Raw genomic sequence first — 57,163 nt, 5'->3', positions numbered from 1 at the left:
TGCCGTGCGATGTGGTGGTGACGGATGATGTTGCCGGCGGACTCAAAAATATCGATTGCCTGATTGATTTCACCCGTCCGCAAGGCACGCTGGTTCATCTCGAGCTATGCCGCCAGGCCGGGGTCGCCATGGTGATCGGCACGACCGGTTTCGAAGCCGATGGCAAAGCCGTCATCGCAGCCGCCGCCAAGGATATTCCGGTGGTCTTTGCGCCCAATATGGCGGTTGGCGTCAATCTCGTTTTCAAGCTGCTCGATACAGCGGCGCGCATCCTCAATCAGGGTTACGACATCGAAGTGGTCGAGGCACACCATCGTCTGAAAGTCGATGCGCCTTCCGGGACGGCGCTGCGCATGGGTGAGGTGGTTGCCAGTGCGCTAGGTCGCGATCTTGAAACGTGTGCGGTCTATGGCCGCGAAGGTGTTACCGGCGAGCGCGACCCGTCAACCATCGGCTTTGCCACGGTGCGTGGTGGCGACATCGTCGGTGATCACACGGTCATGTTCTGCGGACTTGGCGAGCGCGTTGAAGTGACGCACAAGGCCAGTAGCCGCATGCCCTACGCTCTCGGCAGTCTGCGTGCGGCGCGTTTCCTGGCGGGCCGCAAGAGCGGACTTTTCGACATGCAGGATGTTCTCGGACTGCGTTAGCACCAGATTATGAAATCCCGCCTGCTGGATCGGCAACTTCAGGAAATCTTCGGTGGCGAAGGCGAGCCGCAATTCCGGGCGTTGATCGAGCAGGCCAGGGCTGCCCGGCAGGATGTGCTGGCCGATGGCATGGAAAGGCTGATCGGGATTGTCGATTCGTCTTATCGCGCCTACGCGGCGATGAATCTTGGCGCCTGGCATACCAAATTGTCGGGCGATGCACTGGCTGACTGGAATCTCCGTGCCGGCACCGTCGAAGCTGGGCGCCAGTGGAAGCAGATGCTGGGCTACGACGACGCCGAGATTGATAACTCGCTGACCCAGTGGGAGCGCATGCTTCATCCGGAAGATCTGCGCCTCCTGCAGGCGGAGATCGAGGCCCATGTCCAGGGCCAGTCGCCGCATTTTCAGGCCGAGTGTCGTTTTAAGGCGCGCGATGGTCAATGGCGCTGGTTTTTGTTGCGCGGTGCGGTAGCGGCGCGTGAGGCTGACGGTAAACCGGTGCGCATGCTGGTTTTGCAGCGCGATATCAGTGAAGTGAAGAATGCGGAAGCCGCGCTGATTTCGGCCAAGGAAGCGGCTGAGGCAGCGAACAAGGCGCGCGGGGCGTTTCTGGCCAACATGAGCCATGAAATCAGGACGCCGATGAACGGCATTATCGGCATGACTGATCTGGCGCTGGATACCGAACTGGATGCCGAGCAGCGTCACTACCTGAAGACCGTCAAGTCGTCGGCAGAAGCATTGCTGACCATCGTCAATGACATTCTCGATTTTTCGAAAATCGAAGCTGGCAAGGTCGAATTTGAGGCGCTGGCTTTTTCGATTCAGGACACCGTTCTTGAAGCGGTTCGAGTGCTTGCGGTCAGTGCCCACAAGAAAGGCCTGGAACTGGTGGCTGATGTTCGGCCCGAGGTGCCGCTGCGAATCGTCGGCGACCCGACGCGGTTGCGCCAGGTGATCATCAATCTGATCGGCAATGCGATCAAATTTACTGAGCATGGCGAAGTGGTTCTTGACGTGGCGGTCGATCAGGAGACCGATCAGTCCGTTTTTCTGAGGTTTTCCATCCGCGATACCGGTATCGGTGTGCCTGCCGACAAGCAACGGGCTATTTTCGAGGCTTTTTCCCAGGCCGACGTAACGACGACCCGCCGCTTTGGTGGTACAGGGCTGGGGTTGGCCATCTGCGCCCGACTGGTGCAGCTGATGGATGGCAAGATCACGCTCGAGAGTACCCCCGGCGTTGGGTCCGTGTTCTCGTTTACGGGTCGCTTTGGCGTCGAGGCGTCGGCCATCACGCAGACACAGGCGTTTTTCGCCGGCTCTCAATATGGTGGGCGGCGCGCTCTGGTCATTGATGACAACGAAAAGGCCGGGCGTTACATGGTCGAGTTGCTGGAGCGGCTCGGTATCCAGTCTTCGTTTTCAGTCGATGGGGCCTCGGCTGTAGCGGCCATCGAGCGCAGTCGTGCGGTCGATTTCCCCTACGACTATGTCTTTGCTGATGCCGGCATGGCTGCACCGGCCGGGTTTGCCCTGGCTGAAGCCTGGCAGAAATCGGGGCGGGTCGAAAAACTTCTGATCATGCTGACCACGGAAAATCAGCGCCACGATCTGACCCGCCTCAGGGAGATTGGTGTTTCCGCCCATTTGGTCAAGCCGGTCGGTGGCGCAGATCTGGTCGATGCGCTGGGCTTGGCTGAAGGTCCGGACAACAGCTTGCAGGAAAACTTCGTTCTCGCCGACATAGATCTGGACAATGCTCCCCAAGGTACTGATACACCGCTCAATATCCTTCTGGTCGAAGACAATCCGGTCAATCAGGAATTGGCAAAACGCCTGCTTGAGCGCCAGTCGCATCGGGTGACCTTGGCCAACAATGGGGTCGAGGCGGTTGATCTGTTTGACACTGATCATTATGACGTTATCCTGATGGACATGCAGATGCCGGTGATGGGCGGGGTCGAGGCGGCCGAGGCGATTCGGTCCAGGGAGATGCGCCGGAGCTGGGTGCTTTCCCATGAGGTCAAACCTGTCTATATCATCGCCATGACCGCTAATGTCATGGCCAGCGATCACGATCGCTGCATGGAGGCGGGCATGAACGATTACGTCGCCAAGCCCTTGCGGCCGGCAGAGTTGTTTGCTGCCCTCGGGCGCAGTCGAGGCTGCGTCGATATTGATCAGCCGACATTGTTGGCTGCTGCGCCACCCTCGGGAACAAAGCGGATCGATCTGGCGGCGGCACAGCGCGACATTGGTGACCCCGAACTATTCGCCACGATGGCAGGGATGTTTCTGTCGGAGTGGGATACCCATCTCGGGCGCATCAAGAGTGCGCTCGATAGTGTGGATGGGCAAGCTTTGCGCATGCATGCCCATACCGTGAAGAGTCTTCTGGCCATGTTTCATGCCGAAACGGCCCGACGTCTGGCGATGGAAATCGAGCAGGCCGCGTTCGCTCCCGATAGCGTTGACTGGCCCGCCTGTCAGCGTCTCCACGCCGATCTTGCTGATGAAATGGCGCAGGTAAAGCCGGTTTTGCAGCAGTACGTCGAGACTCGCGTAATCCCTTGAATTTGCCTGAAAAGCCACTTTTCGGCTAAAATAGGAAGGTTAAAAAGCACGAGCGGGGAGGCGCAAGCCTTCCCGCTCGGCACATGAATAATTAGAAATTCAAGGAGAGCCGGTCGTGTCGTTGCTGCCCTCATTCATACCCGCCATTCTCGCCCTCGCCGACGGAACGGTTTTCAAGGGCCAATCCATCGGCGCAGACGGTGTCACCAGTGGCGAGGTGGTGTTCAACACCGCCATGTCGGGCTATCAGGAAATCCTCACCGATCCCTCCTATTGCCGCCAGATTGTCACCCTGACCTATCCGCATATCGGCAACACCGGTTGCAATGCGGAGGATTTTGAATCCAACGCCAATTACGCCGCCGGTCTGGTCATTCGTGACTTGCCGCTGGTCGCCTCGAACTGGCGGAGCCAGGACGACCTGTCGTCCTACCTCAAAAAGCACGGTATCGTTGCCATTGCCGGCATCGATACGCGCAAGCTGACGCGCATCCTGCGTGAGAAGGGTGCCCAGGCCGGTTGCATCCTGGCCGGCGATGTCGATGAGTCGAAGGCGCTGGCCATGGCCCGTGCTTTCCCCGGTCTCAACGGCATGGATCTGGCCAAGGTCGTTTCGGCCAAGGAAAGCTATGCCTGGACGGAAGGTGAATGGACGCTGACCGGCTATCAGCCGGGCCCGGCACCGCGCTTCCATGTCGTCGCCTACGATTTTGGCGTCAAGAAGAACATTCTGCGCATGCTCGCCCAGCGCGGCGTCAAGCTGACGGTGGTGCCGGCCCAGACGCCGGCGGCTGATGTGCTGGCCCTCAAGCCGGACGGCGTTTTCCTGTCGAACGGCCCGGGCGACCCTGAGCCGTGCGATTACGCCATTGCCGCGATCCGTGAATTCCTCGATCGGGGTATTCCGACGTTCGGCATCTGCCTCGGCCATCAGTTGCTGGCCCTGGCGTCAGGCGCCAAGACCCTGAAGATGAAGTTCGGTCACCATGGTGCCAACCATCCGGTCAAGGACATGGACACCGGCCAGGTGCTGATCACCAGCCAGAACCACGGTTTCGCTGTCGATGCCGATTCCCTGCCGGCCAACCTGCGCGCCACCCATGTGTCGCTGTTCGACGGTTCCCTTCAAGGCATTGCCCGCACCGACGTGCCGGCGTTCTCCTTCCAGGGTCACCCCGAAGCCAGCCCCGGTCCGCATGACGTGGCCTACCTGTTTGACCGCTTCCTGGATGCCATGACGCGTGGCGTTGCCGCGTTGCAGCCGGCGAAATAAGGCGAGAGTAAAGAAATGCCGAAACGTACAGACATAAAAAGTGTTTTGATTATTGGCGCCGGCCCGATCATCATCGGTCAGGCCTGCGAATTCGACTACTCCGGCGCGCAAGCCTGCAAGGCCCTGCGCGAAGAGGGTTACAAGGTCATCCTGGTTAACTCCAACCCGGCGACCATCATGACCGACCCGGAAATGGCCGACGTTACCTACATCGAGCCGATCACCTGGCAGGTTGTCGCCAAGATCATCGAAAAGGAACGCCCGGACGCGCTGCTGCCGACCATGGGCGGTCAGACGGCGCTCAACTGCGCCCTCGACCTCGACCGTGAAGGCGTCCTCGCCAAGTTCAATGTCGAGCTGATTGGCGCCTCGAAGGAAGCCATCGACAAGGCCGAGGATCGGCAGAAGTTCAAGGACGCGATGACCAAGATTGGTCTCGGTTCTGCCAAGTCGGCTACGGCCCACAGCATGGAAGAGGCCTACCAGGTGCAGGCCGTGATCGGCTTCCCGACCATCATCCGGCCGTCCTTCACGCTGGGTGGCACGGGCGGCGGCATCGCCTACAACATGGAAGAGTTCGAGACCATCTGCAAGCGCGGTCTCGAAGCCTCGCCGACCAACGAGTTGCTGATTGAAGAGTCGCTGCTCGGCTGGAAGGAATACGAGATGGAAGTGGTTCGCGACAAGGCGGACAACTGCATCATCATCTGTTCGATCGAAAACCTCGATCCGATGGGCGTCCATACCGGCGACTCGATCACCGTCGCCCCGGCCCAGACCCTGACCGACAAGGAATACCAGATCCTGCGTAACGCCTCGATCGCCGTGCTGCGGGAAATCGGCGTCGATACCGGCGGTTCGAACGTACAGTTCTCGATCAACCCGAAGGACGGTCGAATGATCGTCATCGAGATGAATCCGCGCGTCTCGCGTTCGTCGGCCCTGGCCTCCAAGGCGACCGGCTTCCCGATTGCCAAGATCGCCGCCAAGCTGTCGGTCGGTTATACCCTCGACGAACTGTCGAACGACATTACCGGCGGCAAGACCCCGGCCTCTTTCGAGCCGTCCATCGACTACGTCGTCACCAAGGTGCCGCGTTTCGCCTTCGAGAAATTCCCGCAGGCTGACAACACCCTGACCACCCAGATGAAGTCGGTCGGTGAAGTCATGGCTATCGGCCGCACCTTCCAGGAATCCCTGCAGAAAGCACTGCGTGGTCTGGAAGTCGGCGTCGATGGCTTCAATCTGAAGACGGTCGACCCGGCCACTATCGACGAACAGCTGGCGCGCCCGACCCCGGATCGCCTGTGGTACGTCGCCGATGCCTTCGGGATCGGCATGTCGGTCGAGCGTGTTTTTGAGCTGACCAAGATTGATCCGTGGTTCCTCGTCCAGATCAAGGAAATCGTCGATCTCGAACTGGCCGTCGAAAAGCGCGAATTTGCCTCGATCACCGCCGAAGAGCTGCGCTACCTCAAGCGCAAGGGCTTTGCCGATCGTCGTCTGGCCTACCTGTTGAAAACCACCGAAACCGAATTCCGCAACCGTCGCCATGCTCTGGGCGTCCGCCCGGTGTACAAGCGTGTCGATACCTGCGCTGCCGAATTCTCGACCGATACCGCCTACATGTACTCGACCTACGAGGACGAGTGCGAAGCGAATCCGACCGACAAGAAGAAGATCATGGTCCTCGGCGGCGGTCCCAACCGCATCGGCCAGGGCATCGAGTTCGACTACTGCTGCGTGCATGCCGCCATGGCCATGCGCGAAGACGGCTACGAGACCATCATGGTCAATTGCAATCCGGAAACCGTGTCTACCGACTACGATACCTCGGATCGCCTGTATTTCGAGCCGCTGACGCTGGAAGACGTGCTCGAAATCGTCGCTATCGAAAAGCCGGTCGGCGTCATCGTCCAGTACGGCGGGCAGACCCCGCTCAAGTTGGCCTTGGCCCTCGAAGCCAACGGCGTGCCCATTATCGGTACCAGCCCGGAATCGATCGACGTCGCTGAAGACCGCGAGCGCTTCCAGAAGCTGCTGCACGAACTCGGTCTCAAGCAGCCGCCGAATCGTACGGCGCGTACCGAAGAAGATGCCCTGCGTCTGGCCCAGGAAATCGGTTATCCGCTGGTTGTCCGCCCGTCTTACGTGCTGGGTGGCCGGGCCATGGAAATCGTCCATGAGCAGAAGGATCTCGAGCGTTACATGCGTGAGGCCGTCAAGGTCTCGCATGATTCGCCGGTGCTCCTCGACCGCTTCCTGAACGATGCCGTCGAATGCGACGTCGATGCCTTGTCCGATGGCGATGAAGTCATCATCGGTGGCGTCATGGAACACATTGAACAGGCTGGCGTTCACTCCGGTGACTCGGCCTGCTCACTGCCGCCCTATTCACTGGGTCAGGCCGTTCAGGACGAACTGCGCCGGCAGACCAAGCTGATGGCCAAGGCGCTCAATGTCTGTGGTCTGATGAACGTGCAGTTCGCCATCAAGGACAACGACGTCTACGTCCTTGAAGTCAATCCGCGCGCCTCGCGTACCGTGCCCTACGTCTCCAAGGCAACCGGCCTGCAACTGGCCAAGATCGCGGCGCGCTGCATGGCCGGGCGGAGCCTCAAGGACCAGGGCATCACCAAGGAAGTCATTCCGCCGTATTTCTCGGTCAAGGAAGCGGTCTTCCCCTTCGTCAAGTTCCCTGGCGTCGATACCATTCTCGGCCCGGAAATGAAGTCGACTGGCGAAGTCATGGGCGTTGGTGTGACTTTTGCCGAAGCTTTCGTCAAGTCGCAACTGGCCGCCAGCGTCAAGTTGCCGACGAGCGGCAAGGTCTTCATGTCGGTCAAGGACAGTGACAAGGCCAAGGCCATCGAAATTGCCCGTCACTTGCTTGAGGCCGGTTTCCAGCTTGTAGCAACGCGCGGAACAGCACACGCCATTGAAGCAGCTGGCCTCCCGGTGCAGATGGTCAACAAGTTCACTGAAGGTCGTCCGCACATTGTCGACATGATCAAGAACAATGAGATTTCCTTGATCATCAACACTGTCGAGGAAAAGCGCCAGGCGGTTAATGATTCGAGAAACATCCGTACCTCAGGCCTGCAGGCCCGGGTCACGATGTACACCACGATCTGGGGAGCGGAGGCCGCCGCCGAGGGTATCCGTACCCTGGGTGAACTGGTTGTCTATCCTATCCAGGCCTTGCATACACAACTACACTGAGACAAACCTGAAACCGCCGGGTTGGCCCCTTCGGGGCACCGGCGGTTTTGCTTTTGCTGGAAGATTGATATGAGCAAAGTTCCCCTGACCGTAAAAGGCGCCGAAAAGCTGCGCGAAGAACTGCATCGCCTGAAGACGGTGGATCGCCCCTGGGTGATCGGCGCCATCGCCGAGGCGCGGGCCCATGGCGACCTCTCCGAAAATGCCGAATACGATGCAGCAAAGGAGCGTCAGGGCTTCATCGAAGGGCGTATCCAGGAAGTCGAAGGCAAGTTGTCGCATGCCCAGATCATTGACCCCACGCTGCTCGATGCCGATGGTCGTTGTGTCTTTGGGGCAACGCTCGATCTTGAGGATCAGGACTCCGGCGATGCCGTGACCTACCAGATCGTTGGTGAGGACGAAGCTGACATCAAGGCCGGAAAAATTTCGGTCAACTCTCCGCTGGCCCGGGCCCTGATCGGCAAATATGCCGGCGATATTGCCCAGGTCCAGACGCCGGGTGGCATGCGTGAATACGAAGTGATCGACGTCCGTTACGAATAACATCGACTGTCTGTTTTGCAGGAAAGGTAGCCCCCTGTGCGCCGACTGAGCGAAGCCCTCTACTTGTTTGCCATCACGCTGTGGGTGGGTGGACTGTGGGCCATTGGTTATATGGCGGCACCGGTGCTCTTTGCCGGCCTGGGTGACCGGCAACTGGCCGGGATGGTGGCTGGCAAGCTGTTTGCCTTGATCGGCTGGGTGGGGTTGGCATGTGCCGCCTGGCTACTGGTATTTCTGGTGTCGCGCTGGGGTGGGCGAGTGGTGCGCAGTGCGGTGTTCTGGCTGGTGTTCGTGATGGCACTGCTGGCTGCTGCCAGCCAGTTCGGCATTCAGCCGCTGATGGCACAACTCAAGCTCGATGCCTTGCCGCGGGAAGTGATGGAAAGTGTACTGCGCGACCGTTTTGCTGCGTGGCACGGCATCTCCAGCATCCTCTACCTGGTGCAGAGTCTGCTGGGATTGTGGCTGGTGTTGTGGAGTGGTCGCGGGCTAAGGTGATCAGCCCTGAAAGGCGCGCTTGCTTTTGCGCGGTGCGGCAGGAATCGGACGGCGCGGTTTGGGGGCTTTTTTGGCGTTGGCCGCAGCGATTTCAGCGGGGATGGGGCGATAAACCACCAGCAGCTTGCCGATGTGTTGAACCTGTGCGGCACCCAGTTGGGTACAAATCTGCTCATAATAGGCGAGACGATTTTCGCGGCTGTCACCATAAACGCGGATCTTGATCAGTTCGTGGGCGTTAAGGTTCAACTCGATTTCCTTCAGAACGCCCTCGGTGAGGCCGTTCTCGGCAATCGAGACAACCGGATTCAGGGCGTGGGCCTGGGCGCGCAGTTCGCGGCGCTGGGCCGATGTAATTTGCAGCATAGTCAACCTTTCAAAAACGGCATTTTACCGAATGAAAAGAACGAGAACCAGTAAAGCTTGGATGCGCGAGCATGTCAATGATACCTACGTGCAGTTGGCGCGGAAGGACGGATGGCGTTCGCGTGCCGCTTTCAAGTTGCTCGAGATCGATGACAAGGACAAATTGCTCAAGCGCGGCGAGGTCGTTGTCGACCTTGGCGCGACGCCGGGTGGCTGGTCTCAGGTCGCAACCAAGAGGGTTGGCGACGGCGGCATGGTGATTGCCCTTGATCTCCTCGAGATGGAGCCGATTCACAATGTTCATTTTATTCAGGGGGATTTCCGTGAAGACGAGGTCCTCGAACAACTGGAAAAACATGTCGGTGATCGCCAGGTGGGGCTTGTAATGTCCGATATGGCCCCCAATATGTCAGGGGTGCCGCTGGTCGATCAGGCGCGCATCATGCATCTGGCCGAGCTGGGGCTGGAGTTTTCTCGGGCGCATCTGAAACCGGAGGGTGCTTTTCTGGTCAAAGTGTTCCAAGGGACAGATTACGAAACATTTCTGCGCCAGATGCGGGAGACTTTCAAGACGGTTGTGGTGCGCAAACCGGATGCTTCACGTGATCGCAGCGCCGAGCTTTATTTGCTCGGACGCACATTGCGCTAAGAGTTTTGTTTAGAATGGCATTTTTATCGCTCGTCGCTGTAAAAGGAGAGCAAGCTTGAACAACATGTTCAAAAACCTGGCCGTGTGGCTGGTCATTGGCCTGGTGCTGATGACAGTGTTTAATCAGTTCAACAGCCGTCAGGTTGCGACGGGTTCCGTCGAATATTCCCAGTTTATCGAGGAAGTGAAGTCCGGCCGCATTTCCAAGGTGGTCATGGAAGGCCGTACGCTGAAGGCAACCACGACCGAGGGCAAGCGCATTACCTCCTATGCGCCGCCTGATCTGTGGCTGGTCTCTGATCTCCTCAAGAATGGCGTCAAGATCGAAGCCCGACCGGAAGAAGAGCCGTCCTTCCTGATGAATCTCTTCGTCAGCTGGTTCCCGATGCTCCTCCTGATCGGCGTCTGGGTCTTCTTCATGCGTCAGATGCAGGGCGGTGGCAAGGGCGGGGCGTTTTCCTTCGGCAAGTCGAAGGCCCGCATGATGGACGAATCGACCAATGTCATCACTTTTGCCGATGTCGCCGGTTGCGACGAGGCCAAGGAAGAAGTCCAGGAAATCGTCGATTTCCTGCGCGATCCCTCCAAATTCCAGAAACTCGGTGGCCGTATTCCCAAGGGTGTGCTGATGGTGGGCAACCCAGGGACGGGCAAGACCTTGCTCGCCAAGGCGATTGCCGGCGAGGCGAAGGTGCCGTTCTTCAGTATTTCCGGCTCCGATTTCGTTGAAATGTTCGTCGGTGTCGGCGCTGCCCGCGTTCGCGACATGTTCGAGAACGCCAAGAAGCACGCCCCGTGCATTATCTTCATCGATGAAATCGACGCCGTCGGTCGTCACCGTGGCGCCGGTCTGGGTGGTGGTAATGATGAACGTGAACAGACCCTCAACCAGTTGCTGGTCGAGATGGATGGTTTCGAAGGCCACACCGGCATCATCGTTATCGCCGCGACCAATCGTCCCGATATCCTCGACCCGGCGCTGCTGCGTCCCGGTCGTTTCGACCGTCAGGTCGTTGTGCCGTTGCCGGATATTCGCGGCCGTGAGGAAATCCTCAAGGTGCATATGCGCAAGGTGCCGATCTCCGGCGACGTCAAGGCCGATATCATCGCCCGCGGCACGCCTGGTTTCTCCGGTGCCGATCTGGCCAACCTGGTCAATGAGGCGGCCCTGTTCGCCGCCCGTGGCAACAAGCGTCTGGTGGACATGGAAGACTTCGAGAAGGCCAAGGACAAGATCATGATGGGCGCCGAGCGCCGAAGCATGGTGATGACCGAGGAAGAGAAGATGAACACGGCCTACCACGAGTCTGGTCATGCCGTGGTTGCCAAGCTGGTGCCCAAGTCTGATCCGGTGCACAAGGTCACGATCATTCCGCGTGGCCGTGCCCTGGGGCTGACCATGCAACTGCCGGAGCAGGATCGTTACGCCTACGACCGTGAATACCTGATGAGCCGTATTGCTGTGCTGTTCGGCGGGCGGATTGCCGAAGAACTGTTCATGAACCAGATGACCACCGGCGCTTCGAACGATTTCGAGCGGGCGACGGCAATGGCACGTGACATGGTCACCCGCTACGGGATGTCCGACCTGGGTGTCATGGTCTATGGCGAGAATGAGGGCGAAGTATTCCTCGGTCGTTCGGTGACCCAGCACAAGAATGTGTCGGAAGCGACGATGCAGAAGGTCGATGCCGAAATTCGCCGCTTGATCGACGAGCAGTACGCTTTGGCCCGTCGTCTGCTTGAGGAAAATCGCGACAAGGTCGAGGCCATGACCAAGGCCCTGCTCGAATGGGAAACCATCGATGCCGAGCAGATCGACGACATCATGGCCGGCAAGTCGCCGCGTCCGCCCAAGCCGTCCCAGTCGACCCCGCGTTCGAGTACGCCGAGCGATACGCCGGGAGCGGAACCTAGCGCCGCCGCACCAGCCTGATTTTTGCGCCAGTTCAATCGGCCGGGAGTCTCTCCCGGCCTTTTATTTTTGTACCATGACAAATCTGCACTGCGGCGATTTCAGCCTCCCGCTTGATCGTCCCCTGTTGATGGGGATCGTTAATCTGACGCCGGATTCTTTTTCGGGCGATGGCCTTATCGGCAATGTCGAGCAGGCCATCCGGCACGCCCGTCAGCAGTTCGAGGCGGGCTCGGATATCCTCGATATTGGTGCCGAATCCTCACGGCCGGGGGCGACTCCGACCTCTGAAGCCGATGAATTGTGCCGCCTGCTACCGGTACTCAAGGAAATTGTCGGTTGGGGAGTACCCATCTCGGTTGATACCTACAAGCCAGCCGTTATGCGGGCAGCTCTGGCAGCCGGGGCATCGATGATCAACGACATTACCGGCATGGCTCACCCGGAGGCCCTGGCGGCGGTGGCGGGGAGTGATTGTGCCGTGTGCGTCATGCACATGCAGGGCGAGCCCGGCACCATGCAGGCTACGCCGCATTATGGCGATGTCGTCGCCGAGGTCCGCTCATTTCTCGCTGATGCTGTGATGCGCTGCCGTCAGGCTGGGGTCGCCGATCAGCGGCTGGTACTCGATCCAGGCTTCGGTTTTGGCAAGACGCTGGATCACAACCTGGCCCTTTTCCGGTCCATCAAGGGAGCGGGGGTCGATGGCTTGCCGATGCTCGTCGGTGTCTCGAGAAAGTCGATGCTGGGGGCGATTACCGGTCGCCCGGTCGGTGAACGACTGGCTGCTAGTGTCGCGGCAGCGCTGATGGCTGCCCAAAAAGGTGCGAAAATACTGCGGGTGCATGATGTCGCGGCAACCAGGGATGCTCTGGCGGTGTGGTCGGCAATAGAACAAGAGGCAAAGCAATGAGCAGGAAATATTTCGGTACGGATGGGGTTCGCGGCCGGGTTGGACAATCGCCGATTACCCCCGATTTCGTCATGCATCTTGGCTATTCGGCCGGCAAGGCCTTGTTGAGTCAGAGCAATATGCCCCCCGGTGAACGTCCCGCCGTGCTGATCGGCAAGGACACCCGACTCTCTGGTTACATGCTCGAATCGGCGCTGGAGGCAGGATTTTCTGCTGCCGGCATTGATGTCTTCCTGGTTGGCCCCTTGCCGACACCGGCGGTCGCCTATCTGACCCGCGCCTTGCGCCTGCAGGCCGGTATCGTCATTTCGGCGTCGCACAATCCCTACTACGACAACGGCATCAAGTTTTTCTCGGCGCAAGGTACCAAATTGCCCGACGAGGTCGAGCACGCCATCGAGGCCGGCATTGATCAGCCCATCGTCTGTGCCCCGCCCGCCGATCTTGGTCGGGTCAGACGCATCGACGATGCGCGTGGCCGCTACATCGAATTCTGCAAAAGCACCTTTCCCAACGATCTCGACCTGCGTGGCCTGAAGATTGTCGTCGATTGCGCGCACGGCGCGGCCTACCATATCGCGCCCAGCGTCTTTCATGAGTTGGGGGCAGATGTCGTGACTATCGGCGCGCAGCCCAATGGTCTGAATATCAACGACGGGGTCGGGGCGACAGCCCCCAAGGCCTTGCGCGAGGCTGTGCTGGCTAATCAGGCGGATCTTGGCGTGGCGCTCGACGGCGATGCTGACCGCCTGCAGATGGTCGATGCTGAAGGCACGCTTTACGATGGCGATCAACTGCTGTTCGCCATCGTCCGCAGCCGGGCCCGTGCCGGCAAGGTCAAGGGCGTGGTTGGTACGCTGATGACCAATCTGGCGCTCGAGCACGCCCTCGGCAAACTCGACATCCCGTTTGTCCGGGCGGCGGTCGGCGACCGGTATGTGGTCGAAATGCTTAACGAAAAGGGCTGGCTCTATGGCGGGGAAAACTCCGGCCATATCCTGGCCATGGATCGCCATACCACCGGTGATGGCATTGTCGCCGCCTTGCAGGTCATGGCGGCGCTGCGTGAGGCCGGCTGCGACCTGAAGGGTTTGCTCGGCGACTTGGTGCTCTATCCGCAGAAGTTGATCAATGTGCCGATCACCCGCGGGTTCGCCTGGAAAGATCATCCAGCAATTACCTCGGCGCTGGCCGAAACGGAAACGGGGTTGGCCGGACGGGGCAGGGTGCTACTCCGTGCCTCGGGTACCGAGCCGCTGCTGCGCGTCATGGTGGAAGGCGAAGATGCAGTCGAGGTGGCCGATGCGGCCGAAAAACTGGCGGCCGTAGTCGGTGCGCTGGCGCAATAAAACACCTTGAATGCCTAATCGTATTGACCGAAAAATCGTCGAGTCGCTATAATCCGAAGGTTTTTTGCCAACAGAATCGTCTAGCCCATGCGTAGAAAGCTCGTTGCTGGTAACTGGAAGATGCACGGCACATTGCAGCAGAACGCGGCCTTGCTGGCGCGTATCGCGGCAGGCGCTTCCGGATTGACCTGCGAAATCGCAGTATGTCCGCCCTATCCCTATCTCGGACAGGGGCAGGCAGCCTTGCAGGGCTCGTCGGTGGCGCTCGGTGCTCAGTCGGTGAGTGAGCATCCTGTTGGTGCTTTTACCGGCGAAGTTTCCGCGTCGATGCTCGTTGAATTCGGGTGTCGCTACGTACTGGTCGGCCATTCCGAGCGGCGTGCAATGTTTGGCGAAAGCGATGCCGTCGTTGCCGCTAAGTTTCAAGCGGCGCAAAAAGCCGGTCTGGTGCCCGTTCTGTGTGTTGGTGAAACACTGGGTGAGCGCGAAGCCGGTCAGACCACTTCGGTGATCGCCCGGCAGTTGTCGGCGGTTCTCGATCGGGTCGGTGTTGCGGCGCTGGCATCGGCAGTGATTGCCTATGAGCCGGTCTGGGCTATCGGTACCGGTGTCACGGCATCTCCGGCGCAGGCGCAGGCGGTGCATGCGGCGATCCGGGCTCAGGTGGCGGAGCTGGATGCAGGTGTGGCAGAAGGTTTGCGTATTCTCTACGGCGGTAGTGTAAAGCCGCAGAATGCGAAGGAGTTGTTTGGGCAGTCGGACATCGATGGTGGTTTGATCGGTGGCGCCGCCTTGGTTGCTGATGATTTTTTGACGATTTGCCTCGCGGCGAATTGATAGGCTGACAAATGAACTGGTTATTTTCTCTCGTCCTGACGATCCATATCCTGGTGGCAATTGCCATTATTGGTCTGGTGCTCATGCAGCATGGCAAAGGTGCCGATATGGGGGCTGCTTTTGGTAGTGGTGCGTCCGGTAGCCTGTTTGGTGCCACGGGCTCAGCCAACTTTTTGAGTCGGACCACCGGCGTTCTTGCTGCCGTGTTTTTTGTCACCAGCCTGACTCTGGCTTACATTGCTTCAAGCAAGCCAAAAACGACTGGCAGTGTCATGCAAGAAACGGTACAATCCGAGACTGTTTCGCCGCCTGCTTCAACGGGTGGTGAATCGCCAGCGGCTCCTGCAGGTGCGGGTTCCAAGGCGAAAGACATACCGAAGTAAATGCAAGGGGTTGTCCGGCATTAAGTCCTCGCCGGGAGGCCCAAAAAAGATGTGCCGACGTGGTGAAATTGGTAGACACGCTATCTTGAGGGGGTAGTGGCGCAAGCTGTGCGAGTTCGAGTCTCGCCGTCGGCACCAAAAAGCTGGGCAGTGGCCGCAAGGTACGCTGCTTCGAACAAGAAACTGAATATTGGCGGCGGGTCATGGAAAACTACTTTCCAATCCTGATGTTCGTTCTGGTGGGGATTGCGGTTGGCGTTCTGCCTATCGCGATGGGCTTTCTTCTTGCTCCAAGCCGACCGGATCCTGAAAAGCTCTCTCCTTACGAGTGCGGCTTCGAGGCTTTTGAAGATGCGCGCATGAAGTTCGATGTGCGCTTCTATCTGATAGCCATTCTCTTCATTTTGTTCGATCTGGAAATTGCCTTCCTGTTCCCCTGGGCGTCAATTTTCAAGGACATCGTTGCGACCGAGTCGATCAAGTTGTTCGGCTTTGTCGAAATGCTCGTATTCGTTGCCATCCTGGTCATTGGTTATGTATATGCCTGGGCCAAGGGCGCGCTGGAATGGGAATGAGGCTAGGTTATGGCTATTGAAGGCGTCCTCCAGGAAGGGTTTGTCACCACTACGGCTGACAAGCTGATCAATTACATGCGCACCGGTTCAATCTGGCCCATGACCTTCGGTCTGGCCTGTTGTGCGGTTGAAATGATTCATGCCGGCGTATCCCGTTACGACCTCGATCGTTTCGGCATCGTTTTCCGGGCTAGTCCGCGTCAGTCCGATGTGATGATTGTCGCTGGTACGCTGACCAACAAGATGGCCCCGGCCTTGCGCAAGGTCTATGACCAGATGGCCGAGCCGCGTTGGGTGATCTCCATGGGCTCCTGCGCCAATGGCGGTGGTTACTACCATTACTCCTACTCTGTGGTGCGCGGTTGTGATCGCATCGTGCCTGTCGATATCTATGTGCCGGGCTGTCCGCCCACTGCTGAAGCCCTGATCTACGGGCTGATTCAGTTGCAGAACAAGATTCGTCGTACCAATACCATTGCTCGTTAATTGCCAAGGCTGATTCGATATGTCTGCCAAGCTGGAAACGCTTAGTCAAAACCTGCAGAAGCACTTCGGCGATAAATTGAAATCGCTGAAGCTGGCTTTGGGTGAAGTAACCATTGAAGTCAGTGCGGCCGACTATCTCGGCGTAATGACCGCCTTGCGCGATGAGGCTGATCTTCGTTTCGAAGAAATCATTGATCTCTGCGGCGTCGATTATTCGACCTATGGTGATGGCGCCTGGCAAGGCCGGCGCTATGCTGCGGTCTCCCACCTCCTGTCGGTCTCCAATAACTGGCGTTTGCGCGTCCGCGTCTTTGCCGAGGATGACGAGTTTCCTTCGGTGGATTCCGTCACGGGCGTCTGGAAGAGCGTCAACTGGTTCGAGCGCGAAGCGTTCGACCTCTACGGCATCGCCTTTGTCGGCCATGACGACCTGCGTCGCATCCTGACCGACTACGGTTTCATCGGCCATCCTTTCCGCAAGGACTTCCCGATCTCCGGTCACGTCGAAATGCGTTACGACCCCGATCAGGCTCGCGTGATCTATCAACCGGTCACCATCGAGCCTCGCGAGAACACCCCGCGCATCGTGCGTGAAGATACTTTCGGGGACACTGCCCATGGCTGATATCCGCAATTTCACCCTCAACTTCGGCCCGCAACATCCGGCTGCGCACGGCGTTCTGCGTCTCGTGCTCGAACTGGACGGCGAAGTCGTCCAGCGCGCCGACCCGCATATTGGTCTGCTCCACCGCGCCACCGAAAAGCTGGCCGAAACCCGCACCTGGGTTCAGTCCGTGCCTTACATGGATCGTCTCGACTACGTCTCGATGATGTGTAACGAGCACGCCTACTGCCTGGCTACTGAAAAGTTGCTCGGCATTGAGGTGCCGGAGCGCGGCAAGTACATCCGCGTCATGTTCGACGAAGTTACCCGTATCCTCAACCACCTGTTGTGGATCGGCTGTCACGCGCTGGACGTCGGTGCGATGACCATGGCGCTCTACACCTTCCGCGAGCGCGAAGACCTGATGGATGCGTATGAAGCGGTTTCTGGTGCCCGCATGCACGCCGCCTACTATCGTCCGGGCGGTGTCTATCGCGACCTGCCGGATCGCATGCCGCAGTATCAGGAATCGACCTGGACCAATGCCAAGAAGGCGGCCGAGAAGAACGAGAATCGCAGCGGTTCGCTGCTCGACTTCCTCGAAGATTTTACCAATCGCTTCCCGACCTATCACGCCGAATATCACACGCTCCTGACCGACAACCGGATCTGGAAGCAGCGTCTGGTCAATGTCGGTGTCGTGACGCCGGAGCGCGCCATGCAGATGGGCTTTACCGGCGCCATGCTGCGCGGTTCGGGCATCGCCTGGGACTTGCGTAAGAAGCAGCCGTACGCGGCATATGACAAGATCAATTTTGATGTGCCGGTTGGCGTTAATGGCGACAGCTATGACCGCTACCTCGTTCGTATGGAAGAAATGATCCAGTCGAACAACATCATCAAGCAATGTATCGCCTGGCTGCGCAAGAATCCCGGCCCGGTGATCACCGACAACAACAAGGTGGCGCCGCCGCCGCGTGAAAACATGAAGACCAACATGGAAGAGTTGATTCATCACTTCAAGCTCTTCACCGAAGGTATCCATGTTCCCGCTGGCGAGGCCTATGCCGCAGTCGAGCACCCCAAGGGCGAGTTCGGCATCTACTTTGTTTCCGATGGTGCCAACAAACCTTACCGCATGAAGATTCGTGCCCCGGGCTTTGTCCACCTGGCTGGTCTGGACGAAATGTCCAGAGGCCACATGATTGCCGACGTCGTTACGATTATCGGTTCCCAAGATATTGTTTTTGGCGAGATCGACCGCTGATGTTTTCCGCTGAAACCCTCCAGAACTTCGCCCGCGAAGTCGCCAAGTATCCCGCCGATCAGAAGCAGTCGGCGTCGATGGCCTGCCTCGCACATGCCCAGGCTGAAAAAGGCTGGTTGTCGCCCGAGTCTATCGAGGCGGTGGCCAACTATCTTGGTATGCCGCCCATCGCAGCCTACGAAGTGGCCTCCTTCTACAACATGTATGACCTGAAGCCGGTCGGCAAGTACAAGATCATGGTCTGTACCAATCTGCCTTGCGCCCTCTCGGGTGGCTACCATGCCGGCGAATACCTCCAGAAGAAACTGGGCGTCGGCTACGGCGAAACAACGCCGGACGGCAAATTCACGTTGAAGGAAGGTGAATGCATGGGGGCCTGTGGCGACGCACCGGTCTTCATCGTCAACAACCGCTCGATGTGCAGCCACATGCACCCGGAACAGATCGACAAGCTGCTTGAGGAGTGCAAATAATGGCCATGCTTGGTGCGATCAATGGCGTCCTCATGGAAGGCCTGGACGGCGACAATAGCTGGAGCCTGAAAGACTACGTAGCGCGCGGCGGTTACGCCCAGCTCAAGCGCATCCTGGAAACCGGGATGACGCAGGAAGACGTTATCAGCGAAGTCAAGAAATCCGTTCTGCGCGGCCGTGGCGGCGCCGGATTCCCGACCGGTCTCAAATGGTCCTTCATGCCGCGCTCCTTCCCGGGTGACAAGTACGTCGTCTGCAACACCGACGAAGGCGAGCCGGGGACATTCAAAGACCGCGACATCATGCGCTACAACCCGCATTCGGTGATCGAGGGCATGGCCATTGCTGCCTACGCAATGGGGGCCAATCGCGGTTACAACTACGTGCATGGCGAAGTCTGGCTTGAGTACAAGCGTTTCGAAGAAGCGCTCGATCAGGCCCGCGCTGCCGGTTTCATCGGCCAGAATATTCTCGGTTCCGGGTTCAACTTCGAACTGTTCGCGCACCATGGTTACGGCGCCTACATCTGCGGCGAAGAAACTGCCTTGCTTGAGTCGATCGAAGGCAAGAAGGGCCAGCCGCGCTTCAAGCCGCCGTTCCCGGCTTCTTTCGGTCTGTACGGCAAGCCGACGACAATCAACAATACCGAGACCTTTGCTTCCATTCCCTTCATCCTGAAGATGGGTGGCGAAGAGTTTCTCAATCTGGGCAAGCCGAACAATGGCGGTACCAAGCTGTTCTCGGTGTCCGGCCATGTCAATCGCCCGGGTAACTACGAAATTCCGCTCGGCACCCCGTTTGCCACGCTGCTCGAAATGTGCGGCGGCATGCGCGGTGGTCGCAAGCTCAAGGCGGTCATTCCGGGTGGTTCTTCCGCACCGGTCATGCCGGCCGACGTCATCATGGATTGCACCATGGACTACGACTCAATCAGCAAGGGCGGTTCCATGCTGGGTTCAGGCGCGGTCATCGTCATGGACGAGTCTGTGTGCATGGTCAAGGCGCTTGAGCGCCTGTCGTTCTTCTATCACGAAGAGTCCTGCGGCCAATGTACGCCCTGTCGTGAAGGTACGGCCTGGATGTACAAGGTGGTCCATCGTATTGAGAACGGACTCGGCAAGCCGGAAGATCTCGACCTGCTGAACAGCGTTCTCGGCAATATCGCTGGTCGCACCATCTGTGCGCTTGGCGATGCGGCAGCCTTCCCGGTGCAGAGTTTCATCAAGCACTTCGGCAAGGAATTCGAGTACCACATTGAAAACAAGACCTGTCTGGTGCCCAAGGATGTTCAGTGGGCAGGCAGCAGCTTCCATAAGATTCCGGCCTGATGGCCGCGGGTTGCAACGTAACTAACGACGAAAAGTCAGGCTACAAGGTAGCGACATGCTAGAAATCGAAATCGACGGCAAGAAAGCGCAAGTGCCCGATGGCAGCACGGTGATGGATGCCGCGCAGCAGGTTGGGGTATACATTCCGCATTTCTGCTACCACAAGAAACTTTCGATCGCCGCTAACTGCCGCATGTGTCTCGTGCAGGTGGAAAAGGCGCCGAAGCCGTTGCCAGCATGCGCAACGCCGGTGACCAACGGCATGAAGGTGTTTACGCACTCCGAACTGGCCGTCAAGGCACAGAAGGGCGTGATGGAATTCCTGCTGATCAATCACCCGCTGGATTGCCCGATCTGCGATCAGGGCGGCGAGTGCCAGCTGCAGGACATGTCCGTCGGTTATGGCCCGATGAAGAGCCGCTACACCGAGGATAAGCACGTTGTCTTCCACAAGAGCGTCGGTCCGCTGATCTCGATGGAAGAAATGAGCCGTTGCATTCACTGTACCCGTTGCGTCCGCTTCGGCCAGGAAATCGGCGGCATCATGGAACTCGGCATGGCGAATCGCAACATGCACTCCGAGATCATGACCTTTGTTGGTCGTTCGGTTGATTCCGAGCTGTCCGGCAACATGATTGACCTGTGCCCGGTCGGTGCGCTGACCTCGAAGCCGTTCCGCTACACCGCCCGTTCGTGGGAACTGCAGCGCCGCAAATCGGTCAGCCCGCATGACTCGGTTGGCGCCAATCTGGTTGTTCAGGTCAAGCACGAAACCGTGATGCGCGTCCTGCCGCGCGAAAACGAAGAAGTTAACGAGTGCTGGATCTCCGACAAGGAGCGTTTCTCCTACCAGGCCCTCAATTCCGACGAGCGTCTGACCAAGCCTATGGTCAAGCAAGGCGGCGAGTGGAAGGAAGTCGACTGGAATGTCGCCCTCGATTACGTCGCCCATGGCCTCAAGGACGTTGCCCGCAATCATGGTGGTGACGCCGTTGCCGCCCTGGCCGCCCAAAGCGCTACCGTTGAAGAACTCTATCTGCTGAACAAGGTCATGCGTGGCCTGGGCAGTGGCAATATCGATTTCCGCCCGCGCCAGAGCGACTTTTCCGCCGATGGCAAGCGTGCCGGCACGCCGTGGCTGGGCATGCGCCTCGCCGAGATCAAGGATCTCGACGGCGTTCTGGTGTTCGGCTCTTTCCTGCGCAAGGATCATCCGCTGATCGCTCAGCGTCTGCGTCAGGCCGCCAAGAAATACACCAATGTCAGCTTGCTCTCGGTGACGGGTGACGATCAACTGATCAATCTGCATGCCCGCATGACCGTTGCGCCCTCGCAGCTGGCTGCTTCGCTGGCGGCCATCGTCAAGGCTGCGGCCGAGATCAAGGGCTGTGCTGTGCCGGCTGGTGTCGAATCCGCCAGTGTTTGCGAAACAAGCAAGAAGATCGCCCAGAGCCTGGTCGACGGTGACAAGCGTGCCGTTTTCCTCGGCAATGTCGTGACCCAGTCGGCTGATGCGACGCAACTGCAGGCGCTGGCGCTTGAACTTGGCAAGATTACCGGCGCTACCATCGGCTTCCTTGGCGAAGGTGCCAACACCGTTGGCGCTCATGTTGCCGGAGCCCTGCCGACTGGTGCCAACGCTCGCCAGATGTTCGAGCAGCCGCGCAAAGCCTACGTCCTGATGGGTGTCGAGCCGGAATTCGACTGCGCCAATCCGCAGCTGGTGCTGGGTGCCCTCAAGCAAGCCAGTATGGTTGTTCAACTGTCGGCCTTCAAGCACGCACCGGCCCTTGAATACGCCGATGTGATCCTGCCGATTGCGCCCTACACCGAAACCTCCGGTACCTTCATCAACATCGAAGGCCGTATCCAGAGCTTCAACGGCGTTGCCAAGGCGCGCGGCGATGCCCGCCCGGCTTGGAAGCTGCTCCGCGTACTCGGCAATGTGCTGAATCTTGATGGCTTTGGCTACGAGTCCAGCGAAGCGGTTCGCGATGAACTGCTGGGCAAGGGCGCAGAATTTGCCAGTGGCCTCAACAATAGCCTCAATAATGTAGTGCTGGCTGTTCCGGCCGCTACGGCAGCTGGTTTGCAGCGCATCGCTGATGTGCCGATCAACTTTGCCGATCCGTTGGCCCGTCGTGCCCCGGCACTTCAGCAAACGGCCGACGCAAAGGCCCCGACCGCCCGCCTGTCTGAACAGACTCTGGCGCAGATCGGCGTGGCTGATAAAGCCCAGGTTCGCGTTCGTCAGGGTAATGGCGAGGCGGTTCTGGTCGCCATCGCCGACAACAATGTCCCAGCCGGTTGCGTTCGCGTATCGGCGGCGCATGCCAGCACAGCGATGCTAGGCGAGATGTTTGGCTCGATTACCGTGGAGCGTGCATAAATGGACGCATTGATGAATTTCGGCACAGGGATTTTCGGCGGCGCCTGGCCGGCCGTCTGGACCCTGATCAAGATCGTGCTGATCGTTGCTCCGCTGATGCTCGGCGTAGCTTATCTGACCTACTTTGAACGTAAGGTCATCGGTTACATGCAGGTCCGTATCGGCCCCAACCGGGTCGGTCCGTGGGGTCTGATCCAGCCGATCGCCGACGGCCTCAAGCTGCTGCTCAAGGAAATCATCGTTCCGACCACCGCCAACAAGGGCATTTTCATCATTGCCCCGATGCTGGCGATTGCCCCGGCGCTGGCCGCCTGGGCCGTGGTTCCCTTCACCGATTCGCTGGTCGTTGCCAATATCGATGCCAGCCTGCTCTACATCATGGCCATTACGTCCATGGGTGTGTACGGCATCATCCTGTCGGGCTGGGCATCCAACTCCAAGTATGCTTTCCTCGGTGCCATGCGCTCGGCCGCCCAGATGGTTTCCTACGAAATCTCGATGGGCTTCTCGCTGATTTGTGTCCTGATGGTTTCCAACAGCCTGAATCTGGTGGATATCGTCAATGTTCAGGATCAGGGCCGCTTCGCCGGATGGGGGCTGAGCTTCCTGTCCTGGAACTGGCTGCCGCTGTTCCCGATGTTCATCGTCTACCTGATTTCCGGTACAGCCGAACTCAATCGCGCCCCCTTCGACGTTGCCGAAGGTGAATCCGAAATCGTTGCCGGTTTCCATGTCGAGTATTCCGGGATGGCCTTCGCGCTGTTCTTCCTGGCCGAATACGCCAACATGATCCTGGTCTCGGCCCTGACTTCCATCCTGTTCCTGGGTGGCTGGCTGTCGCCGGTTGGTTTCCTGCCTGATGGCATCCTCTGGCTGTTCGCCAAGATGTCGGCCATTCTCTTCCTGTTCCTGTGGTTCCGCGCGACTTTCCCGCGTTATCGCTATGACCAGCTGATGCGTCTGGGCTGGAAGGTTTTCTTGCCGATCTGTCTGATCTGGCTGGTTGTTGTCGGCGTCTGGATGATGTCGCCACTGAATATCTGGAAGTGAGGAGAGACTAATGGGTTCGATGAAGGAAATCTTCAACAGCCTCTTCCTCAAGGAATTGTTGAAGGGCATGTCGGTCACCGGGCGCTATTTCTTCGCCCGCAAGATCACCGTTCAATATCCGGAAGAAAAGACACCGCAGAGCTTCCGTTTCCGCGGACTGCATGCCTTGCGTCGCTATCCGAATGGTGAAGAGCGTTGCATTGCCTGCAAACTGTGCGAGGCGATCTGCCCGGCGCTGGCCATCACCATTGAGGCCGAACCGCGTGATGACGGTTCCCGTCGCACGACGCGCTACGACATTGATCTGACCAAGTGCATTTTCTGTGGATTCTGCGAAGAAGCCTGTCCGGTCGATGCGGTGGTTGAAACGCGTATTTTCGAATATCACGGCGAGAAGCGTGGTGACTTGTATTACACCAAGCAGATGTTGCTGGCCAACGGCGACCGCTACGAAGATCAAATCGCAAAAGACCGCGAACTTGATGCTTCTTACCGATAACAGGTGCGAGCGATGGATTTTCAAACTGCGGTTTTCTACTTCCTGTCGGCGATTCTGGTCTTCGCGAGCCTTCGCGTGATCACCGCCCGCAACCCGGTTCACGCCGCGTTGCACCTGATTCTCGCCTTCTTCACCTGCGGCGGCATCTGGGCCTTGCTGCAGGCCGAGTTCCTGGCGATTGCCATCATCCTTGTCTATGTCGGCGCGGTCATGGTGCTCTTCCTCTTCGTCGTGATGATGCTCGATATCAATATCGACCGCATCCGTGAAGGTTTCTGGAACTATCTCCCCCTCGGCGCTCTGCTCGGTCTGCTCATGGCCCTTGAGATGAGCCTGGTGCTGGGCAGCAAGTACTTCCAGATCCCGGCCGCCGAAGCGCTGGTGCCGGCAGGGGTCTCCAATACCAAGAGTATTGGTGCCCTGATGTTCACCGATTACGTCTATCCCTTCGAACTGGCTTCGCTCATCCTGCTGGTCGGCATGATCGCCGCGATCGTTCTGACCTACCGCGGTCCGAAGAAGTCCAAGTACACCAACCCGAATCAGCAGGTCTTCGTCAAGGCGAAGGATCGCGTCCGCGTCCTGCAAATGCCGGTTGAAAAAGACTGAACCCCGGGGAATCCATGCAAACTCTTTCTCTCTCCCATTTCCTGATCCTGGGCGCGATTCTCTTCGCGATCAGCGTGGTCGGCATCTTCCTCAACCGGAAGAACCTGCTGGTACTGTTGATGACCATCGAATTGATGCTCCTCGCGGTGAACATGAATTTCGTGGCGTTCTCCCACTATCTGAATGATCTCTCTGGTCAGATCTTCGTTTTCTTCATCCTGACCGTTGCCGCAGCCGAATCGGCGATCGGCCTGGCCATTCTGATCGTGCTGTTCCGCAACCTCAAGAGCATCCATGTGGATGACCTGGGCAGCCTGAAGGGTTAAACATGGAAATGCAAAAACTCTACCTGCTCGTACCCATGGCACCGTTGATCGGCGCCATGATTGCCGGCCTGTTCTGTCGCGTCATTCCGCGCTGGGTGGCTCATACCGCTACCATCGCGGGTGTCGCCATCGCCTTCATCGCCTCGGTCATCATCTTCAAGGATGTCCAGGCGGGCCATACCTACAATGGTGCGGTCTATACCTGGCTGACCAGCGGCGATTACAAGTTTGAAGTCGGTTTCCTGATTGACACGCTGACCACCACGATGATGCTGGTCGTCACCTTCGTGTCGCTCATGGTGCATATCTACACCATCGGCTACATGCAGGAAGATCCGGGCTATAACCGCTTCTTCAGCTACATCTCGTTGTTCACCTTCTCCATGCTGATGCTGGTGATGAGCAACAACTTCATGCAACTCTTCTTCGGCTGGGAGGCCGTCGGTCTTGTCTCCTACCTGTTGATCGGTTTCTGGTATACCCGTCCGACCGCCATTTTCGCCAACATGAAGGCCTTCCTGGTCAATCGCGTCGGTGACTTCGGTTTCATCCTCGGCATTGGCCTCGTGTTGGCCCACTTCGGTACCCTCGACTACAAGACGGTTTTCGAGAAGGCCCCTGAACTGGCTGCCACCATGATCAACATCTGGGGTGCTGCTGAATGGTCCCTGATGACCGTGACCTGTATCTGCCTGTTCATCGGCGCCATGGGTAAATCGGCTCAGGTTCCGCTGCATGTCTGGCTGCCCGATTCGATGGAAGGTCCGACCCCGATTTCCGCCCTGATTCACGCTGCCACCATGGTTACCGCCGGTATTTTCATGGTCGCCCGCATGTCGCCGCTGTTCGAGCTGTCCACCACGGCACTGTCCTTCGTCATCGTCATCGGTGCGATCACGGCACTGTTCATGGGCTTCCTCGGTATCATCCAGAATGACATCAAGCGCGTCGTCGCCTATTCGACCTTGTCGCAGCTTGGCTACATGACGGTTGCGCTCGGTGCTTCGGCCTACTCGGTCGCCATCTTCCACCTGATGACGCACGCCTTCTTCAAGGCACTGCTGTTCCTTGGCGCTGGTTCGGTCATTATCGGCATGCACCACGATCAGGACATCCGTAACATGGGTGGTCTGCGCAAGTACATGCCGATCACCTGGATCACCTCGCTGGTCGGTTCGCTGGCCCTGATCGGCACGCCTTTCCTGTCCGGTTTCTACTCCAAGGACTCGATTATCGAAGCCGCCCAGGTCGCCTATCACAACGGCCAGCCCGGCGCTGCCTTCGCCTACTACGCCGTACTGGCGGGCGTTTTCATCACTGCCTTCTACTCCTTCCGCATGTACTTCCTGGTCTTCCACGGCGAGGAACGTTTCGGCAAGGCGCATGATGCAGGTCATCACGATCACCACGGCGATCATGACGACGAAGAAGCCTCGCATGACCATCACCATGGTCTGGCCCCCGGCCAGAAGCCGCACGAAACCCCCTGGGTTGTTACGCTGCCGCTCGTCCTGCTGGCCATTCCCTCGGTGCTGATCGGCTTCATCGCCATCGAGCCGATGCTCTACGGCGACTATTTCAAGGGTGTCATCTTCATCGATCACCATGCCCACCCGGCGATGGAGCATCTGGCTGAGGAATTCCACGGCGCCGTCGCCATGGGCATCCATTCCCTGACTACACTGCCCTTTATCCTGGCGCTGTCCGGTGTTGTAGTCTCCTGGTTCTTCTATATGAAGCGTCCGGATATTCCGGCTGCCATCCAGCGTCGTTTCTCGGCCATCAACACCCTGCTCGAGAACAAGTATTACTTCGACAAATTCAACGATCTGGTCTTTGCCGGCGGCGCCCGCCTTATTGGCAAGGTGCTCTGGAAGGGCGGCGACGTCGCCATCATTGACGGCATCATCGTCAATGGCTCGGCCAAGGTCGTTGGATGGATCGCCTCGGTAACCCGCCTGTTCCAGACCGGTTACGTCTATCACTACGCTTTCACCATGATCATCGGCGTCTTCGTGCTGATGACCCTGTGGATCAACCGCGCTTAAGCGTGAATAGTTCGCAGAAAAGCAAGGAATAACATGTCGACTTACCCGTTGCTCTCTCTCGCAATCTGGATTCCGATCTTCGCCGGCCTGCTGGTGCTGACCACAGGCGGCGACCGGAATGCGCCGCTGGCCCGGATGCTCTCCCTGGTCGGTGCGGTGACCGCTTTCCTGATCACCATTCCGCTATGGACCGGTTTCGATGTCGCCAATGGTGGCATGCAGTTCGTTGAGCTGAGCAGCTGGATTCCGCGTTTCAACATCAATTACCACCTCGGTGTGGACGGCATCTCGATGCTGTTTGTTGTGCTCAACGCCTTCATTACCATCATCGTCGTCGCCGCCGGCTGGGAAGTGATTCAGACCAAGGTTGCCCAGTACAACGCCGCCTTCCTGATCATGTCGGGTCTCATGAACGGCATTTTCACCTCGCTCGACGGCGTGCTGTTCTATGTCTTCTTCGAAGCCTCGCTGATCCCGCTGTACCTGATCATCGGCGTCTGGGGCGGCCCGAAGCGCGTTTATGCCGCCTTCAAGTTCTTCCTCTACACCCTGTTCGGCTCGCTGCTGTTCCTGATCGCGCTGATGTACCTGTTCATCCAGTCCGGTGGCAGCTTCTCGATTCTTGAATGGCACAAGCTGCCGATCGCGCTCGGTGCGCAGGTCTGGCTGTTCCTGGCATTCCTCGTCGCCTTCGCTGTCAAAGTGCCGATGTGGCCGGTACATACTTGGTTGCCGGATGCCCACGTTGAAGCGCCGACCGGTGGTTCCATCGTGCTGGCCGCCATCGCCCTGAAGCTCGGTGCTTACGGTTTCCTGCGGTTCTCGCTGCCGATCCTGCCTGATGCCTCGCATGAGTTGTCCGGTCTGGTTCTCGCCCTGTCGCTGATTGCTGTCGTTTATATCGGTTTTGTCGCCCTGGTTCAGGAAGACATGAAGAAACTGGTGGCTTATTCGTCGATTGCCCACATGGGTTTCGTCACTCTCGGCTTCTTCATGTTCAGCCCGATGGGTATCGAAGGCGCCCTGGTCCAGATGGTTTCCCACGGTTTTGTCTCTGGCGCCATGTTCTTCTGTATCGGTGTCATGTATGACCGCGTGCATAGCCGCCAGATCGCCGATTACGGCGGCGTGGTTAACAAGATGCCGAAGTTCGCTGCCCTGTTCATGCTGTTCACCATGGCCAATGCCGGTCTGCCGGCTACCTCCGGCTTCGTTGGCGAGTTCATGGTCATCCTCGGCGCCGTCAAGTTCAACTTCTGGGTCGCCTTTGCCGCCGCCAGTTCGATGGTCATCGGTGCCGCCTACTCGCTGTGGATGTACAAGCGCGTCATCTTCGGCGATGTGGCCAATCACCACGTCGAAGAACTGCTCGATATCAACAAGCGCGAGTTTGCCATCCTCGGCATCCTGGCCATTGCCACCCTGTGGATGGGTCTCTACCCGCAGCCTTTCACGGAAGTCATGCACGCCTCGGTCAATGACCTGTTGCGTCATGTCGCCATCAGCAAGATTCAATAAACGGTAGCCGACATGTTCGACAATTTCGTTGTCCCCAATCTCCTGCCCGCCGCACCGGAAATCTTCCTGACGGTGATGGCCCTTGCCATCCTGATGATCGACCTGCTGGTCAAGGATAGCCGCCGCACGCTGACCTTCGTGCTGACCCAGCTCACCCTCATCGGCTGTGCTGCCATTCAGTTCGCCACAAGTACAGGCGAAATTACCTACACGTTCAGCAACATGTTCGTCGACGACCTGATGTCCGACCTGCTCAAGCTGTTCCTGTACATGACCCTGGTCATCGTCATGTTCTACTCGCGGGGCTACATCATCGACCGCGAAGCGATGAACAAGGGTGAATACTACGTGCTGGCGCTGTTTGCCACGCTCGGCATGATGGTCATGATCTCGGCCAATCACTTCCTGACCATCTATATCGGTCTCGAACTGCTCTCCCTGTCGCTCTATGCCATGGTCGCCATGAACCGCGACTCGGTCGTGTCGACTGAAGCAGCGATGAAATACTTCGTCCTCGGCGCGCTCGCCTCCGGCCTGCTGCTCTACGGCATGTCGATGATCTACGGCGCCACCGGAACCCTCGAAATTACCGGTATCGCCGAGCGTCTGTATGGCGGCGGCGTGAATAAGAGCGTGCTGGTCTTCGGCCTCGTCTTCCTCGTTGCCGGTCTCGCCTTCAAGCTCGGCGTCGTCCCCTTCCACATGTGGATTCCCGACGTCTATCACGGTGCTCCGACCTCGGTCACCCTGCTCATCGGTTCTGCCCCGAAGCTGGCCGCCTTCGCCATCGTCATGCGTCTGCTGGTCAATGGACTGATCACTATGGCCGCCGACTGGCAAGCCATGCTGGTCATCCTGTCGGTCCTCTCGATGGCTATCGGTAACCTCGCCGCCATTGCCCAGACCAACCTCAAGCGCATGCTGGCCTACTCTGCCATCTCGCACATGGGCTTCATGCTGCTCGGTATTGTTACCGGCGTCGTCAGCGGTGATGCCCGCTACGCGCTCAACGCCTACAGCTCGGCCATGTTCTATGTCATCGCCTACGTACTGATGAGTGCCGGCACCTTCGGCATGATCCTGCTGATGTCGCGCGCCGGCTTCGAAGCCGAGGAAATCGACGACTTCAAGGGACTCAACAAGCGCAGCCCGTGGTTTGCCGGCATCATGCTCATGCTCATGTTCTCGATGGCTGGTGTGCCGTTCTTCATCGGCTTCTTCGCCAAGTTCTCGGTTCTCCAGGCTGTTGTTGCCGCCGACTACATGTGGCTGGCCATCGTCGCCGTCCTCTTCTCGCTGATCGGTGCCTTCTACTATCTGCGCGTGGTCAAAGTCATGTACTTCGATGCACCGGCTGACGACACCCCGCTGAATGCTCCGCTCGACATGCGCATCCTGATTTCCGCCAACGGTCTGGCCGTCGCCTTCCTCGGCATCTTCCCGCAAGTCATCATGTCGCTGTGCGCCTACGCGCTGCTCCGCTCGCTCTGATGCCAAGCTGAAGTGTTTCCATAAAACGCCCCGCCTGTCGGGGCGTTTGCTTTTGTGGAGTTGCAAATGTCACACGATGTTCACCTGATCGAATCCGAAATCTCGAGTGAGACCATCTTCAACGGGGCACTCCTCAATGTACGCAAGGACGCCGTTCGCCTCCCCAACGGCCATGAATCGATCCGCGAATACATTGTCCATCCGGGTGCCGTCGCCATCCTGGCGTTTCTGCCCAACGGCAACCTGCTCTTCGAACGCCAGTTCCGCTACCCCCTGCGCCGGGTATTCCTCGAACTGCCGGCCGGCAAGATCGACCCCGGCGAAGCCATCGTCGATACCGCACGGCGCGAACTCAAGGAAGAAACCGGCTACATCGCCAGCGACTGGGAACATCTCGGCGTCATGCACCCATGCATCGGCTACTCCGACGAACGTATCGAAATCTTCGCCGCGCGTGGCCTGCATCTGGCCGGGGAAAAGCAACTCGATCACAACGAGTTTCTTGATGTCGTCGAACTCTCGCCCGAGGATGCCAAGCAGGCGGTGTGGGATGGGCGGATTACCGATGCCAAGACGATTACTTCGTTGTTTTGGCTCGACAAACCGTGACGGGCTTACTTACGTAAATGACAGGTTGGTGCCCAATCCCGCCATTCGCGACCTTACCTATTCGGCCAGAAGTAGCCTGTTGCAAATTGGCCCATAGGCAGTCGCTCAGAATGCCATAGGGATTACGGCCGGGCGTGTCCGGAATTTTGTGTAAACGGGGTTTGAGTTAAACGTTATTCATCCGGTCTTCGAACTGGATAGTAAATCGGGTCAGTGCTGCTTTCCAATCGCGAATGGGCATGGTCCATTTCTGGCTGATGTTGCGGAGTGCCAGATAGAAGAGTTTCATCAGCGCCTCATCGCTCGGAAAGGAGCCCCGGTTCTTGGTGATTTTTCGCAGGCTCATGTTCACTGATTCAATCGCGTTGGTGGTGTAGATGACTTTCCGGATCTCCGGCGGGTAGTCAAAGAACGGCGTTATGCGCGGCCAGTTCCGGCGCCAGGACTGGCTGATGGGCAGGTAGGCATCGTCCCATTTGCCCTCAAACTCTCCGAGCATCTGTTCTGCTTCGTCGGCGGTGGCACAGCTGTATATCCGTTTGAGGTCAGCAGCAACATCTTTACGCATCTTCCAGGAAACGTAGTTCAGGCTGTGCCGGACCATATGGACGATGCACAGTTGAACGGCTGCATGGGGATAGACGGCCTCGATGGCTTCCGGAAAGCCCTTCAACCCATCGACGCAGGCAATGAAGATATCCTGGACGCCACGATTCTTGAGTTCGGTGACCACCTGCAGCCAGAACTTGGCGCCTTCCGTCTGGGCGATCCACAGACCGAGAACTTCCTTCTCGCCCGCCATGTTGAGTCCGATGGCCAGATACACGGCTTTGACGCGCACACTGCCATCCCTGACTTTGACGTGAATGCAGTCCAGATAGACGATCGGGTACAGCGCATCCAGTGGTCGTGATTGCCAGGCCTTAGCCTCTTCAATGACCGCATCGGTGACTGACGAAATCAGGGTGGGCGACACCTCCGTGCCGTACATCTCTTCCAGATGCGACTGGATTTCACGGACCGTCATGCCACGGGCGTATAGCGACAGAATCTTGTCGTCAAAGCCTGTCCAGCGGGTCTGGTACTTTGGGATTAGCTGCGGCTCGAAAGTGCCGTGGCGGTCGCGGGGAACCTCTATCGGCAATGCCCCGAACTCCCCTTTCAGCGTCTTCTTACTCTTGCCATTACGGGTATTGCCGGCGGTGTTCTCCACCGGCTCATTCTTGCCGTGGCCGAGATGATCAGCCATCTCAACTTCCAGCGCCTTCTCAACCAGCAGCTTGGTGAGTTGCTTGAGCAACCCATTCTCACCAATCAGGTCTTCCGGCTTCCGGTAATCAGCCAACAGGCTATCCAGCAACTCTTTGGGTACTGCTTTCTTTCCTACGGTCATCATCGCTCCTGGCAGTGTGGCAGTTTCCTGCCGGGTGACCGTTTACACAAAAATTCTTACACGCTCAACCCTGCAACAATTTGAGATTGCCAATAGCATTTGGCTGTGGCTTTCGGGTGACCCGACCACCGGCTACTCATGGCCGGGTAGCGAAAGTGGGGCATCGAATTGCCCACCGAAAAGCGGCCACTGAACTCGATTTCCGAGTGCGCCACCAGCAGAAATTGAAACGTAACCCTGACCGGCAGGTTGTGGCCGTTGCCGCCCGATGACGATCACGTTTTTACAAGGCCACTTCTGCGCAATTGAGGTTTGAATATACGTGCGGGAACTTTGGTCCCAAACAAAAACGCCCCGGATAAACCGGGGCGTTTTGCTTATGTCAGTTAGCGATCAGCCGCAGGTGCCTACCGCACCACACGCCGTGCAGAAGTCGCAGCCGTCCTTGCGGATCATCGTGTGGTTGCCGCACTCGCCACAGAGCTTGCCTTGCGTCGGCAGGACCTTGTTGCTGGTCGAGTCTTCCGGCGCTTCGAGGATGCCCATCTGCTGGAGCGGGAAGCCGCTTTCGTCGAGGATGCCGAGCATGGCGTAGCGGTGGATGATGAGGTTGGCAATGTAGGCCACCGTCGAGGGGTAGGTCTGCTGCTTGCGCGAACCCGGCACGAAGGCCATGAAGTCGCCGAGCGGCTCGGAGTAGTCGATCAGCTTGCGCAGCTTCATGCCGATCCAGGCCGGGTCGAGGACACGCATGTCGAGGGAGAGCAGCTTGGAGAGGCCGTCGAGGGCGCGCGGGTAGTTGCCCGAGAGCCACATCGAGTAGGGGCGGGTGACACCGTCGGGCAGGGTGATTTCCTTGAGGCCGAGGACGAAGTCTTCACCGGTTGACGGGTTGTTGACGTCGACCGTCCAGGACAGCGTGCCGTCGGTGCCGGTCTTCGGCTCCTTGGCGCTGAACAGGGCATCCTTGACCGGCGTTGGGCCTTCGTTCTTGAAGGCGCCGAGCTGTTCGCAACGCCAGCGGATCACCTGAGCCATGGCCGAGACGACGGACGGCACGCGCTTGCGCTCGCCGTGCGGCGGCATGGGCATTTCGAAGGCATCGCCCGGCGTCTTGGCCAGGGCTTCCAGCTTCATTTCCAGCCAGCCGTGGTCCTTGGCGCGCATGTCCATCGACAGGGTCTTGGCAACAGCACCGAGACCGCGCGGTTCAGCCGGGCCATTGGCCCAGACTTCGAACGGCCAGGCCTTGCCTTCCGGTTCAACGTGGCCGACGAACAGGGCGAACTTGCCGATCGGCGAGTCGAGCATGTAAGTCCAGCACAGGTTGCCTTCCGGCAGGTTGGGGCGACCCGGCCAGCGCAGGCTGGCCAGCACCGGGGCCGGCAGGTTCTTGATCGACAGGCGGCGGTTGGCATCGGAGACGAAGTCCTGCGGTGCCTTGGCATCGGCTTCGGCCTTGGCCGGCTCGCTGCCGGTAACGGAGAGCACGGAGCCAAGCACGCTGTTCGGGCGATAGGTGGCCAGACCCTTGAGGCCGGATTTCCAGGCGCTCATGTAGAGATCCTGGAAGTCTTCGTACGGGTAGTCGGCGGGGACGTTGACCGTCTTGGAGATGGAGGTGTCGATGAACGGTGCGACGGCAGCTACCATGTCGCTATGGGCCTGGGCAGAGATTTCCAGCGCCGTGACGAAGTACTCGGGCAGCTTGCTGACGTCGCCGCCGTGGTGCTTGTAGAGGCGCCAGGCATAGTCTTCGACCGAGTATTCCTTGATCGTGCCATCCTGCATGCGCTTCTTGCGGCTGTAGGTCCACGAGAACGGCGGCTCAATGCCGTTCGAGGCATTGTCGGCGAAGGCCAGCGAGATGGTGCCGGTCGGGGCAATCGACAGGAGGTGTGAGTTGCGCAGGCCGTGCTTGCGAATCTCGGCCTTGACGTCACCCGGCAGGCGCGAAGCGAAGTTGCCGCCGGAGAGGTACAGCTCGGCATTGAAGAGCGGGAAGGCGCCGCGTTCCTTGGCCATTTCGACCGAGTACATATAGGCCGTGTCGCGCATGAATTCGCTGATACGGGCGGCCATGGCGCGGGCTTCGGGCTTGTCGTAGCGCAGGCGGAGCATGGCCAGGGCATCGCCAAGGCCGGTGTAGCCGAGGCCAACGCGGCGCTTGTTGGCGGCTTCCTGCTGCTGGCGCTCAAGCGGCCAGTGGGTAGCGTCAAGGACATTGTCGAGCATGCGCGTCGAGATGCGGATGACTTCGGCAAAGGTGTCGAAATCGAATTCGGCCTGCTCGGAGAAGGCGTCCTTGATGTACAGGGTCAGGTTGATCGAACCCAGGCAGCAGCAGCCATACGGCGGCAACGGCTGTTCGGCGCAGGGGTTGGTCGCCTCGATCACTTCGCAGTAATTGAGGTTGTTGTCCTTGTTCATGCGGTCAAGGAAGAGGATGCCCGGCTCGGCATGGTCGTAGGTCGATTTCATGACCTGGTCCCACAGCTCGCGGGCGCGCAGCTTGCGGTATACCCACATGCCGTCTTCGCGCTGGTAGGCACCGGCAGCCCGCATGTCGGCATTCGGCTCGGCGCGGTGCAGCAGTTCGACGTCGCCATCGGCATCGACGGCTTCCATGAAGGGGTCGGTGACGCCAATCGAGATGTTGAAATTGGTCAGGTCGCCCTTGTCCTTGGCGTGGATGAAGACTTCGATGTCCGGATGGTCACAGCGCAGCACGCCCATCTGGGCGCCCCGGCGGGCACCGGCTGATTCGACGGTTTCGCAGGAGCGGTCGAAAACACGCATGTAGGAAACCGGTCCGGAAGCACGCGACTGGGTACCCTTGACGCGGGCACCTTGCGGACGAATGCTCGAGAAGTCATAACCGACACCGCCGCCACGGCGCATCGTTTCAGCCGCTTGGGCCAGTGCGGTGTAGATGCCGGGACGGCCATCGGTGTTTTCAACGATGGAGTCGCCGACCGGCTGTACGAAGCAGTTGATCAGCGTGGCCTGGAGGTCGGTACCGGCGGCGGAGTTGATGCGGCCGGCGGGAATGAAGCCGTTTTCCTGGGCCCACAGGAACTTGGCTTCCCACTGGGCACGGTCGGCTTCCTGTTCAACCTGGGCGAGGGCGTAGGCGACGCGACGGCGCACGTCATGGACGTTGGTTTCCTTGCCCTTGGCGTACTTTTCGATGAGCACTTCGGCAGAGATTTCCTGCTCCGGCAGCGGGGCGAATTGCGGTGCTTCTGGAATGTCTGTCAGCGACAGCTGTTCAGCGATTTTGCTCATCAAAGGCTCCTCTACAAAATTCGGTTTGTTCTGGGTTATTAATTTTCGAATGTTGCAAAGCTACTAGATATAGTGTCCGAAGGCAATATCTTGACTAGATACGGTGTTTATGGGCCGGCCTGGCCTGCTCCCGTTGTATTCTAAAAAAGCCAAAAAAAACAAAGCCCCGGTGCTTTTCAGTCACCGGGGCCGGGGTGAAAAATATTTTTTCAGAGGGCGAGAAGCGTCTGCGCGTGGTGCGCCATCATCCATTCTTCGTTGGTTGGGATGACGAGTACGTCCACGCTGCTATTGCCAGCGCTGATGACGATTTCGTGGCGTGCATTGGCTTCCGGATTGAGCTGGATACCAAGCCAGCTGGAGAGCAGGCAGACGCGGCGACGAATTTCGGCGGCGTGTTCGCCGATGCCGCCGGTGAACACCAGGGCATCGATGCCGCCCGAGGCGGCGACGAGGGAGCCGAGTTCGCGGGCGATGCGGTAGCAGAACAGGTCGACTGCTTCCTGGGCCTCCGGCTTGTCGCTGGCGAGCAGAGTGCGCATGTCCTGGCTGATGCCGGAGACGCCGAGCAGGCCGGATTCCTTGTAGAGCATGGTGGTCATGTCCTTGACCGAGAGCTTCTTGGTCTCCATCAGGTGGAGGATGACGCCCGGATCGAGGTTGCCGCAGCGGGTGCCCATGAGCAGCCCGTCGATGGTCGAGAAGCCGAGCGTCGTGGCGACGCACTTGCGGTTGATCATGGCGGCCATGCTGGCGCCGTTGCCGAGGTGGGCGACGACGACCCGGCCGCTGGCGCGATGCGAGTGCTCGGGCAGGGCGCGGGCGATGAATTCATAGGACAGGCCATGGAAACCGTAGCGCTTGATGCCTTCGGCCGAGAGGGCGCGGGGCAGGCCGAAGGTCTGGGCGACGTCGGGCTGGCTGCGGTGAAATGCCGTGTCGAAGCAGGCGATTTGCGGCACGCCGGGGAGCAGGGCTTGCAGGGCGCGGATGCCGGCGACGTTGTGCGGTTCATGCAGCGGGGCAAGGGGAATGAAGCTGGTCAGATGGCCAAGGACGATTTCATCGACGATGGTCGGTTGCGAGTAACGCTCGCCACCATGCACGACGCGGTGGCCGACGGCGACAATTTCCCAGCCGGCGTGGGTGGCCATGAACCATTTGAGCAGGGCGTCGAAGGCGACGTCGTGGCTGACCTTGTCACCGGCAATGGCCTGGTCGGCAATCTTTTTGCCGTCCCGGTCCTTGGCCACCATCTTGGTGGCGCTGGTGCCGATGCCGTCGATCTGGCCTGATACTTCCGCATCCGGAGAAATTGGACGGGCGAGCGGGAAAAGGGCGAATTTGATGGAAGACGATCCAGCATTGATCGTCAGGATGCCTTGTTTCATGTCAGACGGTTCCAAGTTTGCGGTTGTGGTGGGCGATCAGTGCGGCAATGACGCACGAGGCGGTACGGGTTTCCGCCGAGTCGGCGCGGCTGGTCAGCACAATCGGCACCTTGGTGCCGAGCACGATGCCGGCGGTCAGGGCGTTGGCCAGATATTCGAGTTGCTTGGCGATCATGTTGCCGGATTCGAGGTCGGGCACGACGAGGATTTCGGCGTGGCCGGCGACGGCCGACTTGATGCCCTTGGTCTTGGCGGCGATCAGCGAGACGGCGTTGTCGAAGGCGAGCGGGCCGTCGAGGATGCCGTCCTTGATCTGCCCCCGGTCGGCCATCTTGCACAGGGCAGCGGCATCGAGGGTGGACTGGATTTTCGGATTGACCGTTTCGACTGCCGAGAGAATGGCCACCTTGGGCTCGGGGATACCGATGATGTGGGCCAGCTCGATGGCGTTGCGGATGATGTCGGCCTTGTCTTCGAGCGTCGGCGCGATGTTGATGGCGGCGTCGGTGATGAGCAGCGGACGGTGATAGGTTGGCACGTCCATCAGGAAGACGTGGCTGATCCGGCGCGAGGTGCGCAGGCCGTTGGCGCGGGCGACGACTTCGCCCATCAGTTCGTCGGTGTGCAGGCTGCCCTTCATCAGCGCCTCGGCATCGCCGGTGCGCACCAGCGACACGGCCAGTGCTGCCGAATCGTGGCTGTGCGCGGCATGGACGATGCGGATACCGGAGAGGTCGATGCCGAACTCTTCGGCGACAGCGCGGATCTTGTTCTCCGGGCCGACCAGGATGGGTTCGATGATGCCGGCCTGGAAGGCCTGGACCGGTCCTTTCAGGGATTCGTAGTCGCAGGGATGAGCGACGGCCGTGGGGATAGGCTCCAGCCCCTTGACGCGTTCGAGCAGGTGAATGTAACGCTCGTGCTTGTCATCGATGCGGATCGACGGCATGTGCACTTCATGCAGGCGCGACACCTTTTCCGTCGGGGCCAGCACTTCGGCCGTGCCGCGAACGACCTGCAGGCCTTCCTGGTTGGTGCACACGCAGTCGAAGGTGACATGCTTGTTGTGATCGAACTTCTGCTTGGCGGTGACGGTGATGGTGATGGTGTCGCCGATCGTGACCGGGCGGGAGAAATGTAGCGCCTGGTCAATCAGGATGGTGCCCGGGCCGGGGAACTGGGTGCCCAGTACGGTCGAGATCAGCGAGCCGCTCCACATGCCGTGGGCGATCACTTCGCGGAAGAGGCCGCTTTCGGAATAACCGGGGTCGACTACCGAAGGGTTGATATCGCCGGTCAGGATGGCAAACAGTTTCACATCCTCCGGCATCAGGGTCCGGGTCAGGCTGGACGAGTCGCCGACGCGGATTTCGTCGTAGGTCTTGTTGACCAGAAAACGCTGCTCGCTGTTTTCATGCATGGCAATGCTCCATAAAAAACCCGGACTCCAGGCTCTTGACAGTATAGGGTGCTGCGCTGCAGCAAACAATGTCATCCGTTTTGCGCAAGGCGTTGGTTCTCATTGGGGTCGGGGTTGGGTACGGCGCTCGGGGGCGGCACTGGCGGGTGGAATGTCGATTTCCAGTTCGGGGCGCAGTTGCGATAACTGGTCAACCACCCATTGGTTGGCATCGCCGGTGAATTCCCGTGAAACCAAGGTGGCGCCGGTAAAGGCTTCGACAAAGAGGGCGACGGCAGCGGAGCGACTAACGCCATATTCGCAGTGGACGAGCATTGTCACGTCGGCTGGCGCATGGTGCAGATCCTGTACGAAAGTGGCGATCTGGCGGGCCATCGGATAGTCGAAAAGGCCCGGTATCGGTGCTGGCAGGTAGTCGTCGGCCGGCACGGCATCGTAGAAAGCGAGGCGCAGGACATGTTCGAAATGGGCGTGGAGATTGGCTTCCGGAGAGCCCGGGTCGGTAATCGAAATGACGGCGATGGACGGCTTGCCAATCAGCGATTCGGCCAGTTCACGCGAGGCGAAATACACTTTGCTGATGGTCATTCCATGAAAACCGGATCGGAAAAGACGAGGGTGCCATCCTTGCGCATCATCAGGTTGTCGGCCTTGATGAGGTCGGGCAGGGCGCCATATTCGGTGGAAAAGTCTTCGACCGCCTTGAGCGACTCCTTGAGCGCATCGGTCCACCCCATCGGGGTGACGACGAGATGGTGCAAGGCAATGCGTCCCATGTCCTGGGCCAGGTTGCGCCACATCATGCAGGCGTCGAAATACGAGGTCGAGAGCTTGGTGGCCACTTCTGCGGCATCGCCACTGCCGGGCAGCGGGTAGAGTCGTTCAACCTCGACAATGTGGAAGGGAAAGCCACGGCTGGAGCGGCCGAAAGTCCCATGATCGGTATAGACGATGGGAAAGTGTGGTCCGGTCGGTCGGTCGTCAGCCGTGTAATAGGCATAGTCGGTCGGTGAGGAAAGCACCTTGAAGACGCGCTCCTGGCCGTCGACGGTGTCGGCTTCAAGGACGATGGTGCTTTCGCCGCGACCGATTTCCTGGCGGCCGCGCAACAGCGGATGATCCGGCACGGGATCGGGGAGTAATCCGTCAATGTCTGGCATCGAGTTCTCCGAAATCGTTTCAAACTGGCGGGAGTTAACGCAGCACTTTGCGTTCCCCCGCCAGTTTCCAGCATTTCCTCAGGCGACGATATGGGCGCCTGCGTCGACATAGATCGTCTGCCCGGTCATGCCGGATGAACCCGGCGTGCACAGGAAGGCGGTGAGGGCACCCACTTCGTCGATGGTCACGGTGCGGCCGAGCGGTGCCTTGACGGCGTCGGCTTCAAGCAACTGGTTGAAGTTGGCGATCCCGGATGCGGCGCGGGTCATGATCGGGCCGGGCGACACAGCGAAGACGCGGATGCCTTTGGGGCCAAGGTCGTAAGCCATGTAGCGGACGGCCGATTCAAGTGCCGCCTTGATGATGCCCATGACGCCATAGTTGCGCACGACGCGCTCGGCACCGAGGTAGGACATGGTGATCAGCGAACCGCCATGGGCCATCAGGGGTTCAACCGCCTTGGCCATGCGCAGGAAGCTGTGGCAGGAGATGTTCATGGCCGAGTCGAATCCGGCTTCGGTGGTGTCGATGACCCGGCCATGCAGGTCGTCGCCATTGCAGAAGGCCATCGAGTGAATGGCGAAGTCGAGTTCGCCGAACTCTTCACCGCATTGCGCGATGGCACTTTCCAGGCTGCCTTCCTCGGTGACATCGAGTTTGAGGAAGAGCTTGGCACCGAGTGCCTCGGCCAGTGGCTGCGTGTATTTGGCCGTTTTTTCGTTCTGATAGGTCAGGGCAATTTCACCGCCCAGTTCACGAATGGCCTTGGCGACGGCGAAGGCGATGGACTTGTCGTTGGCGACGCCGGTAATCAATCCCTTTTTGCCAGCCAGCGGCAAATGGGCATGCGTGTGAACGAGGGGGGATTGTTCATTTATTGTGTTCATGCTGTTCTTCCTTTCAGGGGTGATCAAGGAGTATTGCGTTGCACCATTCGTAATTGAATTACTCCAATTGACGGTGCTTTGTGTATGTTGCGACGCAGCACCATTGTTACATATTCAGGCTTTTGCAATGTGACAAATGGCCTTTGGTTGACCTTGCTCAACTAACTGCAACATTCGGGTGCTAGCCTCTTCATGTCATAGGCAATTTTGGAGATTGTCGTGGGATTCAATGAACTGCATGCCGAAGCGATCGCTGGGGTGGTTGACCGGGTGATCAATCGATATCGACGCGATCCGACCTGCATGCTGCAGATCCTGCGCGAAGTCCAGGAGGCCTGCGATTGGGTGCCGCCAGAGGCAATCGACCGCATGCAGGCCGTGCTCGGTGTGCCCCGCACCAAGATTGAAGGCGTCGCCGGGTTTTATTCCTTTATCTACACCGAACCGCGTGGCCAATACCGGGTGTTGTTTTCTGACAACATTACCGACCGCATGCAGGGTAACCGGGCGATGATGGAGCGTCTGTGCAACAACCTCTGGGTCGAGCGCGGCAAGGTTTCGGAAGATGGCCTGGTCAGCGTCGGCAAGACGGCGTGCACGGGGATGTCCGACCAGGGGCCGGGCATGCTGGTGAATAACTATGCCATTGCCGGGCTGAACGAAGGGCGCATCGACGAAATCGCCGAACTGATCCGCAACAAGGTGCCGCTGGGCGAGTGGCCGCCAGCCTATTTCAAGATAGAAGACAACATCCGGCGGGCCGATATTCTGCTTCAGGCCGACTTCAAGCCCGGCGAGGCCCTGCTGGCCGCCCGTGCCAGGACGCCGAGTGACGGCCTCAATGCCTCCAACATGCGTTCCTGGCGCGAAGGTTTGCCGAGCGGTATCGGTGGCCCGGCTGCTACGCTCGACGAACTCAAGCGGGCCAATCTGCGCGGTCGCGGCGGGGCCGGCTTTACCACCGCCATGAAATGGGAAGCCTGCCGCAACGCGCCGCTCAAGGCCGGCCTGCAGCGTATTGTTGTGTGCAATGCCGACGAGGGCGAACCGGGCACCTTCAAGGATCGGGTCCTCCTCGCCAAGTGTCCCGATCTGGTTTTCGAGGGAATGACGGTGGCGGCCTACGCAGTGGGGGCGACGCGTGGCTTTGTCTATCTGCGCGGTGAGTACCGCTACCTGCTTGATCACCTCAATGCCGTGCTCGCCCACCGTCGCCGCGAAAACCTGCTGGGCAAGGACATCTGTGGCCTGCCCGGGGCGGATTTCGATATCGAGATTCATGTCGGGGCCGGGGCCTATGTCTGCGGTGAGGAGTCGGCGCTCATCGAGTCGCTCGAAGGCAAGCGCGGCACGCCGCGCAACCGGCCGCCATTTCCTGTCACCAACGGCTATCTCGACCAGCCGACCATCGTCAATAACGTCGAAACCTTCGCCGCAGCTGCGCTGATCGCTCTCAACGGTGGCGATTGGTATGCCGCCATCGGCACCAAGCATTCGGCGGGAACCAAGCTGCTGTCAGTCTCCGGCGATTGCGTCCGGCCGGGTATTTATGAATACCCCTTCGGCGTCAGCATCCGTCAGGTACTTGAGGATTGCGGCGCGACCGATACGCAGGCCGTGCAGGTCAGCGGGCCTTCCGGCATCTGTGTTGCCGAGAACGAGTTCGACCGCATCATCGGTTTCGAGGATATTCCGACAGCGGGGGCCTTTACGATCTTCAACAAGAGCCGCGACATGTTCGAAGTGGCCCGGAACTACGTGCATTTCTTCCAGCACGAAAGCTGCGGCTTCTGTACGCCCTGTCGGGTCGGCACCTCGCTGCTCAAGAACCTCATGGACAAGCTGCATTACGGCAGCGGCTCGCCCTACGACTTTGCCGAAATCGAGAAACTAAACCAGTTGCTGCAATCGATGAGCCACTGCGGCCTTGGTCACACCGCCTGCAATCCGGTGCTCGACACCATCGCCAAGTTCCGACCGGCCTACGAAAAACGCATGATGCAGCAGGATTTCACGCCGGCCTTCGATCTCGACCGCGAACTCTCCTCGGCCCGGCAGATGACCGGGCGCGACGATGCCGGGGCGCATCTGGAAACGGAACACGGAGGTGCAGCATGAGCCATACCTTTACGCTCGATGGCAAGACCATTCCCTTCACCGAGGGGCAGACCATCATTCAGGCGGCCAGCGCAGCCGGCGTCTTCATTCCGCATCTGTGCTATCACCCCGAATTCAAGGCGCACGGCTCGTGCAAGCTGTGTACCGTCAAGGTCAATGGCCGGCAAACGGCATCGTGCACCATGCGTGCCGCAGCCGGCATGGTGGTCGAGAGCGAGACCGAGGAAATTAACGCCGAACGCCGTGCCCTGACCCAGATGCTGTTTGTCGAGGGCAACCACTTCTGCCCATCCTGCGAGAAAAGCGGCAACTGCCAGTTGCAGGCAACGGCCTACCACCTCGGCATGATGTCACCGCACTACGACCACTTCTTCCCGAATCGTGCCGTCGATGCCTCGCACCCCGAGGTGCTGCTTGATTTCAACCGCTGCATTCTCTGCTCGCTCTGCGTGCGGGCCAGCCGCGATGTCGATGGGAAAAATGTCTTCGGATTGTCCGGCCGGGGCATCAAGACCCACCTCATCGTCAATGCCAAGTCCGGCCAGCTGGCCGATACCGACTTCACGCTGGCCGACAAGGCGGCGCAGGTCTGTCCGGTCGGCGTCATCCTCCAGAAGCGTCAGGGATTCGCCGTGCCGATCGGGGCGCGCAAGTACGATAAGGCGCCCATTTCGGAAACCGCCGAGGAGGGCCGCTGAAATGACCGCCACCAAGAAGCTCAAGGTCGCCACTACCTCGCTGGCTGGATGTTTTGGCTGCCACATGTCCTTGCTCGATATCGATGAGCGGTTGTTTGCGCTGCTCGAACACATCGAGTTCGACCGTTCGCCGCTGACCGATATCAAAACCTGTAGTCCGGATTGCGATATCGGCATCATCGAAGGCGGCCTGTGCAATGCCGAGAATGTCCACGTCCTGCGTGAGTTCCGCAAGAACTGCAAAATCCTTATCGCCATGGGTGCTTGCGCCATCAATGGTGGCCTGCCGGCCCAACGCAACCACCTGCCGCTGACGACGATCCTTGAAGAGGTCTATCACACCAGTCCGGGGCTGACCAACGGCATGATTCCCAACGATCCGGAACTGCCACTGCCGCTCAACCAGGTGCATCCGATTCATGAAGTGGTCAAGATCGACTACTTCATTCCCGGTTGCCCGCCTTCGGCGGATGCTATCTGGAAGGTGCTGACCGATCTGCTGGCGGGCAAGGAGCCAACCCTTGGCCACGGCCTCATGCATTACGATTGATTGAGGTAGAACATGACCTACCAACTAGAAACTGCTGCCCATCCCGAGACCCTGCGCCGTGTGGCGATTGATCCGGTATCGCGGGTCGAGGGACACGGCAAGGTAACCCTCCTGCTCGACGACCAGAACAGGGTGCATCAGGTACGCCTGCATATCGTCGAATTCCGCGGCTTCGAGAAGTTCATCCAGGGTCGGCCGTACTGGGAGGTGCCGGTGATGGTCCAGCGCCTGTGCGGTATCTGCCCGGTGTCCCACCATCTGGCTGCTTCCAAGGCGCTTGATGTCATCGTCGGGGCCAAGAAGCTGACGGCAACCGCCGAAAAGATGCGTCGCCTGATGCACTACGGTCAGATGCTTCAATCGCACGCGCTGCACTTCTTCCACCTCTGTTCGCCTGATCTGCTCTTTGGTTTCGACAGCGATGTGACCAAGCGCAACATCGTCGGTGTGGCCATGGCGCATCCGGAAACCGCCAAGCGCGGCGTATTGCTCCGCAAGTTCGGCCAGGAAGTCATCCGTGTCACCGCCGGCAAGCGGGTGCATGGCACTGGCGCCGTGCCGGGCGGGGTCAACAAGGCACTGACCATCGCCGAACGCGATGAGCTGCTCAAGGACATCTATCACATCGTCCAGTGGTCGCGTGAAGCCGTGCACCTGATCCAGAAGGTGCATACGCAGGACCCCGGCCTGTACAACAGTTTTGGCATCTTCCGTTCCAATTTCATGTCCCTTGTTGGCAACAACGGCGACCTTGATTTCTATCACGGCACGCTGCGCGCCCGCGACGACAACGGCAAGCTCATCTTCGATCACGTCGATTACCAGCAATACGACCAGTACATCGAGGAGGAGGTGCGCTCGTGGAGTTACATGAAGTTCCCCTTCTTCAAGTCGCTGGGCAAGGAAAACGGCTGGTACAAGGTCGGTCCCCTGGCTCGCGTACAGAACTGCAACCAGATTTCGACTCCCTTCGCCGAACATGAGCGCAAGGAGTTCGTCGATTACGCCGGCGGTTCGCCCATGCATGCCCCGCTGGCCTACCACTGGACGCGGATGATCGAGATGCTGCACGCCGCCGAGGTGATCAAGGAACTGCTCCACGACGACGATCTGCTTGGTTCAGACCTGATGGTTCAGGGCGAACGCCAGATGGATGGCGTTGGCGTCATCGAAGCACCGCGCGGCACGCTCTTCCACCATTACCGCGTCGACGAGAACGACCTCGTCACCATGGCCAACCTGATCGTGTCGACGACCAACAACAATCAGGCAATGAACGAAGCCATTCGTAATGTCGCCCGGCGCTACCTGCACGGCCATGAGGTGACCGAGGGCCTGCTCAATCACATCGAGGTTGCCATCCGCGCCTTCGATCCCTGCCTGTCCTGCGCCACGCATGCGCTGGGCAAAATGCCGCTGGAGGTTGAACTGGTCGATGTCGAAGGGAAAATCGTTCATTCGCTGAGCCGCTCGTGAGCGCACCAGTTGTCATCTTCGCCGTCGGCAACCCGAGTCGTGGCGATGACGCCATCGGGCCGGAATGCTGCGCCCGGTTGGAAGCGTGGCTGGACCAGGAAGGGCTGGCCGATCAATTCGAGCTGATCGAGGACTTCCAACTCCAGATCGAACACGCCCTCGACCTCCAGGGCCGGCAACTCGCCCTGTTCATCGATGCCGGTGCCAACACACCGGGACCCTTTACCTTCGAGCGAATCGCCCCGGCCAGCGGCGCCGCCTGCACCACCCACGAACTACCGCCCGAAGCGGTGTTGCAGGTCTATGTCCAGACCGAAGGAGAACCACCGCCACCAGCCTTTGTGCTGTGTATTCGTGGTGAGGGTTTTGAACTGGGCGAGCCCTTGTCAGGCGCCGCGAGTCAACATCTGGAATTGGCCTTCGGCTTGCTCACTGGGCTTTGCCAACAAGCCGCGCTGGTTGTCTGGGAAGAGAAATCAGGGCCGACCAAGGGCTGATCAGGCTTTGCGCTAAACCTCGGCTTGGGGATATGCTGGCACTTCCGGATACGCTTGGTTGTCATCCATGAGGTTTTCCCGACTTTTCCTCAATCGCCTGCAGAACCAGCCGATTGCTACCGATACGGTGGTTGTCATCGATGTTCTGCGCTCGTTCACGACGGCGGCGGTTGCGCTGGCACGAGGGGCTCGGGCGATCTATCCGGTTGAGGGCATTGTCGAGGCGACGGCGCTGTTCGGGCGGCTGGCCAATGCCGTCTCGGTGGGGGCGGTGGGGGGCGGTGACCCGGTACCTGGTTTTGATTTTGGCAACTCGCCCTCGCAACTGATGTCGGCCGATCTGGCCGGGAAAAATGTCGTCATGACGACGGCGGCCGGAGTGCGCGGCCTGCAGCGTTTTCGTCAGGCGCGGCATCTCTATGCAACCAGCCTGGTCTGCGCCCGGGCTACGGCGGCAGCGATCCGTCAGGCTGGGGCTGATGAGGTCTGCTTCGTGATCACCGGTGAATGGGTTGATCGCGATGGCGACGAGGACATCGCCTGCGCCGATTACATCGAATCCCTGTTGCGCAGCGAACCGGTTAATCCTGAGGTTTTTGCCGAGCGGGTCCGCATGTCGGATTTCGGGCGGCGGTTTACGGCTGGCACCTGGCCCAATCTACCTTTGGCCGATCTCGGTCTGGCCGCCCGGCCGGATTATTTCGACTTTGCCATGCCCGTGCGCTGCGCTGCGCATCAGCTTGTCATCAGCCTGCCGGACTGAGCATCGCCGGCAAAATTTGTTGATATGCATCATGGGCGGCGGCGGTTTTCAGGCAGAAAATCTTTCTGACTTGTTGCCCCATGGGAGGCGTTTCAGGTCGATATGTTTTTCCTCAGATACACATTCGCGGCGACTCTGGTCGCCGCCTTTTTTGATGCGGCACATGCGGCTGAACCGGCTGATCGACAATTCGCCGCTATCGCCGCCTTGTCGCCCAGCGGCATAAGCGCAACGGTTGGGCAAATGGTTGAGGTCGACATCGATCTGGCGGCCGGCGGGGGATTGGTCGTTGAGCCGAATGGCGAGCGCATCGACCTTCTCTATCGCATGGCCTTCAACCAGATTGCCGAGGGCTGGAGCTGGCGACCGCTGGCTGACCCCGCCCTCGACGACTATTACCAGTACAAATTTCTGCCTCTCCAGTCGGTCCTTGTCGAGCGAGGTGAATACGCTGCCGAGGACAAGATCGGCACGCCGCAGCAGATGAAGGTTAGCTGGCGCTACGACTATTTTCTGGCCTTCGACAACCTTTACGATTTTTACCCGCGTACCAGCGATGACGACGCCGGCTTTTCGGCCAGTCTGTTGGCCGACGTGGCTGGGCGATTGGGGATGCGGGCGACGGCGCGGCTGATCGAACCGGTGATCAGCGAAAGCACAACCTTCTGGAAGGCCATCTACGGCAAGCCGACTGATTTCACGCTGAAGAAACGCTATTTTCTTAGCCGGCTTGAGTCAGTCGACTTTGTCGATACGGTCAGTGGCGAGGTGCTCTGCCGCATCCGGCCCGGGCAGGGGGGATGCGCCGGCCGTTGACAGGTGATGGCCGCTTATTCAGCGATACACCAGTACCGGCACCTTGGAATGGGTGAGTACCTTGTTGGTCTCGCTGCCAAGCAGGAAACCGCTGAAGCCGCGGCGTCCGTGGGAGGCCATGAAGATCAGGTCGCAACCGGATTTTTCGGCGGCTTCGATGATCGCTTCGTAGGGAATGTCGCTGGTTGCAGCTACGGTGCTGCACTGGACGCCGGCGTCTGCGCACATTTTCTCGACTTCGCCGAGATATTCGTGGGCTTGCTGGTCGGCCAGTTCGGCAAATTTTTCGGGCGTCGTCGGGTCGATCAGGGCACCTTCACCGAAGTAGGCGATGGGATATTCCGGTTTGGCGAAAAAGGCGGTGATGCGGGCACCGGCCTCCTTGGCGAAGGAAACGGCACGTTGCGCCGTGGCGCGCGAGAGTTCGGAACCGTCGGTCGGTACAAAGATATGCGTGAACATGCCTAACCTCCTGAAATGGTCTGCTGGCGTTGCATTCCGCCTTGTTGAGGTTCATGCTACGCCAAGTCCGAAGGAATTAAAACAGGCTGCTCCCGATTCCCGTACACTGCCGTTGAGTTGCCCCGCTGAGGCGCAATGGCGGTCGGTTTTGGGCGTCAGCAAGGTCAATGATTCAGGTAGCGCAGCACGCATCAGTAAGAGGGGAATGTCATGTCTGGTAATGGAACAGCCCGTCGCAACACTGTTGATATCGATCACCCGAGCCCCGTCGAGTCGCTCGGCAAGGCCGTCAGTAGCGCCATCGATCCGTATGGCGTGACCACCTCGCTGCTCAATGCGCAGATGGCCTGGCTGATGCACCCGCAGGAGTTGGCACGGACCATGAGCGGCTTGTCGGCCGATCTGGTGGCCCTGCAGTCGCATCTGATGCGCCGGGCGCTGGGTATTCGGTCCGACGACGTGATCCGGCCGAATATTGATGATGCCCGTTTTGCCGATCCGGTGTGGACCGAGTCGGCTACCTGGGACATCATCAAGGAATGGTATATCGCCTTTACCCACCGGCTCGAAGACATGTATTTCGAGACGCCGGGCTTGTCCGACAAGGAACGTCGCCGCGCCGCCTTCTGGCTGCGCAAATGGCTGAACATGGTGGCGCCGACCAACTTCTTCTGGCTCAATCCGGTAGCCATCCAGCGTTGCGTTGAAACCAAGGGCGAAAGCCTGAAGCAGGGCTGGGAAAACTTCCAGCGTGACGTCAAGGCCAAGAATATCCTGATGGTCGAGCCTGATGCCTTCACTGTCGGCAAGGATCTGGCGACGACACCGGGCAAGGTGGTCTTCCGCAACCGTCTGGTCGAGCTGATCCATTTTGCGCCAACGACGGCCAAGGTGCGGGCGATGCCCATCGTCATCATCACGCCGTGGATCAACAAGTTCTATATTCTTGATCTGACCGCGAAGAAAAGCATGGTCAAGCATCTGACCGATCAGGGCTTCTCGGTGTTCATCACGAGCTGGAAGAACCCGGGGGCGGATCTGTCTGATATCCGTTTCGACGATTACCTGCTCGAAGGCGTCAATGAGGTCGTGCGGGTGGCGACTGAGTTCTGCAAGGTGCCCAAAGTCCATCTGGTCGGTTACTGCATCGGTGGCACCCTGGTCACCACCTACATGGCCTGGGCCAACAAGCATTTCGCCGCCGGAAAACTGCCGGTCGCGCACTGGACATTGTTCACCACCCTGACTGATTTCTCCCATCCCGGCGACATCGATGTCTTCATCGACGAAGCCTGTATCGGAGCACTGGAAGAGTCGATGGCCAAGAAGGGCTACCTCGACGGCAGCGAAATGGCCGGCTCTTTCCGCATGCTGCGCTCGAACCCGCTGATCTGGCATTACTGGGTCAACAGCTACCTGCTTGGCGAGCCGTTACCGGCTTTCGATGTGCTGTTCTGGAACATGGATACGACGCGCATGCCGCAGGCCATGCATTCCTATTACCTACGCGAGATGTATCTCCACAACAACCTGATCAAACGCGACAAGCTGACCATCGCCGATCAGTCGATTGACCTCGACCTGATCGAGCAGCCCCTCTACGCGGTGACTGCCGAGGACGACCATATCGCGCCGTGGAAGCAATGCTATCGCATCCGCAAGCAGATCAACGTCAAGGCGCCGGTGCGCTTCGTTCTGTCGACCTCCGGTCATATTCTCGGTATCGTCAATCCGCCGGCCAATCCGCCCAAGCGGGCCTACTGGATCGGTGAGCCGGAACGTAACGAGCATTGGGAACACTGGTTTGACCGGGCGGAAAAGAAGACAGGAACGTGGTGGGACGACTGGACCCGCTGGCTTGGCGAACGGACCGGTGATCTCGTCGATGCCTACCCGGCAGCCAACCGGAAGTTCCCGGCCCTGGCCGATGCGCCCGGTACCTATGTGCTGGAAAAATAGCAGGGACTACAGGGTATGGATGTCCGAATGATGATCAGTCCGCAATCGTTCAGTGGCTCAGCCTGGGCCGAGCAGGCCAGGGGCGATCTCTTGCGCATTGTGCGCATCAACGAGGAAATCAAGTCGATTGTCGGCGTTGCCTTCAAGATCAACATTATGGCGCTCAATGCTATTTTTCTGGCCAAGCGGGCCGGTACGGCAGCCCGTGGCTTTGGCGTGCTGTCGAATGAACTGCGGGTGTTTTCGCAGGATCTGCGCGACAGCATGGCCGGGCTCACAGCGCTGATCCATGCCTGCGTCGCCGAAGTTTCGCTGGTCTTGCAGGATATCCGTCATACCCGGCTGCTCCGTCAGGCGGTCGAAACGTCGCGGGTGGGCCGGCTGACCGAGGTCTTGGCCGAAAGGGAGCGGAAAAGTACCGAGCATGCCCAGCATCTGGTTGGCTTGCGCAAACAGCTCAAGCGGGCCCTTGACGATGCATTCCAGTTGGTCGAACTGGGCGGCATGCTGGCCAAGTCGGCAAAGATCGAGGCGGCTTACGGCCAGGCCTTTGCTGTGCCGCTGTCTCAGGTTTCAGGAGAATTCGATGGTGTGGTCGAAGAAATTCGCGCTTCGCTCGAAGCGCTGCGCCGGTCAGCCTTTTTTGCCGGCAGGTGAATGTACAGGAGCGGATGCGTGAAAAAAACCAAGACGATCTTTCAGGAAGGCAATCACAAATGGGTGGCCATTGTTCGCGATCCGGACAAGGCCAATCACCTGATCGACACCAACGAGTATCTGGTGACCCATGGCAGCAAGGGATTGCTGCTCGATCCGGGCGGGGCTGAAATATTTCCGGCGGTGTTTTCGGCACTGTCATCGGAATTCGACCCCTCGGCGCTGAGCGGTATCTTCGCCTCGCATCAGGATCCTGATACCTGCTCGTCGCTTGCCCTATGGCTAGAATTCAATCCGCAGCTACGCTGTCATGTCAGCTGGCTGTGGGCCGGATTCATCCCCCATTTTGGTGGCACGGCAGAGACCTTCGTGGCGATTCCCGACGAGGGTGACGACATTAACCTTGACGGCCTGATACTGAGGGCGGTACCAGCCCATTATCTGCATTCGTCGGGCAATTTTCACCTTTACGACAAGGTTGCCAAGCTTCTGTTTTCCGGCGATGTCGGGGCTGCCTTGTTGCCGGCTGCAGAGAGTGGGTTGTTTGTCGAGAATTTCGATGCCCACATTCGTCATGCCGAGGGCTTTCATCGGCGCTGGATGGGTTCCAACGAGGCCAAGCGAGCCTGGTGCGAGCGGGTGTCGAAGATAGACATTGACATGCTTTGCCCGCAACACGGCGCGATCTACCAGGGGGCCGATGTCCAGCGCTTCATCAACTGGTTCGACGCATTGCAGGTCGGATCTTGCGGCGGCTGATTGGTCCGGATTTGATGATGGTCAAGGTGTGTTCAGGGGTCAAGCCCCGAGAATGGGACACCTTCAGCCACTGAGCCACCAATGACCACCATCCGCAGTTTCATGACCGACGACCATCGCCGCTGCGATGATCTGTTTGCCGAAGCCGAGCAGGCCGTCGGCAAGGGAGATTGGGTGTTGGCCAGTGCTACCTTCGGGCATTTTCGCTCGGCCATGCTGGCTCACTTCGACAGCGAGGAAAAGACGCTGTTTCCGACCTTCGAGGCGAAGACCGGCATGCGTCAGGGGCCGACTCAGGTCATGCGCATGGAGCACGAACAACTGCGCAGCCTCATGGTCGACGCAGCGGATGCCCTGCAAAAGGCCAATGCCGAGGATTATCTCGGGCTGGCCGATACCCTGGTCATCATGATGCAGCAGCACAACATAAAGGAAGAGAACATGCTCTACCCGATGTGTGACCAGCATCTGAGCGCCGAATCGCCAGCCATCCTCGAACGGCTGGAAACGGAGTTGTGCGACGAATGAACCATGCCAAGACCCCGCATGTTGTAGATGCCCGCTATATGGAGCCGCCCGGGCCCTTCGTGGCGACCATGGAAATGCTCGATACGCTGAAGGACGGCGAAAAGATGCTGCTGCTGCTTTTTCGCGAGCCACATCCCCTCTATAAGGTGCTGCGCCAGAACGGTCACGATTACCAAACCGAATTGTTGCCGGATGGTACCTTCGAGATTCTGATCTCGCGCTGACCCGACCCCTCTTTGTAAAGCCGAGTCCCGTGCAAGCCATGCTGGCCTTTGAGAACGCCCCGCCCTTCGCGGCGCCGCTGCGGTTCTTTCTGACGGCGCCGCTATTTGCCGTGCTCGCTGGACTGTTGCTGGCCTTCGAGGGGCCCGATCTTCTCGCTTCGCGGTGGACGCCCGGCCTGCTGGCGGCGACCCACCTGATGACCATCGGCTTCATGCTGCAGGTGATGCTGGGTGCCCTGATCCAGATACTGCCGGTGGTCGCCGGGGCCAGCCTGAAAAATTCGCTGGTGGTCGCCCGCCTGGTCCATGTTGGCCTGTCGGTCGGGGCGCTTCTGCTGGGCGCCGGATTTCTGGCCGCGTCACCTGTCCTGCTGGGCTGTGCCGCCGCCATCTTGGGCTTTACCGTACTGTACTTTCTCGCCGTGACGGCACGGGCACTGATCGGCGTGCCGACGACCAGCCCGACCATCCGCGGTATCAAGCTGGCTCTGTTCGGACTGGCTGTTGTCGTTGGCTATGGGGTTTTCCTGGCGCTGGCCCTGGCCGGTGGCTGGTCCTTGCCCCTGATGGCCCTCGCTGATCTGCATGCCGGCTGGGGATTGGGCGGCTGGGCTGGCGTTCTGCTCGCCGCGATGGCCTATGTCGTGGTGCCGATGTTTCAGCTGACGCCGGGCTATCCGGCCCGTGCCTCGTGGTGGTTCCCAATTTTCGTGCTGGCCATGCTCGGACTGTGGAGTCTCGCCCTGGTCGCCGAATGGCCCTGGTTGGTCCGTCTTGCCCCGTTGGGCATGGCGCTGGCCGGCATCGCCTTCGCTGGCCTGACCCTGCGTCTGCAAGGCAAACGTCGGCGGGCGCGGCCGGATACCACGTATCGCTACTGGCAACTGGGCCTGATCGGCTCGACCGTTGGCCTGGTGTTGCTGTCACTGGCTGCGCTGTGGCCGGCGGCCGCAGACCTCGACGGCTGGACCGTGATTTCTGGCATTTTGCTGGTGGCTGGCGGCTTCGTCCCCTGCATTACCGGCATGCTCTACAAGATCATTCCCTTCCTGTCGTGGATGCATCTGCAAAGTTTCGGTCAGGCCAAGGTGCCGGCCCCGGCCATGAACAGGATTCTGGCCGAAGTTGGCATGCACCGGCAGATGCTGGCTTACGTCGCCGCGCTGACTCTGCTGCTTGCTGCCACCATTTTTCCAGCGTGGCTGGCCCGCGTGGCGGGTCTGGCCTTTGCTGTTGCCAATGGCTGGCTGTGGTGGAACCTGATCGGAGCCGTCCGGCGCTATCGAGGGCATCTCGCCGATATGGCGCATAAACTCGCAACGCCATGAGTTACCTCGCCCTCAAACACCTGCACATCACCTGTGTCGTTCTCAGCGGTCTTGGCTTCAGCCTGCGCGGCTGGTGGATGTTGTGCGAATCGCCGTTACGCCAGCATCGCCTGACCGGCATCCTGCCGCATGTTGTCGATACCATGCTGCTGGGCAGTGCGCTGACCATGGCCTGGATGAGCGGCCAATATCCCTTTGTGAACAACTGGCTGACGGCTAAAGTCTGTGGCCTGCTTGCCTACGTCCTGTTTGGCATGATGGCGCTGAAACGCGGCCGGAGCAAAGCGATCCGGGCGCGTTTCTTCGTGCTGGCCGGGCTGGCCTATGCCTATATCGTCAGCGTGGCGCTGACGCGTAACCCGCTGGTTTTCGGCTGGTAGGTTTGGGGTGGGGGCGAGCGTTCCGCCGGATTTTGCCCGCCCCCAGCACTACCAGCCCAAGGCAGCTTCCTACATCCGCCCCAGCTTGCGGTATAGCGTGTTGCGACTGATGCCGAGCTGGCGGGCGGCAGAGGAGATGTTGCCGCCGGCCGATTCCAGAGCCCGCATGGCGGCCTGCCGGCCGATGGCATCCATGCTGTTGGCCCCTTCCAGCGGGGCTGCTGCCCACGGATCGAAGCCGGGTTGGGTGGGGGGACGGCCACCACGTTTTCGAATAACTCTTCAGGCAGGTGGCTTTCAGTGATCAGGGATTCGTCATCATCGAGCAGCGCGATGGCGACCCGGATGACATTGAACAACTGGCGGATGTTGCCCGGCCAGGCATAGTTCTCTATGGCGCTCTGGGCTTTTTCGGAGAAACGGACCTGCAGGCTGCGGCTTGCCGTTTCGCTGGCGGCAATCTTGGCCACCAGGGCGCGGATGTCGGTCCTTTCGCGGAGGGCCGGCATGGTCACGCTCATGCCGTTCAGTCGGTAATAAAGGTCTTCGCGGAAGGCCCCACGGGCGACTTCTTCCCGCAGCTTTCGGTGGGTGGCGCAGACGAGCGAAATATCGACCTGGATCGCCCGTGTGCTGCCTAGCGGCGTCACGCAGCGCTCTTGCAGGACACGCAGCAGGCGGGCCTGCAGGTTGAGCGGCATGTCGCCAATTTCATCGAGGAAGAGGGTTCCGCCGTGCGCCTGCTGAATCTTGCCAGGTGCGCCTTCCTTGCGGGCGCCGGTAAAGGCCCCACCCTGATAGCCGAACAGTTCGGACTCGATCAGGGTTTCCGGAATCGATGCGCAATTGAGCGCGACAAAGGGACCGTTGCCGCGCGGGCCGCTGTTGTGGAAGCCCTTGGCGAACATTTCCTTGCCGGCGCCCGATTCGCCCTGGATGAGAATGGGGATGTCCTTGCCGAGAATGCGCCGGGCGCGTTCGATGGCGGCCTGCAGTCGGGCGTCGCCGGTATTCAGGGTGTCCAGAGTCGGGCCGGATGGCGCAATGGTTTCGGGGCGACGCGGGGCGCGGATGGAGGCTGGTTCATCGTAGACCCGACCGGCCACGGCCAACGGCGGCAGCTGGCCACGGAGCTGGACGTGCAGTGATTTGCCATTGACGTTGATTTCGTAACTACCCTGTAGCGTATGACGCAGACGGTCGATCAGGGCTGACAGATTGCTTTCAAAGACCATCGAGAAGTCGCGGCGCACGGCGTCTACCTGACGAATGCCCAGCAGTTCGGTGCCGTTACGGTTCATCGCCAGGACCTGTCCATCGGGCGAAACAGCGGCGAGGCCTTCCTTGGGACTGCCCAGGTAGTCGGCCCGGCTGTGAAAGCAGACCAGGATGTCACGGGCGTGGGCCGATTCGAACAGACGCCTTTCGACGATGGCTGACGACATGCGGACCAGACCCAACGTATGCCGCTGGTAGCTGCGGTAATCGCCAGAAATGTCGAGAACTCCGATCAGGCGGCCATCCGGTCCGAAGATCGGGCTGGCGCAGCAGGTCAGAAAGCCGTTGTGCTCAAGGAAATGCTCGCCGCCAAGGATGGACACCGGGCCTTCTTCGGTCAGCGCCGTGCCGATGGCGTTGGTGCCCCGCTGGTTTTCGTCCCATGAGGCGCCGGCAGACAAGGCGACGCGGTCGGCGCGATCGACGAAATCAGCATCGCCCACTGTTTCGAGAAGAAGGCCGTTGGCATCGGCGAGGATGACCATGCTACCGGATTCGCGAATCTGCTCGAACACATGCTCCATGATCGGTCGTCCCTGAGCCAGCAGGAAGCGATTGCGGTCCTGCTCGGTTTTCAGGGCGACCCGATCCATCGCGTCGGTGACCGGGACGAAATTGCCTTCGCCCAGGCCGAAACGCCGGCAGCGCTCCCATGAGCGGAGGATGACCGGATCAATCAGGCCATCGGGCAGGGAGCCTTCTTCAAAAAAGAGTTGCCTGGCCTGTTGCAGGCGCTGACCGTGAATCTCGGCCAATAGTTGTATTTGTCCCATCTCTCCTCCGGCAGCTGCGGAATGCTTTATTTGTCTTTTTGTTGCTTCATAACGTAACACCTGCCCCTTTTATTAGCAATGAAGCGAGCAGTGCGCCACACCATTTAGCAAAGGTCGTGCCATGCACGCAGAAGTGTCACGTTTTTACGCCATCTCCGGCAAGACCTTGTGCCAGAAGAATCTTTCGTGCCGATACATGAGCTGGCACAGGGATTGCAGATGTCTTCCGACAAAGGCAGTAATCCGAACCTAATCAAGGAGACATTGTGAAACATCCATTTCGACACATCGGCGCTTTGGCTGCCGCTCTCATCATCAGCGCCACGGCATCCCAGGTTTTTGCGCACGGTGACGTGGTGCCGCAGGCTGTCGATACAACCGGCCTGAAAAATCTGGGGGCCGATTTCCTGGCGAGCAATCCGTACCGCAAGGATAAGACAGCCATTCGCATTGGAGATTCCGCTTTCAATCAGAACTGTGCTCGCTGTCACGGCCTGGGGGCCATTTCCGGCGGCATCGCGCCTGATCTGCGCTACCTCCCCGTGGCTGACGAAGGGGATGAGGTTTTCCTGCAACGCATCCGCAAGGGGGCTGTGCGCGATGGTCGTGTTTATATGCCGCCGTTCGAGGGTACGCTGAGTCAGGAGGCCATGTGGGCTATCCGCACCTGGCTGGAAACCGTCCATGAAGAATAATCGTCGTCTCTGGCTCAAGGCCCTGGCTGCCTTGCCCATGGCAGCAGCGCTGCCGGCCCTGGCTGATGGCCTGGATGCGATCCGTCAGCGTGGTCGTCTGCGCGTTGCGGTCTACAACGATTTTTCGCCATATTCGATGGCCGGTGGCAAAGGCATCGATGCCGACATCGCCCGGGCGATTGCGGCAAAGCTTGGCCTGACCGCCGAAATCGTCGGCTACAACGCCGACGAAGACATGAACGACGATCTGCGCAACATGGTCTGGAAAGGCCATTATCTGGGTACCCAGCCATCGGATGTGATGATGCATGTGCCGGTCGACGAGTATCTGGCGCGCAGCAACGACAAAGTCCGTATCTTTGGCGCTTACCATGTCGAGACGCTGGCTCTGGCCCGCAATCCCGAACGTCTGCCAAAGGCGCTTTCGGGTTCGGCAGCTGTAGCTCTGGAAATCTTCACGCGGGAAAAGATCGGTGTCGAAACAACCTCGCTGGCCGATTCCTTCCTGCTCGGTGTGCTGAATGGTCGCCTGCGGGAAAACGTCGTGCATTTCAAGAGTGTTGCCGAAGCGGCCAAGGGGCTGGCCGAAGGCAAGGTTTCTGCCGTGCTGGCACAGCGTGGCGAACTTGAGGCGGCGATCAAGGGGCAGGACAAGGTGGTACTCGACAGCCCGAAGTTTGCCGAACTGAAGATCGATAGCTGGCCGCTTGGCATGGCCGTCAAGGTCGAGGATCAGGCGCTGGCCGAAGCTATTGGCAGCGCGCTGGCTGGTTTGAAGCGTGACGGCACGATTGCCGACATCTTCAAGCGCCACGGCATCTCTCATCAGGCCAATTGAACGTGCGCCCGACTTTGCCGCATCTCCTGCTTGCCGTGTTGGTCGGTGTGCTGGCCGGCACTGCGCTGGCTGCACCGCTGGCCTACGTGCCGAACGAAAAATCGGCCAGTGTCAGCGTCATCGATACTGCGACCGATCAGCGACTCGTCAATATTCCCGTCGGTCAGCGCCCACGCGGCATTGCGGCTGGCGATGGGCGGCTCTACCTGACCGATGGCAAGACCGGCAGCGTACTCATTGTCGATACCGTGGCCGGCAAGCAGATTGCCGCGGTGCGGGTTGGCGACTCGCCGGAAGGGATCAGCCTGTCGCCTGATGGCAAGTTGCTCGCGGTTGCGGTTGAAGACGACAACAGTATTGTTTTGCTGGCC

General features: G+C 59.3%; 54 protein-coding genes, 1 tRNA gene and 1 pseudogene (2 of these 56 cut by a window edge). 45 read left to right on the top strand and 11 right to left on the bottom strand.

The window, feature by feature from the left end:
* From dapB to HYN24_RS11235, 6 genes are all read left to right on the top strand, one after another.
* On the top strand, positions 1-650 hold the 3' portion of the coding sequence (gene dapB, locus HYN24_RS11260; protein ID WP_117609337.1) for a 4-hydroxy-tetrahydrodipicolinate reductase. It extends 157 nt beyond the left edge of the window; the window shows 650 of its 807 coding nt (coding positions 158-807); its start codon lies off the left edge, out of view; its stop codon occupies positions 648-650.
* A 9-nt stretch (positions 651-659) separates the two neighbouring features.
* Positions 660-3,230, top strand: a complete 2,571-nt coding sequence (locus HYN24_RS11255) for a PAS domain-containing hybrid sensor histidine kinase/response regulator (RefSeq protein ID WP_117609336.1) — start codon at positions 660-662, stop codon at positions 3,228-3,230.
* Positions 3,231-3,354: 124 nt separating this feature from the next.
* Entirely contained in the window at positions 3,355-4,503 is a 1,149-nt protein-coding gene (carA, locus tag HYN24_RS11250) for a glutamine-hydrolyzing carbamoyl-phosphate synthase small subunit (RefSeq protein WP_205421490.1), read from the top strand.
* Between the two features lie 15 nt (positions 4,504-4,518).
* Positions 4,519-7,725 (top strand): carbamoyl-phosphate synthase large subunit, encoded by a 3,207-nt coding sequence (carB, locus tag HYN24_RS11245; RefSeq protein WP_117609334.1) that lies wholly within the window; start codon positions 4,519-4,521, stop codon positions 7,723-7,725.
* 69 nt (positions 7,726-7,794) lie between these two features.
* The gene (gene greA / locus HYN24_RS11240) at positions 7,795-8,271 is read left to right on the top strand and encodes a transcription elongation factor GreA (RefSeq protein ID WP_117609333.1); all 477 of its coding nucleotides are present in this window, start codon (positions 7,795-7,797) and stop codon (positions 8,269-8,271) included.
* Between the two features lie 36 nt (positions 8,272-8,307).
* Positions 8,308-8,769, top strand: a complete 462-nt coding sequence (locus HYN24_RS11235) for a DUF4149 domain-containing protein (RefSeq protein WP_117609332.1) — start codon at positions 8,308-8,310, stop codon at positions 8,767-8,769.
* Here the strand turns inward: HYN24_RS11235 and yhbY are convergent, their stop codons facing one another.
* A complete protein-coding gene (gene yhbY, locus HYN24_RS11230; RefSeq protein ID WP_117609331.1) occupies positions 8,770-9,135 on the bottom strand; it encodes a ribosome assembly RNA-binding protein YhbY in 366 nt (121 codons plus the stop codon).
* Positions 9,136-9,166: 31 nt separating this feature from the next.
* Between yhbY and rlmE the strand changes: the two genes are divergently transcribed.
* From rlmE to HYN24_RS11120, 22 genes are all read left to right on the top strand, one after another.
* Positions 9,167-9,784 (top strand): 23S rRNA (uridine(2552)-2'-O)-methyltransferase RlmE, encoded by a 618-nt coding sequence (gene rlmE, locus HYN24_RS11225; protein ID WP_117609330.1) that lies wholly within the window; start codon positions 9,167-9,169, stop codon positions 9,782-9,784.
* A gap of 55 nt (positions 9,785-9,839) precedes the next feature.
* A complete protein-coding gene (gene ftsH, locus HYN24_RS11220) occupies positions 9,840-11,720 on the top strand; it encodes an ATP-dependent zinc metalloprotease FtsH (RefSeq protein ID WP_117609329.1) in 1,881 nt (626 codons plus the stop codon).
* A 55-nt stretch (positions 11,721-11,775) separates the two neighbouring features.
* Positions 11,776-12,612, top strand: coding sequence for a dihydropteroate synthase (gene folP, locus HYN24_RS11215; RefSeq protein WP_117609328.1), 837 nt, complete (start codon positions 11,776-11,778; stop codon positions 12,610-12,612).
* Positions 12,609-13,961 carry a phosphoglucosamine mutase gene (glmM, locus tag HYN24_RS11210; protein WP_117609327.1) on the top strand — a complete coding sequence of 451 codons (1,353 nt, stop codon included), beginning with the start codon at positions 12,609-12,611 and terminating at the stop codon, positions 13,959-13,961. The genes folP and glmM overlap by 4 nt, the downstream gene beginning before the upstream one ends.
* An 87-nt stretch (positions 13,962-14,048) precedes the next feature.
* On the top strand, positions 14,049-14,798 hold the full coding sequence (gene tpiA, locus HYN24_RS11205) for a triose-phosphate isomerase (protein WP_117609326.1): 750 nt from the start codon (positions 14,049-14,051) through the stop codon (positions 14,796-14,798).
* Between the two features lie 11 nt (positions 14,799-14,809).
* Entirely contained in the window at positions 14,810-15,181 is a 372-nt protein-coding gene (secG, locus tag HYN24_RS11200; RefSeq protein ID WP_117609325.1) for a preprotein translocase subunit SecG, read from the top strand.
* A gap of 53 nt (positions 15,182-15,234) precedes the next feature.
* Positions 15,235-15,319 (top strand) — tRNA-Leu (locus tag HYN24_RS11195).
* 65 nt (positions 15,320-15,384) lie between these two features.
* Positions 15,385-15,756 (top strand): NADH-quinone oxidoreductase subunit A, encoded by a 372-nt coding sequence (locus HYN24_RS11190; protein ID WP_117609324.1) that lies wholly within the window; start codon positions 15,385-15,387, stop codon positions 15,754-15,756.
* A gap of 9 nt (positions 15,757-15,765) precedes the next feature.
* Positions 15,766-16,242, top strand: coding sequence for an NADH-quinone oxidoreductase subunit B family protein (locus tag HYN24_RS11185; RefSeq protein ID WP_117609323.1), 477 nt, complete (start codon positions 15,766-15,768; stop codon positions 16,240-16,242).
* A gap of 19 nt (positions 16,243-16,261) precedes the next feature.
* Complete coding sequence (locus HYN24_RS11180; protein WP_117609322.1) at positions 16,262-16,867, top strand: NADH-quinone oxidoreductase subunit C; 606 nt, start codon at positions 16,262-16,264, stop codon at positions 16,865-16,867.
* Positions 16,860-18,113 (top strand): NADH-quinone oxidoreductase subunit D, encoded by a 1,254-nt coding sequence (locus HYN24_RS11175; RefSeq protein ID WP_117609321.1) that lies wholly within the window; start codon positions 16,860-16,862, stop codon positions 18,111-18,113. The genes HYN24_RS11180 and HYN24_RS11175 overlap by 8 nt, the downstream gene beginning before the upstream one ends.
* Positions 18,113-18,586, top strand: coding sequence for an NADH-quinone oxidoreductase subunit NuoE (gene nuoE, locus HYN24_RS11170; RefSeq protein ID WP_117609320.1), 474 nt, complete (start codon positions 18,113-18,115; stop codon positions 18,584-18,586). The genes HYN24_RS11175 and nuoE overlap by 1 nt, the downstream gene beginning before the upstream one ends.
* Positions 18,586-19,914 (top strand): NADH-quinone oxidoreductase subunit NuoF, encoded by a 1,329-nt coding sequence (nuoF, locus tag HYN24_RS11165; protein ID WP_117609319.1) that lies wholly within the window; start codon positions 18,586-18,588, stop codon positions 19,912-19,914. The genes nuoE and nuoF overlap by 1 nt, the downstream gene beginning before the upstream one ends.
* A 55-nt stretch (positions 19,915-19,969) precedes the next feature.
* On the top strand, positions 19,970-22,303 hold the full coding sequence (nuoG, locus tag HYN24_RS11160; RefSeq protein ID WP_117609318.1) for an NADH-quinone oxidoreductase subunit NuoG: 2,334 nt from the start codon (positions 19,970-19,972) through the stop codon (positions 22,301-22,303).
* Positions 22,304-23,353, top strand: a complete 1,050-nt coding sequence (gene nuoH, locus HYN24_RS11155) for an NADH-quinone oxidoreductase subunit NuoH (protein ID WP_117609317.1) — start codon at positions 22,304-22,306, stop codon at positions 23,351-23,353. It begins immediately after the preceding gene.
* 10 nt (positions 23,354-23,363) lie between these two features.
* Complete coding sequence (gene nuoI, locus HYN24_RS11150) at positions 23,364-23,852, top strand: NADH-quinone oxidoreductase subunit NuoI (RefSeq protein ID WP_117609316.1); 489 nt, start codon at positions 23,364-23,366, stop codon at positions 23,850-23,852.
* A 12-nt stretch (positions 23,853-23,864) separates the two neighbouring features.
* Positions 23,865-24,461 carry an NADH-quinone oxidoreductase subunit J gene (locus tag HYN24_RS11145; protein WP_117609315.1) on the top strand — a complete coding sequence of 199 codons (597 nt, stop codon included), beginning with the start codon at positions 23,865-23,867 and terminating at the stop codon, positions 24,459-24,461.
* Positions 24,462-24,475: 14 nt separating this feature from the next.
* Complete coding sequence (nuoK, locus tag HYN24_RS11140; protein WP_117609314.1) at positions 24,476-24,787, top strand: NADH-quinone oxidoreductase subunit NuoK; 312 nt, start codon at positions 24,476-24,478, stop codon at positions 24,785-24,787.
* Between the two features lie 2 nt (positions 24,788-24,789).
* A complete protein-coding gene (gene nuoL, locus HYN24_RS11135) occupies positions 24,790-26,835 on the top strand; it encodes an NADH-quinone oxidoreductase subunit L (protein ID WP_117609313.1) in 2,046 nt (681 codons plus the stop codon).
* A gap of 33 nt (positions 26,836-26,868) precedes the next feature.
* On the top strand, positions 26,869-28,353 hold the full coding sequence (locus HYN24_RS11130; protein WP_117609312.1) for an NADH-quinone oxidoreductase subunit M: 1,485 nt from the start codon (positions 26,869-26,871) through the stop codon (positions 28,351-28,353).
* Between the two features lie 12 nt (positions 28,354-28,365).
* On the top strand, positions 28,366-29,844 hold the full coding sequence (nuoN, locus tag HYN24_RS11125) for an NADH-quinone oxidoreductase subunit NuoN (protein ID WP_117609311.1): 1,479 nt from the start codon (positions 28,366-28,368) through the stop codon (positions 29,842-29,844).
* Between the two features lie 66 nt (positions 29,845-29,910).
* Positions 29,911-30,453, top strand: a complete 543-nt coding sequence (locus tag HYN24_RS11120; protein WP_117609310.1) for an NUDIX domain-containing protein — start codon at positions 29,911-29,913, stop codon at positions 30,451-30,453.
* A 166-nt stretch (positions 30,454-30,619) separates the two neighbouring features.
* Here HYN24_RS11120 and HYN24_RS11115 read toward each other — a convergent pair whose 3' ends face one another.
* The 7 genes from HYN24_RS11115 to fabI all read right to left on the bottom strand — a co-directional run bounded on the left by HYN24_RS11115 (position 30,620) and on the right by fabI (position 39,993).
* Positions 30,620-31,846 carry an IS256 family transposase gene (locus tag HYN24_RS11115; RefSeq protein ID WP_117610335.1) on the bottom strand — a complete coding sequence of 409 codons (1,227 nt, stop codon included), beginning with the start codon at positions 31,844-31,846 and terminating at the stop codon, positions 30,620-30,622.
* Between the two features lie 393 nt (positions 31,847-32,239).
* Positions 32,240-35,134: an adenosylcobalamin-dependent ribonucleoside-diphosphate reductase gene (locus HYN24_RS11110; protein ID WP_117609309.1), complete on the bottom strand. Its 2,895-nt coding sequence runs from the start codon at positions 35,132-35,134 to the stop codon at positions 32,240-32,242.
* Positions 35,135-35,343: 209 nt separating this feature from the next.
* Positions 35,344-36,525, bottom strand: a complete 1,182-nt coding sequence (locus HYN24_RS11105; RefSeq protein WP_117609308.1) for an acetate/propionate family kinase — start codon at positions 36,523-36,525, stop codon at positions 35,344-35,346.
* Between the two features lies 1 nt (position 36,526).
* On the bottom strand, positions 36,527-37,945 hold the full coding sequence (locus HYN24_RS11100; protein WP_117609307.1) for a bifunctional enoyl-CoA hydratase/phosphate acetyltransferase: 1,419 nt from the start codon (positions 37,943-37,945) through the stop codon (positions 36,527-36,529).
* Between the two features lie 99 nt (positions 37,946-38,044).
* Positions 38,045-38,533 carry a hypothetical protein gene (locus HYN24_RS11095; protein ID WP_117609306.1) on the bottom strand — a complete coding sequence of 163 codons (489 nt, stop codon included), beginning with the start codon at positions 38,531-38,533 and terminating at the stop codon, positions 38,045-38,047.
* Entirely contained in the window at positions 38,530-39,105 is a 576-nt protein-coding gene (locus HYN24_RS11090) for a hypothetical protein (protein ID WP_117609305.1), read from the bottom strand. The genes HYN24_RS11095 and HYN24_RS11090 overlap by 4 nt, the downstream gene beginning before the upstream one ends.
* A 78-nt stretch (positions 39,106-39,183) precedes the next feature.
* Positions 39,184-39,993: an enoyl-ACP reductase FabI gene (gene fabI, locus HYN24_RS11085; RefSeq protein ID WP_117610333.1), complete on the bottom strand. Its 810-nt coding sequence runs from the start codon at positions 39,991-39,993 to the stop codon at positions 39,184-39,186.
* 219 nt (positions 39,994-40,212) lie between these two features.
* Between fabI and HYN24_RS11080 the strand changes: the two genes are divergently transcribed.
* The 7 genes from HYN24_RS11080 (at position 40,213) to HYN24_RS11050 (ending at position 46,911) form a co-directional block, all read left to right on the top strand.
* Complete coding sequence (locus HYN24_RS11080) at positions 40,213-42,111, top strand: NAD(P)H-dependent oxidoreductase subunit E (RefSeq protein WP_117610332.1); 1,899 nt, start codon at positions 40,213-40,215, stop codon at positions 42,109-42,111.
* Positions 42,108-42,809: a 2Fe-2S iron-sulfur cluster-binding protein gene (locus tag HYN24_RS11075; RefSeq protein ID WP_117609304.1), complete on the top strand. Its 702-nt coding sequence runs from the start codon at positions 42,108-42,110 to the stop codon at positions 42,807-42,809. Before HYN24_RS11080 ends, HYN24_RS11075 begins: the two co-directional genes overlap by 4 nt.
* A 1-nt stretch (position 42,810) precedes the next feature.
* Positions 42,811-43,359 (top strand): NADP oxidoreductase, encoded by a 549-nt coding sequence (locus tag HYN24_RS11070; RefSeq protein ID WP_117609303.1) that lies wholly within the window; start codon positions 42,811-42,813, stop codon positions 43,357-43,359.
* Between the two features lie 12 nt (positions 43,360-43,371).
* Complete coding sequence (locus HYN24_RS11065) at positions 43,372-44,835, top strand: Ni/Fe hydrogenase subunit alpha (protein WP_117609302.1); 1,464 nt, start codon at positions 43,372-43,374, stop codon at positions 44,833-44,835.
* Positions 44,832-45,332, top strand: coding sequence for a hydrogenase maturation protease (locus HYN24_RS11060; RefSeq protein WP_117609301.1), 501 nt, complete (start codon positions 44,832-44,834; stop codon positions 45,330-45,332). Before HYN24_RS11065 ends, HYN24_RS11060 begins: the two co-directional genes overlap by 4 nt.
* A 67-nt stretch (positions 45,333-45,399) precedes the next feature.
* Positions 45,400-46,095, top strand: a complete 696-nt coding sequence (locus HYN24_RS11055; RefSeq protein ID WP_117609300.1) for a 2-phosphosulfolactate phosphatase — start codon at positions 45,400-45,402, stop codon at positions 46,093-46,095.
* 102 nt (positions 46,096-46,197) lie between these two features.
* Positions 46,198-46,911, top strand: a complete 714-nt coding sequence (locus HYN24_RS11050; RefSeq protein WP_117609299.1) for a hypothetical protein — start codon at positions 46,198-46,200, stop codon at positions 46,909-46,911.
* Between the two features lie 18 nt (positions 46,912-46,929).
* Here HYN24_RS11050 and HYN24_RS11045 read toward each other — a convergent pair whose 3' ends face one another.
* Positions 46,930-47,373 (bottom strand): universal stress protein, encoded by a 444-nt coding sequence (locus HYN24_RS11045; RefSeq protein WP_117609298.1) that lies wholly within the window; start codon positions 47,371-47,373, stop codon positions 46,930-46,932.
* Between the two features lie 210 nt (positions 47,374-47,583).
* Between HYN24_RS11045 and HYN24_RS11040 the strand changes: the two genes are divergently transcribed.
* From HYN24_RS11040 to HYN24_RS11010, 7 genes are all read left to right on the top strand, one after another.
* Positions 47,584-49,332: an alpha/beta hydrolase gene (locus HYN24_RS11040; RefSeq protein WP_117609297.1), complete on the top strand. Its 1,749-nt coding sequence runs from the start codon at positions 47,584-47,586 to the stop codon at positions 49,330-49,332.
* Positions 49,333-49,359: 27 nt separating this feature from the next.
* Positions 49,360-49,989, top strand: coding sequence for a methyl-accepting chemotaxis protein (locus HYN24_RS11035; RefSeq protein ID WP_240327658.1), 630 nt, complete (start codon positions 49,360-49,362; stop codon positions 49,987-49,989).
* A gap of 18 nt (positions 49,990-50,007) precedes the next feature.
* Positions 50,008-50,748 carry an MBL fold metallo-hydrolase gene (locus tag HYN24_RS11030; RefSeq protein WP_117609296.1) on the top strand — a complete coding sequence of 247 codons (741 nt, stop codon included), beginning with the start codon at positions 50,008-50,010 and terminating at the stop codon, positions 50,746-50,748.
* A gap of 81 nt (positions 50,749-50,829) precedes the next feature.
* On the top strand, positions 50,830-51,276 hold the full coding sequence (locus HYN24_RS11025) for a hemerythrin domain-containing protein (protein ID WP_117609295.1): 447 nt from the start codon (positions 50,830-50,832) through the stop codon (positions 51,274-51,276).
* Positions 51,273-51,500 carry a DUF2249 domain-containing protein gene (locus HYN24_RS11020; protein WP_117609294.1) on the top strand — a complete coding sequence of 76 codons (228 nt, stop codon included), beginning with the start codon at positions 51,273-51,275 and terminating at the stop codon, positions 51,498-51,500. Before HYN24_RS11025 ends, HYN24_RS11020 begins: the two co-directional genes overlap by 4 nt.
* Before the next feature lie 38 nt (positions 51,501-51,538).
* Positions 51,539-52,828 carry a hypothetical protein gene (locus HYN24_RS11015; protein ID WP_240327781.1) on the top strand — a complete coding sequence of 430 codons (1,290 nt, stop codon included), beginning with the start codon at positions 51,539-51,541 and terminating at the stop codon, positions 52,826-52,828.
* Positions 52,825-53,208 (top strand): SirB2 family protein, encoded by a 384-nt coding sequence (locus HYN24_RS11010; protein WP_117609292.1) that lies wholly within the window; start codon positions 52,825-52,827, stop codon positions 53,206-53,208. Before HYN24_RS11015 ends, HYN24_RS11010 begins: the two co-directional genes overlap by 4 nt.
* A gap of 69 nt (positions 53,209-53,277) precedes the next feature.
* Here HYN24_RS11010 and HYN24_RS16165 read toward each other — a convergent pair whose 3' ends face one another.
* Together HYN24_RS16165 and HYN24_RS16160 are read right to left on the bottom strand one after the other, a co-directional pair.
* Positions 53,278-53,376 carry a helix-turn-helix domain-containing protein gene (locus HYN24_RS16165; protein ID WP_240327780.1) on the bottom strand — a complete coding sequence of 33 codons (99 nt, stop codon included), beginning with the start codon at positions 53,374-53,376 and terminating at the stop codon, positions 53,278-53,280.
* Positions 53,377-53,765: 389 nt separating this feature from the next.
* Positions 53,766-54,971: pseudogene (locus HYN24_RS16160) on the bottom strand (sigma-54-dependent Fis family transcriptional regulator); the annotation flags it as partial.
* A 575-nt stretch (positions 54,972-55,546) separates the two neighbouring features.
* Here HYN24_RS16160 and pedF point away from each other — a divergent pair.
* The 3 genes in view from pedF to HYN24_RS10990 are tightly spaced (at most 2 nt apart) and all read left to right on the top strand, a layout consistent with a single transcriptional unit that may run on beyond the window.
* Positions 55,547-55,954 carry a cytochrome c-550 PedF gene (gene pedF, locus HYN24_RS11000; RefSeq protein ID WP_371413255.1) on the top strand — a complete coding sequence of 136 codons (408 nt, stop codon included), beginning with the start codon at positions 55,547-55,549 and terminating at the stop codon, positions 55,952-55,954.
* Positions 55,944-56,792, top strand: coding sequence for an ABC transporter substrate-binding protein (locus HYN24_RS10995; RefSeq protein WP_117609290.1), 849 nt, complete (start codon positions 55,944-55,946; stop codon positions 56,790-56,792). Before pedF ends, HYN24_RS10995 begins: the two co-directional genes overlap by 11 nt.
* 2 nt (positions 56,793-56,794) lie before the next feature.
* Positions 56,795-57,163: the beginning of a beta-propeller fold lactonase family protein gene (locus HYN24_RS10990; protein ID WP_117609289.1), read on the top strand. 576 nt of this gene lie beyond the right edge of the window; the window shows 369 of its 945 coding nt (coding positions 1-369); the start codon lies at positions 56,795-56,797; the stop codon falls past the right edge of the window.

This window comes from Dechloromonas sp. HYN0024 (assembly GCF_003441615.1).
GTDB lineage: Bacteria > Pseudomonadota > Gammaproteobacteria > Burkholderiales > Rhodocyclaceae > Azonexus.
The sequence above is the reverse complement of the archived record's forward strand: the minus strand, read 5'-3'. Positions and strand labels throughout refer to the sequence as shown.

Excerpts from the sequence above, each read along its gene's own strand:
- HYN24_RS11255 (WP_117609336.1), top strand. The coding sequence starts at position 660 with ATGAAATCCCGCCTGCTGGATCGGCAACTTCAGGAAATCTTCGGTGGC.
- carB (WP_117609334.1), top strand. The coding sequence starts at position 4,519 with ATGCCGAAACGTACAGACATAAAAAGTGTTTTGATTATTGGCGCCGGC.
- greA (WP_117609333.1), top strand. The coding sequence starts at position 7,795 with ATGAGCAAAGTTCCCCTGACCGTAAAAGGCGCCGAAAAGCTGCGCGAA.
- yhbY (WP_117609331.1), bottom strand. The coding sequence starts at position 9,135 with ATGCTGCAAATTACATCGGCCCAGCGCCGCGAACTGCGCGCCCAGGCC.
- rlmE (WP_117609330.1), top strand. The coding sequence starts at position 9,167 with ATGAAAAGAACGAGAACCAGTAAAGCTTGGATGCGCGAGCATGTCAAT.
- folP (WP_117609328.1), top strand. The coding sequence starts at position 11,776 with ATGACAAATCTGCACTGCGGCGATTTCAGCCTCCCGCTTGATCGTCCC.
- glmM (WP_117609327.1), top strand. The coding sequence starts at position 12,609 with ATGAGCAGGAAATATTTCGGTACGGATGGGGTTCGCGGCCGGGTTGGA.
- tpiA (WP_117609326.1), top strand. The coding sequence starts at position 14,049 with ATGCGTAGAAAGCTCGTTGCTGGTAACTGGAAGATGCACGGCACATTG.
- secG (WP_117609325.1), top strand. The coding sequence starts at position 14,810 with ATGAACTGGTTATTTTCTCTCGTCCTGACGATCCATATCCTGGTGGCA.
- HYN24_RS11190 (WP_117609324.1), top strand. The coding sequence starts at position 15,385 with ATGGAAAACTACTTTCCAATCCTGATGTTCGTTCTGGTGGGGATTGCG.
- HYN24_RS11185 (WP_117609323.1), top strand. The coding sequence starts at position 15,766 with ATGGCTATTGAAGGCGTCCTCCAGGAAGGGTTTGTCACCACTACGGCT.
- HYN24_RS11180 (WP_117609322.1), top strand. The coding sequence starts at position 16,262 with ATGTCTGCCAAGCTGGAAACGCTTAGTCAAAACCTGCAGAAGCACTTC.
- HYN24_RS11175 (WP_117609321.1), top strand. The coding sequence starts at position 16,860 with ATGGCTGATATCCGCAATTTCACCCTCAACTTCGGCCCGCAACATCCG.
- nuoE (WP_117609320.1), top strand. The coding sequence starts at position 18,113 with ATGTTTTCCGCTGAAACCCTCCAGAACTTCGCCCGCGAAGTCGCCAAG.
- nuoF (WP_117609319.1), top strand. The coding sequence starts at position 18,586 with ATGGCCATGCTTGGTGCGATCAATGGCGTCCTCATGGAAGGCCTGGAC.
- nuoG (WP_117609318.1), top strand. The coding sequence starts at position 19,970 with ATGCTAGAAATCGAAATCGACGGCAAGAAAGCGCAAGTGCCCGATGGC.
- nuoH (WP_117609317.1), top strand. The coding sequence starts at position 22,304 with ATGGACGCATTGATGAATTTCGGCACAGGGATTTTCGGCGGCGCCTGG.
- nuoI (WP_117609316.1), top strand. The coding sequence starts at position 23,364 with ATGGGTTCGATGAAGGAAATCTTCAACAGCCTCTTCCTCAAGGAATTG.
- HYN24_RS11145 (WP_117609315.1), top strand. The coding sequence starts at position 23,865 with ATGGATTTTCAAACTGCGGTTTTCTACTTCCTGTCGGCGATTCTGGTC.
- nuoK (WP_117609314.1), top strand. The coding sequence starts at position 24,476 with ATGCAAACTCTTTCTCTCTCCCATTTCCTGATCCTGGGCGCGATTCTC.
- nuoL (WP_117609313.1), top strand. The coding sequence starts at position 24,790 with ATGGAAATGCAAAAACTCTACCTGCTCGTACCCATGGCACCGTTGATC.
- HYN24_RS11130 (WP_117609312.1), top strand. The coding sequence starts at position 26,869 with ATGTCGACTTACCCGTTGCTCTCTCTCGCAATCTGGATTCCGATCTTC.
- nuoN (WP_117609311.1), top strand. The coding sequence starts at position 28,366 with ATGTTCGACAATTTCGTTGTCCCCAATCTCCTGCCCGCCGCACCGGAA.
- HYN24_RS11120 (WP_117609310.1), top strand. The coding sequence starts at position 29,911 with ATGTCACACGATGTTCACCTGATCGAATCCGAAATCTCGAGTGAGACC.
- HYN24_RS11115 (WP_117610335.1), bottom strand. The coding sequence starts at position 31,846 with ATGACCGTAGGAAAGAAAGCAGTACCCAAAGAGTTGCTGGATAGCCTG.
- HYN24_RS11110 (WP_117609309.1), bottom strand. The coding sequence starts at position 35,134 with ATGAGCAAAATCGCTGAACAGCTGTCGCTGACAGACATTCCAGAAGCA.
- HYN24_RS11105 (WP_117609308.1), bottom strand. The coding sequence starts at position 36,525 with ATGAAACAAGGCATCCTGACGATCAATGCTGGATCGTCTTCCATCAAA.
- HYN24_RS11100 (WP_117609307.1), bottom strand. The coding sequence starts at position 37,945 with ATGCATGAAAACAGCGAGCAGCGTTTTCTGGTCAACAAGACCTACGAC.
- HYN24_RS11095 (WP_117609306.1), bottom strand. The coding sequence starts at position 38,533 with ATGACCATCAGCAAAGTGTATTTCGCCTCGCGTGAACTGGCCGAATCG.
- HYN24_RS11090 (WP_117609305.1), bottom strand. The coding sequence starts at position 39,105 with ATGCCAGACATTGACGGATTACTCCCCGATCCCGTGCCGGATCATCCG.
- fabI (WP_117610333.1), bottom strand. The coding sequence starts at position 39,993 with ATGAACACAATAAATGAACAATCCCCCCTCGTTCACACGCATGCCCAT.
- HYN24_RS11075 (WP_117609304.1), top strand. The coding sequence starts at position 42,108 with ATGAGCCATACCTTTACGCTCGATGGCAAGACCATTCCCTTCACCGAG.
- HYN24_RS11070 (WP_117609303.1), top strand. The coding sequence starts at position 42,811 with ATGACCGCCACCAAGAAGCTCAAGGTCGCCACTACCTCGCTGGCTGGA.
- HYN24_RS11065 (WP_117609302.1), top strand. The coding sequence starts at position 43,372 with ATGACCTACCAACTAGAAACTGCTGCCCATCCCGAGACCCTGCGCCGT.
- HYN24_RS11055 (WP_117609300.1), top strand. The coding sequence starts at position 45,400 with ATGAGGTTTTCCCGACTTTTCCTCAATCGCCTGCAGAACCAGCCGATT.
- HYN24_RS11050 (WP_117609299.1), top strand. The coding sequence starts at position 46,198 with ATGTTTTTCCTCAGATACACATTCGCGGCGACTCTGGTCGCCGCCTTT.
- HYN24_RS11045 (WP_117609298.1), bottom strand. The coding sequence starts at position 47,373 with ATGTTCACGCATATCTTTGTACCGACCGACGGTTCCGAACTCTCGCGC.
- HYN24_RS11040 (WP_117609297.1), top strand. The coding sequence starts at position 47,584 with ATGTCTGGTAATGGAACAGCCCGTCGCAACACTGTTGATATCGATCAC.
- HYN24_RS11035 (WP_240327658.1), top strand. The coding sequence starts at position 49,360 with ATGATGATCAGTCCGCAATCGTTCAGTGGCTCAGCCTGGGCCGAGCAG.
- HYN24_RS11025 (WP_117609295.1), top strand. The coding sequence starts at position 50,830 with ATGACCACCATCCGCAGTTTCATGACCGACGACCATCGCCGCTGCGAT.
- HYN24_RS11020 (WP_117609294.1), top strand. The coding sequence starts at position 51,273 with ATGAACCATGCCAAGACCCCGCATGTTGTAGATGCCCGCTATATGGAG.
- HYN24_RS11015 (WP_240327781.1), top strand. The coding sequence starts at position 51,539 with ATGCTGGCCTTTGAGAACGCCCCGCCCTTCGCGGCGCCGCTGCGGTTC.
- HYN24_RS11010 (WP_117609292.1), top strand. The coding sequence starts at position 52,825 with ATGAGTTACCTCGCCCTCAAACACCTGCACATCACCTGTGTCGTTCTC.
- HYN24_RS16165 (WP_240327780.1), bottom strand. The coding sequence starts at position 53,376 with ATGCGGGCTCTGGAATCGGCCGGCGGCAACATCTCCTCTGCCGCCCGC.
- HYN24_RS10995 (WP_117609290.1), top strand. The coding sequence starts at position 55,944 with ATGAAGAATAATCGTCGTCTCTGGCTCAAGGCCCTGGCTGCCTTGCCC.